At 38.3% G+C, this 57,671-nt stretch carries 57 protein-coding genes, 1 tRNA gene and 1 pseudogene (1 of these 59 running past the window's edge); 34 read left to right on the forward strand and 25 right to left on the reverse strand.

Annotated features, from left to right (window positions below):
- Window positions 1–344, forward strand: a pseudogene (locus Q0W26_RS01350) (ketol-acid reductoisomerase); the annotation flags it as partial.
- A gap of 63 nt (window positions 345–407) precedes the next feature.
- On the forward strand, window positions 408–1,412 hold the full coding sequence (locus Q0W26_RS01355; RefSeq protein WP_298521614.1) for a methanogenesis marker 12 protein: 1,005 nt from the start codon (window positions 408–410) through the stop codon (window positions 1,410–1,412).
- A 4-nt stretch (window positions 1,413–1,416) separates the two neighbouring features.
- On the opposite strand, the gene Q0W26_RS01360 is transcribed toward Q0W26_RS01355, so the two are convergent.
- Entirely contained in the window at window positions 1,417–1,623 is a 207-nt protein-coding gene (locus Q0W26_RS01360; RefSeq protein WP_298521615.1) for an LSM domain-containing protein, read from the reverse strand.
- A 75-nt stretch (window positions 1,624–1,698) separates the two neighbouring features.
- Here Q0W26_RS01360 and Q0W26_RS01365 point away from each other — a divergent pair, with 75 nt between their 5' ends.
- Window positions 1,699–1,842, forward strand: coding sequence for a hypothetical protein (locus Q0W26_RS01365; RefSeq protein ID WP_165814077.1), 144 nt, complete (start codon window positions 1,699–1,701; stop codon window positions 1,840–1,842).
- A 5-nt stretch (window positions 1,843–1,847) separates the two neighbouring features.
- On the opposite strand, the gene surE is transcribed toward Q0W26_RS01365, so the two are convergent.
- Window positions 1,848–2,624 (reverse strand): 5'/3'-nucleotidase SurE, encoded by a 777-nt coding sequence (gene surE / locus Q0W26_RS01370; protein ID WP_298521617.1) that lies wholly within the window; start codon window positions 2,622–2,624, stop codon window positions 1,848–1,850.
- 128 nt (window positions 2,625–2,752) lie between these two features.
- Between surE and Q0W26_RS01375 the strand changes: the two genes are divergently transcribed.
- Window positions 2,753–3,655 (forward strand): restriction endonuclease, encoded by a 903-nt coding sequence (locus Q0W26_RS01375; protein WP_298521619.1) that lies wholly within the window; start codon window positions 2,753–2,755, stop codon window positions 3,653–3,655.
- On the opposite strand, the gene Q0W26_RS01380 is transcribed toward Q0W26_RS01375, so the two are convergent.
- Entirely contained in the window at window positions 3,641–4,702 is a 1,062-nt protein-coding gene (locus tag Q0W26_RS01380; RefSeq protein ID WP_298521620.1) for an oligosaccharide repeat unit polymerase family protein, read from the reverse strand. The two genes, Q0W26_RS01375 and Q0W26_RS01380, sit on opposite strands and share 15 nt — an antisense overlap.
- 1 nt (window position 4,703) lies before the next feature.
- Window positions 4,704–6,053: a Ni-sirohydrochlorin a,c-diamide synthase gene (cfbB, locus tag Q0W26_RS01385; RefSeq protein WP_298521621.1), complete on the reverse strand. Its 1,350-nt coding sequence runs from the start codon at window positions 6,051–6,053 to the stop codon at window positions 4,704–4,706.
- A 97-nt stretch (window positions 6,054–6,150) separates the two neighbouring features.
- Here cfbB and Q0W26_RS01390 point away from each other — a divergent pair, with 97 nt between their 5' ends.
- The 3 genes from Q0W26_RS01390 to Q0W26_RS01400 all read left to right on the forward strand — a co-directional run bounded on the left by Q0W26_RS01390 (window position 6,151) and on the right by Q0W26_RS01400 (window position 9,616).
- Complete coding sequence (locus Q0W26_RS01390) at window positions 6,151–7,974, forward strand: threonine--tRNA ligase (protein WP_298521622.1); 1,824 nt, start codon at window positions 6,151–6,153, stop codon at window positions 7,972–7,974.
- A 66-nt stretch (window positions 7,975–8,040) separates the two neighbouring features.
- Complete coding sequence (locus Q0W26_RS01395; protein WP_298521686.1) at window positions 8,041–9,282, forward strand: bifunctional 5,6,7,8-tetrahydromethanopterin hydro-lyase/3-hexulose-6-phosphate synthase; 1,242 nt, start codon at window positions 8,041–8,043, stop codon at window positions 9,280–9,282.
- 52 nt (window positions 9,283–9,334) lie between these two features.
- Window positions 9,335–9,616, forward strand: a complete 282-nt coding sequence (locus tag Q0W26_RS01400; protein WP_298521623.1) for a zinc ribbon domain-containing protein — start codon at window positions 9,335–9,337, stop codon at window positions 9,614–9,616.
- Here the strand turns inward: Q0W26_RS01400 and Q0W26_RS01405 are convergent.
- On the reverse strand, window positions 9,613–10,467 hold the full coding sequence (locus tag Q0W26_RS01405) for a phosphoserine phosphatase (RefSeq protein WP_298521625.1): 855 nt from the start codon (window positions 10,465–10,467) through the stop codon (window positions 9,613–9,615). The genes Q0W26_RS01400 and Q0W26_RS01405 overlap by 4 nt on opposite strands.
- Window positions 10,468–10,797: 330 nt before the next feature.
- On the opposite strand from Q0W26_RS01405, the gene Q0W26_RS01410 reads away from it, so the two are divergent.
- The 6 genes from Q0W26_RS01410 (at window position 10,798) to hisB (ending at window position 16,428) form a co-directional block, all read left to right on the forward strand.
- Window positions 10,798–12,555, forward strand: coding sequence for a hypothetical protein (locus Q0W26_RS01410; protein ID WP_298521627.1), 1,758 nt, complete (start codon window positions 10,798–10,800; stop codon window positions 12,553–12,555).
- Between the two features lie 91 nt (window positions 12,556–12,646).
- The gene (locus Q0W26_RS01415) at window positions 12,647–13,231 is read left to right on the forward strand and encodes a flavodoxin family protein (RefSeq protein WP_298521629.1); all 585 of its coding nucleotides are present in this window, start codon (window positions 12,647–12,649) and stop codon (window positions 13,229–13,231) included.
- 48 nt (window positions 13,232–13,279) lie between these two features.
- Window positions 13,280–14,842 (forward strand): flippase, encoded by a 1,563-nt coding sequence (locus tag Q0W26_RS01420; RefSeq protein WP_298521631.1) that lies wholly within the window; start codon window positions 13,280–13,282, stop codon window positions 14,840–14,842.
- A gap of 64 nt (window positions 14,843–14,906) precedes the next feature.
- Window positions 14,907–15,599 (forward strand): TOBE domain-containing protein, encoded by a 693-nt coding sequence (locus Q0W26_RS01425; protein ID WP_298521633.1) that lies wholly within the window; start codon window positions 14,907–14,909, stop codon window positions 15,597–15,599.
- 10 nt (window positions 15,600–15,609) lie between these two features.
- Window positions 15,610–15,810 (forward strand): 4Fe-4S binding protein, encoded by a 201-nt coding sequence (locus Q0W26_RS01430; protein WP_342765320.1) that lies wholly within the window; start codon window positions 15,610–15,612, stop codon window positions 15,808–15,810.
- A gap of 39 nt (window positions 15,811–15,849) precedes the next feature.
- The gene (gene hisB, locus Q0W26_RS01435) at window positions 15,850–16,428 is read left to right on the forward strand and encodes an imidazoleglycerol-phosphate dehydratase HisB (protein ID WP_298521635.1); all 579 of its coding nucleotides are present in this window, start codon (window positions 15,850–15,852) and stop codon (window positions 16,426–16,428) included.
- A 101-nt stretch (window positions 16,429–16,529) separates the two neighbouring features.
- Here hisB and Q0W26_RS01440 read toward each other — a convergent pair whose 3' ends face one another.
- Together Q0W26_RS01440 and Q0W26_RS01445 are read right to left on the reverse strand one after the other, a co-directional pair.
- Window positions 16,530–17,360: a F420-dependent methylenetetrahydromethanopterin dehydrogenase gene (locus Q0W26_RS01440; RefSeq protein ID WP_292793136.1), complete on the reverse strand. Its 831-nt coding sequence runs from the start codon at window positions 17,358–17,360 to the stop codon at window positions 16,530–16,532.
- A 269-nt stretch (window positions 17,361–17,629) separates the two neighbouring features.
- Window positions 17,630–17,701 (reverse strand) — tRNA-Val (locus Q0W26_RS01445).
- A gap of 117 nt (window positions 17,702–17,818) precedes the next feature.
- On the opposite strand from Q0W26_RS01445, the gene ilvE reads away from it, so the two are divergent.
- Window positions 17,819–18,742, forward strand: a complete 924-nt coding sequence (gene ilvE, locus Q0W26_RS01450) for a branched-chain-amino-acid transaminase (protein ID WP_298521637.1) — start codon at window positions 17,819–17,821, stop codon at window positions 18,740–18,742.
- 12 nt (window positions 18,743–18,754) lie between these two features.
- Window positions 18,755–19,588 (forward strand): undecaprenyl-diphosphatase UppP, encoded by an 834-nt coding sequence (uppP, locus tag Q0W26_RS01455; RefSeq protein WP_298521638.1) that lies wholly within the window; start codon window positions 18,755–18,757, stop codon window positions 19,586–19,588.
- Between the two features lie 31 nt (window positions 19,589–19,619).
- Here the strand turns inward: uppP and cobT are convergent, their stop codons facing one another.
- Both cobT and Q0W26_RS01465 read right to left on the reverse strand, forming a co-directional pair.
- A complete protein-coding gene (gene cobT, locus Q0W26_RS01460) occupies window positions 19,620–20,687 on the reverse strand; it encodes a nicotinate mononucleotide-dependent phosphoribosyltransferase CobT (RefSeq protein WP_298521639.1) in 1,068 nt (355 codons plus the stop codon).
- A complete protein-coding gene (locus Q0W26_RS01465; protein ID WP_298521640.1) occupies window positions 20,680–21,186 on the reverse strand; it encodes a hypothetical protein in 507 nt (168 codons plus the stop codon). The genes cobT and Q0W26_RS01465 overlap by 8 nt, the downstream gene beginning before the upstream one ends.
- A gap of 78 nt (window positions 21,187–21,264) precedes the next feature.
- On the opposite strand from Q0W26_RS01465, the gene Q0W26_RS01470 reads away from it, so the two are divergent.
- The 7 genes from Q0W26_RS01470 to Q0W26_RS01500 all read left to right on the forward strand — a co-directional run bounded on the left by Q0W26_RS01470 (window position 21,265) and on the right by Q0W26_RS01500 (window position 29,631).
- Window positions 21,265–22,863: a bifunctional N(6)-L-threonylcarbamoyladenine synthase/serine/threonine protein kinase gene (locus tag Q0W26_RS01470; RefSeq protein WP_298521641.1), complete on the forward strand. Its 1,599-nt coding sequence runs from the start codon at window positions 21,265–21,267 to the stop codon at window positions 22,861–22,863.
- A 240-nt stretch (window positions 22,864–23,103) separates the two neighbouring features.
- Window positions 23,104–23,655 (forward strand): XTP/dITP diphosphatase, encoded by a 552-nt coding sequence (locus tag Q0W26_RS01475; RefSeq protein WP_298521642.1) that lies wholly within the window; start codon window positions 23,104–23,106, stop codon window positions 23,653–23,655.
- Window positions 23,656–23,714: 59 nt separating this feature from the next.
- On the forward strand, window positions 23,715–24,113 hold the full coding sequence (locus Q0W26_RS01480) for a 30S ribosomal protein S15 (RefSeq protein ID WP_298521643.1): 399 nt from the start codon (window positions 23,715–23,717) through the stop codon (window positions 24,111–24,113).
- Complete coding sequence (locus tag Q0W26_RS01485) at window positions 24,103–25,437, forward strand: DHH family phosphoesterase (RefSeq protein WP_298521645.1); 1,335 nt, start codon at window positions 24,103–24,105, stop codon at window positions 25,435–25,437. The genes Q0W26_RS01480 and Q0W26_RS01485 overlap by 11 nt, the downstream gene beginning before the upstream one ends.
- A gap of 1 nt (window position 25,438) precedes the next feature.
- Entirely contained in the window at window positions 25,439–26,626 is a 1,188-nt protein-coding gene (locus tag Q0W26_RS01490; RefSeq protein ID WP_298521646.1) for an aconitase X catalytic domain-containing protein, read from the forward strand.
- A 118-nt stretch (window positions 26,627–26,744) separates the two neighbouring features.
- The gene (locus Q0W26_RS01495) at window positions 26,745–28,130 is read left to right on the forward strand and encodes a Mur ligase family protein (protein ID WP_298521648.1); all 1,386 of its coding nucleotides are present in this window, start codon (window positions 26,745–26,747) and stop codon (window positions 28,128–28,130) included.
- On the forward strand, window positions 28,123–29,631 hold the full coding sequence (locus Q0W26_RS01500) for a Mur ligase family protein (RefSeq protein WP_298521650.1): 1,509 nt from the start codon (window positions 28,123–28,125) through the stop codon (window positions 29,629–29,631). Before Q0W26_RS01495 ends, Q0W26_RS01500 begins: the two co-directional genes overlap by 8 nt.
- Here the strand turns inward: Q0W26_RS01500 and Q0W26_RS01505 are convergent.
- Window positions 29,626–30,027: a pyridoxamine 5'-phosphate oxidase family protein gene (locus tag Q0W26_RS01505; protein ID WP_342765321.1), complete on the reverse strand. Its 402-nt coding sequence runs from the start codon at window positions 30,025–30,027 to the stop codon at window positions 29,626–29,628. The genes Q0W26_RS01500 and Q0W26_RS01505 overlap by 6 nt on opposite strands.
- Window positions 30,028–30,226: 199 nt before the next feature.
- Between Q0W26_RS01505 and Q0W26_RS01510 the strand changes: the two genes are divergently transcribed.
- A complete protein-coding gene (locus Q0W26_RS01510) occupies window positions 30,227–32,548 on the forward strand; it encodes a DEAD/DEAH box helicase (protein WP_298521651.1) in 2,322 nt (773 codons plus the stop codon).
- A 1-nt stretch (window position 32,549) separates the two neighbouring features.
- Here the strand turns inward: Q0W26_RS01510 and Q0W26_RS01515 are convergent, their stop codons facing one another.
- Genes Q0W26_RS01515 through hisS form a run of 4 tightly spaced genes read right to left on the reverse strand, consistent with a single transcriptional unit; the run spans window position 32,550 to window position 36,859 of the window.
- Window positions 32,550–33,305 carry a sugar phosphate isomerase/epimerase gene (locus Q0W26_RS01515; protein ID WP_298521653.1) on the reverse strand — a complete coding sequence of 252 codons (756 nt, stop codon included), beginning with the start codon at window positions 33,303–33,305 and terminating at the stop codon, window positions 32,550–32,552.
- 7 nt (window positions 33,306–33,312) lie between these two features.
- Entirely contained in the window at window positions 33,313–35,154 is a 1,842-nt protein-coding gene (locus tag Q0W26_RS01520; protein WP_298521655.1) for a PINc/VapC family ATPase, read from the reverse strand.
- Window positions 35,151–35,561, reverse strand: coding sequence for a phosphoribosyl-AMP cyclohydrolase (gene hisI, locus Q0W26_RS01525; RefSeq protein ID WP_298521657.1), 411 nt, complete (start codon window positions 35,559–35,561; stop codon window positions 35,151–35,153). Before hisI ends, Q0W26_RS01520 begins: the two co-directional genes overlap by 4 nt.
- A gap of 2 nt (window positions 35,562–35,563) precedes the next feature.
- The gene (hisS, locus tag Q0W26_RS01530) at window positions 35,564–36,859 is read right to left on the reverse strand and encodes a histidine--tRNA ligase (protein WP_298521658.1); all 1,296 of its coding nucleotides are present in this window, start codon (window positions 36,857–36,859) and stop codon (window positions 35,564–35,566) included.
- Window positions 36,860–37,113: 254 nt separating this feature from the next.
- Here hisS and Q0W26_RS01535 point away from each other — a divergent pair, with 254 nt between their 5' ends.
- The 4 genes from Q0W26_RS01535 to Q0W26_RS01550 are packed head-to-tail and all read left to right on the forward strand — an operon-like array spanning window position 37,114 to window position 39,146.
- Window positions 37,114–37,371: a hypothetical protein gene (locus tag Q0W26_RS01535; protein ID WP_298521659.1), complete on the forward strand. Its 258-nt coding sequence runs from the start codon at window positions 37,114–37,116 to the stop codon at window positions 37,369–37,371.
- Window positions 37,372–37,398: 27 nt separating this feature from the next.
- Window positions 37,399–37,587 (forward strand): RhuM family protein, encoded by a 189-nt coding sequence (gene rhuM / locus Q0W26_RS01540; protein ID WP_298521689.1) that lies wholly within the window; start codon window positions 37,399–37,401, stop codon window positions 37,585–37,587.
- Between the two features lie 22 nt (window positions 37,588–37,609).
- Window positions 37,610–38,458: a shikimate dehydrogenase gene (gene aroE / locus Q0W26_RS01545; protein WP_298521660.1), complete on the forward strand. Its 849-nt coding sequence runs from the start codon at window positions 37,610–37,612 to the stop codon at window positions 38,456–38,458.
- Window position 38,459: 1 nt separating this feature from the next.
- Window positions 38,460–39,146 (forward strand): ATPase, encoded by a 687-nt coding sequence (locus Q0W26_RS01550; RefSeq protein WP_298521661.1) that lies wholly within the window; start codon window positions 38,460–38,462, stop codon window positions 39,144–39,146.
- On the opposite strand, the gene Q0W26_RS01555 is transcribed toward Q0W26_RS01550, so the two are convergent.
- Together Q0W26_RS01555 and Q0W26_RS01560 are read right to left on the reverse strand one after the other, a co-directional pair.
- On the reverse strand, window positions 39,132–40,619 hold the full coding sequence (locus Q0W26_RS01555) for a replication factor C large subunit (RefSeq protein ID WP_342765322.1): 1,488 nt from the start codon (window positions 40,617–40,619) through the stop codon (window positions 39,132–39,134). The genes Q0W26_RS01550 and Q0W26_RS01555 overlap by 15 nt on opposite strands.
- A 9-nt stretch (window positions 40,620–40,628) precedes the next feature.
- Window positions 40,629–41,576 carry a replication factor C small subunit gene (locus tag Q0W26_RS01560; protein ID WP_298521663.1) on the reverse strand — a complete coding sequence of 316 codons (948 nt, stop codon included), beginning with the start codon at window positions 41,574–41,576 and terminating at the stop codon, window positions 40,629–40,631.
- 148 nt (window positions 41,577–41,724) lie between these two features.
- Between Q0W26_RS01560 and Q0W26_RS01565 the strand changes: the two genes are divergently transcribed.
- The 3 genes from Q0W26_RS01565 (at window position 41,725) to Q0W26_RS01575 (ending at window position 44,665) form a co-directional block, all read left to right on the forward strand.
- Complete coding sequence (locus Q0W26_RS01565) at window positions 41,725–42,684, forward strand: zinc metalloprotease HtpX (protein WP_298521664.1); 960 nt, start codon at window positions 41,725–41,727, stop codon at window positions 42,682–42,684.
- Window positions 42,685–42,692: 8 nt separating this feature from the next.
- Entirely contained in the window at window positions 42,693–43,424 is a 732-nt protein-coding gene (locus Q0W26_RS01570) for a tRNA (adenine-N1)-methyltransferase (RefSeq protein ID WP_298521665.1), read from the forward strand.
- 197 nt (window positions 43,425–43,621) lie between these two features.
- The gene (locus Q0W26_RS01575) at window positions 43,622–44,665 is read left to right on the forward strand and encodes an acyltransferase (protein WP_298521666.1); all 1,044 of its coding nucleotides are present in this window, start codon (window positions 43,622–43,624) and stop codon (window positions 44,663–44,665) included.
- Here the strand turns inward: Q0W26_RS01575 and Q0W26_RS01580 are convergent, their stop codons facing one another.
- The 4 genes from Q0W26_RS01580 to Q0W26_RS01595 all read right to left on the reverse strand — a co-directional run bounded on the left by Q0W26_RS01580 (window position 44,666) and on the right by Q0W26_RS01595 (window position 50,058).
- Window positions 44,666–45,529, reverse strand: a complete 864-nt coding sequence (locus tag Q0W26_RS01580) for an alpha/beta hydrolase fold domain-containing protein (RefSeq protein WP_298521667.1) — start codon at window positions 45,527–45,529, stop codon at window positions 44,666–44,668.
- 54 nt (window positions 45,530–45,583) lie between these two features.
- Window positions 45,584–46,327: a Cna B-type domain-containing protein gene (locus Q0W26_RS01585; protein ID WP_298521668.1), complete on the reverse strand. Its 744-nt coding sequence runs from the start codon at window positions 46,325–46,327 to the stop codon at window positions 45,584–45,586.
- A 76-nt stretch (window positions 46,328–46,403) separates the two neighbouring features.
- Window positions 46,404–49,259, reverse strand: coding sequence for a leucine--tRNA ligase (gene leuS, locus Q0W26_RS01590; RefSeq protein WP_298521669.1), 2,856 nt, complete (start codon window positions 49,257–49,259; stop codon window positions 46,404–46,406).
- A gap of 10 nt (window positions 49,260–49,269) precedes the next feature.
- Entirely contained in the window at window positions 49,270–50,058 is a 789-nt protein-coding gene (locus Q0W26_RS01595; protein WP_342765323.1) for an NAD+ synthase, read from the reverse strand.
- A gap of 67 nt (window positions 50,059–50,125) precedes the next feature.
- On the opposite strand from Q0W26_RS01595, the gene Q0W26_RS01600 reads away from it, so the two are divergent.
- Window positions 50,126–50,521, forward strand: a complete 396-nt coding sequence (locus Q0W26_RS01600; protein ID WP_298521671.1) for a nuclear transport factor 2 family protein — start codon at window positions 50,126–50,128, stop codon at window positions 50,519–50,521.
- 148 nt (window positions 50,522–50,669) lie between these two features.
- Window positions 50,670–51,683 (forward strand): ArsA family ATPase, encoded by a 1,014-nt coding sequence (locus Q0W26_RS01605; RefSeq protein ID WP_298521672.1) that lies wholly within the window; start codon window positions 50,670–50,672, stop codon window positions 51,681–51,683.
- Between the two features lie 42 nt (window positions 51,684–51,725).
- Here Q0W26_RS01605 and Q0W26_RS01610 read toward each other — a convergent pair whose 3' ends face one another.
- From Q0W26_RS01610 to Q0W26_RS01630, 5 genes are all read right to left on the reverse strand, one after another.
- Entirely contained in the window at window positions 51,726–52,067 is a 342-nt protein-coding gene (locus Q0W26_RS01610; protein ID WP_298521673.1) for a hypothetical protein, read from the reverse strand.
- A 16-nt stretch (window positions 52,068–52,083) separates the two neighbouring features.
- Complete coding sequence (locus Q0W26_RS01615; RefSeq protein ID WP_298521674.1) at window positions 52,084–52,266, reverse strand: hypothetical protein; 183 nt, start codon at window positions 52,264–52,266, stop codon at window positions 52,084–52,086.
- On the reverse strand, window positions 52,263–55,166 hold the full coding sequence (locus tag Q0W26_RS01620; protein ID WP_298521675.1) for a hypothetical protein: 2,904 nt from the start codon (window positions 55,164–55,166) through the stop codon (window positions 52,263–52,265). The genes Q0W26_RS01615 and Q0W26_RS01620 overlap by 4 nt, the downstream gene beginning before the upstream one ends.
- A gap of 129 nt (window positions 55,167–55,295) precedes the next feature.
- Window positions 55,296–55,934, reverse strand: coding sequence for a cobalt-precorrin-7 (C(5))-methyltransferase (locus Q0W26_RS01625; RefSeq protein ID WP_298521677.1), 639 nt, complete (start codon window positions 55,932–55,934; stop codon window positions 55,296–55,298).
- A gap of 1 nt (window position 55,935) precedes the next feature.
- Window positions 55,936–56,319, reverse strand: coding sequence for a helix-turn-helix domain-containing protein (locus Q0W26_RS01630; RefSeq protein ID WP_298521678.1), 384 nt, complete (start codon window positions 56,317–56,319; stop codon window positions 55,936–55,938).
- A 131-nt stretch (window positions 56,320–56,450) separates the two neighbouring features.
- Here Q0W26_RS01630 and Q0W26_RS01635 point away from each other — a divergent pair, with 131 nt between their 5' ends.
- Entirely contained in the window at window positions 56,451–57,236 is a 786-nt protein-coding gene (locus Q0W26_RS01635; protein ID WP_298521679.1) for a protein-ADP-ribose hydrolase, read from the forward strand.
- Window positions 57,236–57,671, forward strand: the 5' portion of a protein-coding gene (locus Q0W26_RS01640) for a hypothetical protein (RefSeq protein WP_298521680.1). Its footprint extends 416 nt past the window's final position; 436 of the gene's 852 nt are visible here — the first part of the coding sequence; its start codon is at window positions 57,236–57,238; its stop codon lies off the right edge, out of view. Before Q0W26_RS01635 ends, Q0W26_RS01640 begins: the two co-directional genes overlap by 1 nt.

Raw genomic sequence — 57,671 nt, forward strand, 5'->3', positions numbered from 1 at the left:
GTTACCAACCTGAAATCGCTTACTTTGAAACCTGTCACGAAGTAAAACTCATCGTCGATTTGATTTACGAAAAAGGTTTTGCTGGAATGTGGCATGATGTAAGTAACACTGCAGAATTCGGTGGTTTAACAAGAGGTAAAAGAATAATCACTGATGAAGCAAAAGAAGGTATGAAAGAAACTTTAAAACAAATCCAGGATGGAACCTTTAAAAAAGAATGGGCTGACGAAAACGCTACTGATGGAGCTAACTTAAAAGAAATGAGGGCAGCCGAAGGTAGAAAAGAAATTGAAATTGTTGGTGAAAGATTAAGAAAAGCTTGTGGATTACAAAAAGACGATTAAGTCTTTTTAATCCTTTTTTTACTATTTTTTTTATTCAAATTATTTTTTTACAGTGTGGTAATTGTGGTATTTATTGGTATGGACCATGGAACTACTGGAATCTCTTTTTGCATAATGTCTGATGAGGGCGATGTTATCGATGTTTTCAAGATAGGAAGAGAGGAAAGCAAGAAAGGTCTGGTTTCTGCAGCTGAAGAGCTTGAAAAACGTGTTGATTTTAATGATGTCAAACTGATGGCCATTACTTATGCAATGGGGGACGGAATTAGTAAGATCCTGCCGACCGATAAGGTCAAGGACAGGGGAATTCTCTCAATCAACGGTGCAGGTAAGGTGACTGGCGGGGGAACATCAGTGTTCGGTGAACTTGAACAGCTGGACATTGATTCAATAATGATTCCTGGCCTTCACAAGGATTCAACATCATTGAATGAAATGTTCAGGGCAGCATATTCCCATCAGGCAAGCCCGGAAAAGGTAAGCATTTCCTACAATGCGATAAAGGAAACTGGATGGTCCAATTTTATAGTGGCGGACATTTCATCAAACAGTGTGGACATCCTGATAGAGGATGGAAAAATAAAAGGGGCAATGGATGCATGCGTCGGCGCAATGGGTGTTGTTCATGGACCTATTGACTTGGAAATGATTAGAAATATCGATGAGAATGATGCATCAGCAAACGATTGCTTTTCACATGCTGGCGCTATAAAAATAGCTGGAATTGATGGAAAGGTAGCCAACATGAAAGACCAGCTTCTTGAAAACTATAGAAACGGTGATGAGAAAGCCAAATTGGCAATTGATACATTAATCATGACTGTAGCTATGGAAATAGCAGGTCTTGATGTCGTATGTGAAAATGAAATTGAAGGAATTGTCCTGACAGGTTCAATCGGATCTGCAACAGAACCGTTTAACTTTTCAGATGAAATCAACAGGTATTTCAAAAACAGATATGAATTGAAAGTCATTTCAAAAGATTCCGGAGCTATCGGTGCAGCTCAAATAGCGATGGATGTTTATAATGGTAAAAAAGAGATTTTAGGCATAGAAGTTGATATTTAAACTTCTATTTATCTTCTTTTACACTAATGAATATTATATTTCCTCCTTTAATGGTTTCAAGACCATTTTCATTTTCAAGGACTAAGTTTAAGTAATTATCAATTGCGATTATTTTTCCTTCGCTTTGGTAATTTCCTCTTAAATCGACAGTTACATATTTATTTTTAAATTGTGCAAATAGTTTGTTTACATCATTTTTTTCAAAACTCATTTTTTCAAATCCTTGAATATTCTACATAAATATTGATGTTTCAACTTTAAATACTTTAATGTTCATAATAATATCATGGCAATTAATCAATTAGAAAGTAATTTAGAGGCTATTACTCGTACAATAGCGCAATTAAAGAAAGATGGATGCACTGATGAAAAGATTTTAAACGAGCTCAGAGAAGAAAGGGAAAAAATACTTAAAGACTTAAACTTATAAGTATTTTACTTTATCCATTCCTTTAATAAACTCATATCACCGGTCAAATCAATTGTAAGTGGTGTTATTGTAGTTTTTTGTGCTCGACGTAATTCGTAACCATCACTGCCGGGTTCATCCAAATCATATGGTTCACCGCCAATCCAGTAATATGGTTTTCCGCGTGGATCCATGCGTATATCTATGACTGGAGTGTACATTCTTTTTCCCAGATGTACAACTTCAAATTCTTCATTTATGGGATTTGCCGGAATATTGACATTCAACAAATCGATTCCTTCAGGCAAACCTTTTTTTAATACTATTTTTGATAATTTTTTAAGCATTTTACCTGCAAAATCAAAGTCTATCTCGTTTTCCCCGTTTTCGAATTTGATATCGTCCCTTGTCACTTCCTGTGATATGGCTATTGTTGGGATTCCAAAGCTTGCAGCTTCAAGTGCCGCTCCAAGGGTTCCTGATGTTGTCAGCTCGGCCTGTCCTATGTTATATCCTGTGTTTATTCCAGATATCATCAAATCCGGGTGTTTGTCGAGTATTTCAAACAATCCGATTGTTACCGCATCGGTCGGTGTGCCGCTTACGCCATAGCCCTTACTTCCGTCTCTTAAAGTATGTTCATTGACTCTCAGTGGTTCATATAATGTTAATGCATGCCCTATTCCGCTCTGCTGTAGTTCTGGAGCCACTACATATGTATCACATAAATCATCAACTGCCTTTTTTGCAGCAAGTATTCCTGAAGCTGTGATTCCATCATCATTACATATTAACGCTTTCATATATTTATTTGGGTATTACTTTGTTAAAATAATTTTAGGTTTCAACCAGATATAAAAAACTTTAATAATAATTTCAATTATAAAATATAATATTAATATTTGATGAAAAAACACATGCGGGTGGAAACTTGGAAAAACCACAATTGATTAATTTTATAGCAAAAGTAATGGAGGACTCCGGTTTTAAGGTTTACAAGAACTTTAAAACATCTCAAAAAGTCATTGACATATATGCTGTCTTGCCTACAACAATTGGGGACTTTGGTGTAGTTGTAGCATGTAAAAATTATGACAAGGACTTTGAGATTGGAGTGGATGTTTTAAAAGAGATGGAAGATGTTCAACAGAGTATTAAGGCATCTAAGGTAACGATTGTATCTTCTTCATACTTCTCCAATCAAGCAAAGAACTATGCTCTTAGGAAGAATATCAAATTGGTTGATAGGGATAATTTAATTGAGCTTGCAAAGCGTTACCAAGACAGAACATCTCAAACCACTTTGGATAATACTCCTTATGACGGTGGAGCTTCCGCTTATATCGAGGAAGAATATCCTGGATATGAGGAATACGACGCTTCGGATATGGAATATCTTATGCAGAGGCGTGAAGCATATCCAAACGTTTATAAGAGTTCTCTATACAGGCAGAGTGATGAGCCAAGGTCCAATCCTATATCTTCCCTTTTAAATAGGAACATTCCATCCATAGGCAGGTCATCTCAAACAAATCTTTATAACTATAATGCCCCTAGCAGAAATTCAAATTATGAACCATTATTATTCAAATTAATCAATAACCCTATTGTTTTAATTGTTTTAGTTGTAGCAATTTCTTACGCTCTTGCATTCGTGTTCGGTAATCTTTTAGGTATGGATGCCGGAATCTGTGGTTTGATTGAGATGGTTGTAGCATTGCTACTGTCTTATGGTTTGTCCTTATACACAGAAAGAAACAGTGACTTTGTAATTAAAGGAACATTCGTATTCTTTATTTCACTGATCATTTTAATTATATTAATTTTTGTTTAAGTTAATATAATTAAAATTTATTATTATTAAAACAAAACCTATTAGGTACAAAAACCAAATCATAATGTCTGTTGGCCCAGTTTCTATCCAAATCAATGTGTGTGTTAATATTATAGAATAGATGCCAACACCAATTCCTTTTTTTAGCTTATCCATTATTCCTAGAAATATTCCCATTGCCAGCATCTGAACAGCAAGCCCGATAAAACCAAAATCAAGCATTACCGGTCCGAATAGTGTGGATGTTAGACAAACGCTGTAATGCAGAACGTATTCTCCAACGAAAGTTCTCGGACTTCCTGAAGAGAATATCATGCTTAGGATGTGTCCGTGTGTAGTGCCGCTTAACGGAAGGATTCTCTCAAAGACCTCCAGGGTAAATGCGGCCCTGTAAAAAATCAGTTCCAGGGGATTCAATGTCCAGTTCTGGGATGCGATTGACTGTGAGGCGATGTATCCCACCGCCATCACTCCGGCAACTATTGCAGCAATAAATATTATTCCCATTTTCCTTGAAATCTTGTCCAGGTAATAAAGGGTAATGAATGAGCTTCCTAAAATCCCTAAAACTGATGTCCTGTATCCGTTAAGTCCGAATATCAATGCTCCAAGAAGCACCAGCAATAAATATTTCTTATCGTAGTGTTTTGCAAGCAGCACATTGATCATAATTAAAAATAGGGGATAGGCAACTCTCCAGATGTTTGTAGTTGCATTTGACTTCAATACGCTGTTGAAAAGAGGAATTCCTCCAATCAATAACAGATTCATGGTCTGTAGGATTAATGCAATCAAAATGAGAATAATGACCAGCTTTTCAGATAGAAAATTGATTTCCTTGATGTCGCTGACGTTGATTTTAAACTTTGCAATGACGAGTCCGATTACAAATACCAGACATGCGAAGAGTATTGTTACAATCACTTCCAAATCCAGGGAATCTTCAAATCTGTAGTTGAATGAACCGATATAGCCCATCGCCAGAAATGCAAGTATTGCAACCACCAGTATTGACGGCTGGAAAAAGTCGATTTTTTTTAAATCCATATTATCCTTGAAGTTCTAGTGAAGATATTGTGAGATTGCCTCCAAAGTTAGGCATTGCGGCAACATGGGTGTGAACATAGCTTGCAAGGGTATTCCTTTCCATGAAACCGTCCTGGTTATTGTATGATCCTTTTCCTCTTAAGATATTGAATGCCATATCATGTTTAAGGTCATTAACGATTACCTTTGAGTAATGGAACTCATGGCCGTTGAACTTTTCGCCTTTTTTGGAGATGATGTTGTCCTGGGTAACTTCAGCGATTGTATATTTCAGCGCCTGAACCCTGTCTGTGAGAACTGACTGGTAAGGGTATACATTGACGACTTTGTCTTCATGGATGGAATTCATAAGATACATTAGACCGCCGCATTCGGCAAATATTGGTCTGTCATCCAAATGGAACTGCTTGATGTCTTTAAGCATTTTTTCATTTTCCGACAGCTGTTTTGAAAAGAGTTCGGGATATCCTCCGCCGATGTACAGTCCGTCCACGTCAGGCAAACCTTCATCCTTTAAAGGGGAAAAGTACTCTATTTTTGCATTGTTTGCTTCTAAAGATTCGATGTTTTCCTTATAATAAAAATTAAAGACTTCATCAAATGCCACTCCGATTTTCACTGGCTGCTTGTTAAGCTTATTCCAGATTGGAACGATATCCGATGTTATTTTAGGCGCCTCTTTAGCAATTTCAACCAGCCTGTCCAAATCAATTGAATTTTTAATGACTTCAGACCAGAGGTCAATGAATTTCAGTGAGTTTTCCCTTTCTACAGCGGGAACAAGGCCTAAATGCCTTTGCTCTATGGAAATGTTGTCGTCCCTTATTATTCCGCCGATGACTTCGGTTTTTGTAAGCTCTTCAATGGATTTTTTGGTCTTTTCATAGTGGGCCTTATTTTTCACCTTGTTTAAGATGACTCCTGCAATGTTTATTTCAGGGTCCAATGCCTTAAAGCCCAAAACCAGTGCGGCAGCACTTTTAACCAAGCTTCGAGAATTGATAATTAAAATAACAGGAGTATTTAAGGATTTTGCAACGGATGCGGTACTGCCGATATCATTGATGGAGTCTATTCCTTCATAAAGGCCTCTTACACCTTCAATTATTGCTATGTCCTTGCCTTCCATACCTTTTAGGAATGAGTCTCTGACCTGTCCCTCTTTCATAAAGAATGAATCCAGGTTTCTGGAGGTATTTCCGGTAGCTAATGTATGATATGACGGATCGATATAATCCGGTCCAACCTTAAATGGCTGTACATTGTATTTTTCACTTAATGCTTTCATTATTCCGGTTGCAATTGTAGTTTTTCCAACTGCACTGCCGGTTCCTGCTAAAATAATTCTCATGATTAATACTTTGTAGTTGTTTTATATTAAATTTTTAGATTAGCTATTTTTATATAATATTAAAAATAAAATCTAAATCATAATATATGGTGGTTAAATGAGAATTTTACTAATTCATTCTGATTATTTAAATTACAATGTAAAGAATAAGACACCTGTAGCTGAAGAAATCGAGGATGCTAAAATGCAAGGTGCCTTCGATGAATCCTTAGTGGTATTTACAGCTGTCGAAAAAGAAGATGAAAATAATCCAGAAGGTATTGTTGAAAATTTAGTCAGTGAAGTTAAAAAAACCAATGATCAGGTCAAAGCTGAAAATATAGTGTTATATCCATATGCTCACTTGTCTTCATCATTAAGTTCTCCAAAAGTCGCTGTACAAATCCTAAAGGATGCGGAAGAGGCTTTGCTTGCTGAAAATTTCAACGTTAAAAGAGTACCTTTCGGATGGTACAAGGCATTTGAAATTTCCTGTAAAGGGCATCCGTTAAGTGAACTTTCAAGAACAATAACTGCTGAAAAACAGGAAGAAAAAGTGGAAAGGAAACCTTCAACCTGGCAGATTCTTGAAGGAGACAAAATCACACAAATCGAAGACTTCGAATTCAACAACAGAGCATTCAAGCAACTCGTTGACTATGAACTCGGTCAAGGTGCCTCTGATGAAGGCGAACCGCCTCACGTCAAACTGATGAGGGAAAAGGAAATCTGTGATTATGAACCTGCATCCGATGTCGGAAACCTCAGATGGTATCCTAAAGGAAAACTGATTAGGGATTTGCTTGCGGATTATGTTTATGACTTGACTGTCGAACGTGGAGCGATGCCTGTAGAAACTCCAATATTTTATGATTTAGACAATCAGGCAATTTATGAGCATGCATACAAATTCGGAGAAAGACAGTACAGAACAGACACCAAAAAGAAATTGATGCTCAGATTTGCAGCTTGCTTTGGTGCATTCAGATTAATGTCAGATTCCTATCTGACATGGAAAAACTTGCCTGCCAAAATCTTTGAATTGACCAGATACAGTTTCCGTTATGAGAAAAAAGGAGAAGTTGTCGGTCTTAAAAGATTAAGGGCGTTCACCATGCCGGATTGTCACTCATTCTGTTGTGACGTACCGTCATCCTTAGATGAATTTTCCGCCCAAACCGACATGTGCATGCAGACAGGTAAGGATTTGAATTTGGACTTTGAAGTAATTTTCAGGGCAACCCAGGACTTCTTTGATGACAATGAGGAATGGATGTATGAAATCGCCCGCAAATTCGAAAAACCTATTCTTTTGGAAATCCTACCTGAAAGACATCATTACTGGGTATGCAAAATCGATTTGGCCAACATTGACGCTTTAGGACGTCCAATTGAAAACCCTACTGTTCAAATCGATGTTGAAAGCGGTAAGAGATTTGGCATTACCTACCTCGGTGAAGACGGCAACCAGCACAACCCTACAATATTGCACACTTCCCCAACCGGAAGTATCGAAAGGGTTTTATGTGCTATGCTTGAAAAAACCGCATTGGAAATCAATGAAAGAGCTCCAATGTTGCCTACATGGTTAAGTCCGATTCAAGCAAGGATTCTTACTATAGGCGAAGCCCATAAGGAATTTGCAGAGGAACTGTATCAAAAAATCAATGCTTCAAACATTCGTGTCGATGTTGATGACAGGGATGAAAGCGTAGGTAAGAAAATCAGGAATGCATCCAAGGAATGGATTCCATACATTTTTGTCGTTGGAGACAAGGAAATGGAAACCGGCAAGTTCCAGGTTACCGTACGTGAAACCGGAGAGAAAGTCGACATGACAGTTGACGAATTGATTGCTGAAATCAATGGAAAATGCGAAGGAAAACCTTTCAGAAGATTGCCTTTACCTAAGGATATTTCAAGAAGGATTAACTTCCAATAATTATATTTATCAATAAAAATAAACTATTAAATGTTATATTATAACGGAGGAAATTTAATGGACCCAATGTATAGAATAGGAGAAGCTCTTATTGGAGACGGCCCTGAATTAGCACACGTTGATTTATTAATTGGTGATAAATTTGGACCGGTTGGTCAAGCTTTCGCTATTGGTTTGTCTAACCTTTCCGTAGGCCACACTCCTTTAACAAGTGTAATCAGACCTAACTTATTGACCAAGCCAGCTACTTTAATTATCCCTAAAGTAACTGTCGGTGATTTGGAAGATGCAAGTAAAATATTTGGACCTGCACAAACCGCTGTTGCAAGAGCGGTGGCTGATGCAGTAGAAGACGGATACATTCCAAAAGACATTGTCGAAGACATTGTGATTAATGCAAGTGTATTTATTGACCCATCTGCAAAAGATTTCAGAAAAATTTATCAATACAACTATGGAGCAACCAAATTAGCTATCAGAAGAGCAATGGAAGGTTACCCATCAATCGACAAAGTACTTGCAGAAAAAGATCGTGGAACTCACCCAATCATGGGATTCAAAGTCAAAAAACTTTGGTCACCACCATACTTACAAGTTGCACTTGACCTGGACAATGAAGCTGCTATGGAAAGAATTATCAACGATTTACCGGACAATGATAGGATTCTTCTCGAAGCCGGTACTCCACTCGTTAAAAAATTCGGTGTTGGAATTATCGGTAAAATCAGAGCATTACGTCCAGATGCATTCATCATTGCCGATTTGAAAACTTTAGATGTTGGTCGTGTTGAAGTTAAAATGGCAGCTGATGAAACCGCTGATGCAGTAGCTATTTCCGGTCTCGGTACTATTGAATCCATTGCTAAAGCTATTCACGAAACTCAAAAGCAAGGTATTTACTCAATCCTTGATATGATGAACGTTAAAGGATTTGAAGAAAAATTAGCTCAACTTCCTGATGATTTAAAACCAGACATTGTTTTATTACACAGAAACGTTGATATGGAATCCTACAGAGCAGAGCACGGTGAAGATACCAGTGACATGACCGAATGGGGTAATATTAAAGATATTAAAGCAACTCTCGGTGGAAAAGGTCTCATTGCCGTTGCTGGTGGAATCAAACCTAACAATGTTGAAGAAGCAATTGAAAAAGGTGCAAACATAATTATTGCAGGAAGATACATTATCGGTTCAAGAGATGTCAGAAGAGCTGCTCAAGACTTCTTGGAACATTTCGACCCAGATCCAGATAATATGAGACTTGCAATGGATGAAGATGAAAATATTGAAGTAAAAGACAAGTAAATTAGATTTTTTCTAATTTACAACTATTTTTTTTTAAAAAGGAGTTTTTATTATGGGATTTTGCAATTCATGTGGCAGACCAATTGTAAAAGAGGATTACGGAACAAATAAGGACGGAAGCCTTAATCCTGAATTTTGCAAAGACTGTTTTCAAGATGGTGAATACACAGAACCAGATATAACTCTAAATGAAATGATTGTAAGAAAAACAAAAGAAATGATGGAAAAGAATCCAAGATTGGCAGAAACACATGCTACCGGAATTACAACCATGTTCATTCCTGGATTAAAAAGATGGAATCCTGAATTTCAGGATGATTATAAAACCCTCTAGCTTCTGCTTTTTAACATGAATTCCCTGACTTTGTTGGCTATGAATTCATCACGAGTTTTTGAATTTTTAATATTATACAACTCTTCTTCTAATGCGTTGTATTTGTCAACCAAATCATTGTATTCAATGCGAAGGGAATCGTAATCTTTTTCTAAATCTTCATTAAGCTCATACATTTCAGCATAACTTGTTTTTGTATTGAGATTTTCTTGTTTTAGTTGATCGTATTTGCTGCTTACTTTATCGTAGCTTTCTTTAATAGAGGAATGTTCTTCTTTTAATGTGGAACATTTTGTTTTGAGGTTTTTGTTTTCTTCTTTGATGCTGGTGTATTTGGTTTTCAGGTTTTCGTTTTCGGTTTTTATGTTAACGAATTTTGTTTTGAGGTTTTCGTTTTCAATAATCAGTTTGGAATGCTTGTCCCTGATTAAATGGTTTTCCTCTTTTAAATCGTTAATGTTGTCTTCATGGAGGGTATTGAATTTGTTTTCCATTTCAGCCAAATCATTATCTTTTTGAGCAAGTTCCGCTTTTAATTGTTCAATTTCATTTTGAAATTCCAATGTGGATGGGTTTAAATTTTCTTCTAATTGCTTTTCCAATTTCTTCACTTCCTCAACATGTAAATAATTCGCTATTTTCAAAACCTGATTCTCTTCCTCTAAATTTTTAAAATTCTCAATTTCTCCTTGAGGTATGATGAGGACCTCTTCCTTGTTTTGGTAAATGTCTTCATGTTTAGGTACTGTGATTTGAATCTGCTCTGTGGTGTATTTTTTCCTCTCACCGTTTTTCAATGTTCTATTATATTCCCTTGAATATTTCTTTACAATACCTTTACCAACTTTCATAGTTAAATCCTCATTTTTATCTTTGTCTGTTTTTTATTATATATGTTACCTATAATATTGCTTCAACTTCCCTAAATTGTAATGTTTAGAAAGTTTTATTTTTTTCGTGTGAAAATCAAATGTGTTGCATATATTAACTTTGAAGTGTAAAGTTATACTTGTATAAATTTTTGTATGGCAGTGATAATTAGGTGAATATTGTTGCTGTATAAATGTTTATGGTGGTGATATGAACTAGTTAAAAATGCCGTATGAATCTTTATATATTAATTGTGGGGGTAAAAAAATATTAGAAAACTATTAGCTCCACTCTTGATTTGCATTTTTATAATGCTTTGCATAAGTGGAGTTTCTGCAGAAGAAATTGATGTTGATTCATCAGTTGTGGCTGATTGTCCTGTTTCTGCTGAATTAGATAATAGTTTATCTTCAAATGATGCTTCCTATAATGAATTGTCAAATTACGAATCCTATGACGCATCCGATTGTGAAGGATTTAAGCATTCCAGTGAGCCTTTAGATTCATCAAATCAGGTTTCTTATGAATCCTCAGATTCATTTGATTCTTATGGTCAAATGTCTTATGAGTCTTATGATTTGCCGGAATCTTACAATCACTGCATATATGTAGGATCATCTGATTGCTGCGATTTGCAGTCTTGCGAATCTCTCGATTTGGATGATTTCGGAGCAATTGATAATCATGATTCAATCGTATGTGAATCATTTGATGATGTGTACTGTATTGGAGAAATCGCTCCAATATTGGGCGTGGTTGATGATAATGTAATTGTAGATGATTGCAATATTTGTCCAGAAATTGATGATGTTGCAATTCCGCCGACGATTGGTTTGGATGAAATTTTAAAGTCGAAACTTGAGTCGTTAACTGGATATGATGAACTTGGAGTTGATCCGAATTCAAAGATATCAGAAGTTACTGGCGACAGGGAAGCTTCATTAAGTAATAATTTTAGTATTGATGTGAACCCTCAAGTAAATGATTTACTTAGGTTTGAAAATGAATGTGATGTTTTAGATATTTATGCACTTGATTTACAAGAAATTTCTGAGACTAGTGAGCCGGTATTCGATACTTTAATGACTTCAGGGTATGTTTCTTACAAAGAGGCGTATTTTGGAACAATATCCGACTCGGATAGGGAAATGTTGTTGAAATATATTGGTGCTGATGACTTAATTCTGTTCGCAAGTTCAGCTATTGAATGGAATTCTGGTGTAGCATTTGATATTCTAAAAAATGTAACACTTAATCAACAAATCGACGAAATTAATCTTGCTGGTTACAAAATTACTAAAGCATTGCTTAAGTATTGTCCTTTGACTGGTGAAATAGGTCTTTATTTTGTCAGTGAACGTGATAATGAAGATGAACAGGGTCATGTAATTAATGATACTAACTCTCATGGTTTGGATTATGCATATGTTAAACACGTAAATGTGATCTATAAAGATATGCCTAATTTAATGGTCTTAACTTTCTATGGTTGCGCTTCTATTGAAGAAACCGCAGAATCTTGGGACGGTTTAAATGACGTGCTGGGATACAGCGTGTCTAGCGAAACTTTATTGCCGGATCATAAAGCAATATGGACTCCATTATTGTTGTTATTACAACAAGATTTACAAGAATCTATTGTAAATAGTCATGCTGATGATAACAGGAATAAAACAATAAGTAAAGCTAAAACAAACGATACCAATAATACCAATTGCAGCAATAAGACCCATCATAAGGGATGGATTCATCATTGCAAGCATGGGAGACATAACAATAACGGGTATACACCATACTATTATGGTGGTTACACTCCAAGTTATGATGCTTATACAAGTAGTGTAGCAGTGAACAGTACTGATTTGAATAAAAAGAAACATGATAATTCAACTGACGATAAAAACAAATCAAGTAATGTTACCGCAACCTCTAAAAAAGGAAAATCTTCGGAAATTCCTAAAGCAGCAAAACCTGATAGTGAACCGACTTATACCCTTGTTTATGCGATTTTAGGTATTGTATTTGTTAGTGTTTTATTTAATTCAGGTTATATGAAACGTAATGACTAAAATTAGAAAGATTATTAACTTTTTAAGTTTTTAATCTTTTATTTTTATTTTTTTTAAAAGTATTTAACACTCTTTTTACAAAACTATCTTCATGAAAGTCTTTGGTATTTGCGCCAGTCCTAGAAACAATACTACAGAATATATCTTGAAAAATGCTTTAAATCAGCTTGAAGAAGATGGTTTCGATTGTAAAATATTCACCTGCCAAGCTAAGGATATTAAGCCGTGCATGCATTGCGATTACTGTTTGGAAAACAAGAAATGCATTATCGAAGACGACATGGCCGAAATATACGAAAATCTTAGGCAGGCAGACGGTATTATTCTTGCAACTCCCATTCAGAGCGGAGGAATTAGCAGCAACCTGTCAGCCATAATGGATAGGACCAGAGCCTTGGAGGCAATCGACTACAATCTGCTTCGTGGTAAGATTGGGATGAGCATTGCAGTTGGCGGAGACAGGACAGGTGGTCAGGATTTCGCTCATTTGAAAAATATAACTTATTTCATGATACACGGTATTATTCCAGTAAGCGGAGGGCCTTTCGGTTCCAATTTGGGAGCGTCCTTCTGGTCAAACGATTCATTGGATGATATTAAACGCGATGAGTATGGATGGGAGTCTTTAAACAGGACTTTGGTTGAATTCGAAAGTTTCTTAAATAAGTATATTTAAATATTAAAATCAATTTATATTATAATAATCTATTTTTAAAGGTATATTATGGCAAATAAGTTGGTTCGAGGTAGTTTGATAATTTTCATAGGAAATATTATTTTCCGTATTGGAGGTTATCTCTACCGTTTTTTAATGGCGATATTATTGGGCCCTACCAATTATGGTATCTTAGGAATGACATTACCGTTCCAGGGTATTTTTCAGACTTTAGCTGCTGGTGGGCTTCCTCCGGCTATTGCCAAATATGTTGCTGAGTATGAAGCCACAGGCGAGCACGACATGGCTCGAAAGACGATTTACACGGCATTGAAAATCATGGTATTTCTGGGAATATTTTTAGGGATACTGATGATTTTTGTCATTTCACCGATTATCGCAAATAATTTCCTGCATAAGCCCTATACTGTAATTCCACTGCAGATTGTTGGTTTGATTACTCCATTCAGTGTTATTGTCGGTGCATTCAGAGGCGCATTCCAGGGAGTGTATAAAATGGAATATATTGTATACACTCGTGCTGTAGAGCAACTGGGAATGATCTTATTTGCAACAGGATTTGTTTTAATTGGGCTTTCAACTCCTGGTGCATTATGGGGTACTGTCATTGGTTACTCCCTTGCGGCGGTATCTTCAATATACATATTTAAAGTTTACATGCCAAAATATATTCCAAAACCTAGCGATAATTTCGAATTCACATTTAGGGACGAGCTGAAATTGGCTGGAGTATTAATCAAATTCGCCATTCCGGTCATTATTACAGCCATTGCTGAAATGCTTATTTATAATATTTGTACTATTATCATGGGCAGATTTTTGTCAGATGCCAGTGTCGGATTTTTCGCCGCTGCGGATCCTATTTCCAGATTGCCTTTAATGATTTCTATTTCTGTTGCAACTACAATACTTCCGGCAACTTCAGAAGCGTTCAAGGTCAAAGACGTTAATGCTCTTCAGAAATATGTTGGAGAGTCTTATAAAATAGCGTTATTGTTTGTTGTTCCTATGTGTGTAGGTTTGGCGCTATTTTCCGTTCCTACTTTACGTTTACTTTATTTCAAGGACGCTGCTTATGTTGCAGGTGCATCCGCTCTTGCAATATTGGCCATTGGAATGACATTCTATTCCATATTTTCAATTTCCACAAGTATCGTTCAGGGAATCGGCAATCCTAGAATTCCTATGTATATCCTGATTTTCGGATCAATTGTCACTGGAATCTTAAGCTGGATTTTGGTGCCAACAATGGGTATTGCAGGCGGTGCTTTGGCAACCACCGTAGCCTGTTTTTTAATGATGATTCCATGTGTTTACTTTGCGTTGAAATTGACACAATCAAAACCGCCAATAGTATCAGTTGTTAAGATATTGATTGCTACTGCAATCATGGCTGTTGTCGGATTTGTCATTCCTAAAACCACCTTGTTTTTATTCCCGGGAATAATATTGTGCATGATAGTTTATTTCTTTGCATTGATTCTGGTTAAGTTTTTCACAAAAGATGATATTGAAACTTTCAGAGGATATGCTGCCAAATTCGGCCCTCTATCCAAAATTGTCAACAAGTTACTAGATTTTGTTGAAAGAATCGAGTTTCGAAATAAATAATTGAAAAGTTATTTAAGTTATAAACTATAAAAATTCAATTATCATTATATATTGGGGGATTATAATGGCTGATGTTAGTGCAGGTGTTGAATACAAAATCAATGTCGATGGCAATTCTTTCCTGTTGGACAGTAAAAAATACCAACTGTTAGAATCCATTTTAGACACTGGTTCTTTAACAGAAGCGGCAAAATACATCAAAGTTTCTTACAGAACCGCTCTGAACTATATTGAAAAAATAGAATCAACACTTAACGTAAAAATTGTGAATACTACAAAAGGGGGAAAAGGTGGTGGTGGTGGCACCACTCTTACTGAAGAAGGTTATTCTATTTTAAAGGAATGTAAGAAGATAAATGCAATCATGGAACTTCACAAAGACGTGAATGAGATTGAAGCTGAAATCATTGACATTAACGATGTCAAAGGTGTCATGACTATTAAAATGGAGGATTTCCAAATCAATGCTCCATTAAATAGAAAATATAAGCTTGGAGATAAGATTTTAGCATTAATAAGTTATGACAATATCTTTTTAATGTTGGAACCTCAGACATCAAGTATCCGTAATATTCTCAAAGGTAGAATTGTTGAGATGAAGCTCATCGGCGAGATAATACGCGTTAAAGTCAATGTCGGCGGAGTAATTTTATGTTCAGACATTACAGTTTCCGCTGAAAAGGAATTGAATCTCAACATTGGAAAAGAGGTCTTTGTTGGATTTAAGGCAATGTCTGTAGCTACTTTAAAATTATAAGGGTGATAATATGTTGCGAATTTTAGTTGATGAAGATAAATGTATAGCATGTGGTAACTGTGCAGAGATTTGTCCGAAGTCCGCTAAAATTTGGGAAATTACCAACGTTGCACGTATATTGGATTTGAGATATTGTCACGTTTGTACGCTATGTGCAATGGAATGTCCTACAAACTGCATTAAAATATTACGTCCTGGTGAAGATGAGTGAATGCTTGATGCTCAAATCAATTTAAAGATAGGTTAGATTATGACTAGAAATTCTATTGTTTCAAGAAAAACTTCAGAAACTGAAATTGATATAAAAATGAATCTTGATGGAAGTGGAAAGTACGATATTTCCACTGGAGTGAATTTTTTTAATCACATGCTGGAGTCTTTTTCAAAGCATAGTATGATTGATTTGGATATTCAGGCTATTGGTGATGTGGAAATAGATGATCACCACACTATTGAAGATGTTGGAATATTACTTGGCGAAGCTTTTAGCGAAGCTATAGGTGATAAAAAAGGAATTAAAAGAATGGCGCATGCTATTGTTCCTATGGATGAATCTGTAGCTACCGTTGCAATTGACATAAGCGGACGCAGCTATTGCAATATGAATCTCAATTTTAAAAACGAGAAAATTGGGGACATGACATCCGATATAGTCATTCACTTTTTCGAGTCATTTGCAGGCAGCGCCAAAATAAACATTTATGGTACTGTTGAAGGCGCTAATGATCATCACAAAGCTGAAGCTGTCTTTAAAGCATTTGCAAAATCTTTAAAGGAAGCTGTTAAAATAGAACATGACCAAATTCCTTCTACAAAAGGAGCTTTATAGCTAAATTGAATTTAGCTATTTTTTTATTATTCTTATTGTAAAAAATATATTACATTTTCATTTCAAAAAAAAGAAAAAAATGAAAGTAGCAAGAAAGCTACTTATTCTGGTTTTGAGATTAAGTCTGTTTTACAACCTGGGTTTCCTTCTTTCATGTGAGGGGTTCTTAAAACAGTATCATTTGCTTTTTCGATTTCTCTTGCTTCTTGTGCTAATTTAGCAGCACATGCAGCAATTTCGTGAGCAGCAGCTACTAATGGGATGAAGTTTTCGAAACCTTTGGTCATGAAACAACCTTTCATGTCTAAGTTTGCGACTGATCCAGCCATTTCGTATGCAGCAATAGCTTTTGCTTTTGCGTATGGGTTTGCGAATCCACCAGCTTCTGCAGCTTTTTCAGCAGTAATGATGAGTTTTGGTAATTCGATTTCTTCACCTGCGTCTGCTTGTGCAATTACAGCATCAATGGTTTTTTGAACTAATCTTAATGCTCCGGTTTCAGCTAATACTTTTAAGATGTCGGAGTTGAAGATAGCCATTTCAGTTGGGTCTAACCATTCTCTTTTTGCACCAATCATTGGGTCAGACATAACGATGATGTAACCGAGACCTTGTTCATCCATTTCATCTTTTTTACCTTTACCAGGTGCGTCACCAATGATAATAGCAGGAACGTCCTTTTCGGATAATAATTCTCTTGCTTTAGCTGGTCCAGGTGCTCCTGGGTTTGGGCTAATGAAGATTGCGAAGTCAGGTTCGAAAGCGTCTATTTTAGGTACAACGTCTTCTACTTGTTCTGGGTTCATTTTAGCTCCAGATCCAAAGGTTCTTACATCGATGTTTGGTCTGTCTGCTCTTTCGTCTAACAATAGGTCAATTACTGGTGAAGTACCAATATTACCACTTTTAATAATAGCAATTTTAACTACCATAATTAAGTCTCCTTTTTCGATAGTTATAATTTTAATTCAAAAACTATTTAAATTTTATTATTTATAATTTTTAATCATTGTATTATTTATTTCTATGAATATTGTTCATTATTTTAATTTAATTAATAAAATACTATACAATCAACTATATTTTTGAAGATTTGATAAGAAAAATAATTGAAAAAATTAGATATTTTTGTATTGATTTTGCCATATGAAAAGACGAAAAAATTTACAGTTCGTGAAATTTTTTTAAAAATAAGAAACAGTGGTTCCGACGAGATTCGAACTCGTGATCCCCTCCTTGTAAGGGAGGTATCATACCACTAGACCACGGAACCAACAAATATTATTATGAATTTACTATTATATATATGTTTCTATTATTGAAAATTTTAAGTTAATTTTATTAGTTATGAAAATATATTATCTATCATAAATGTAAATGATGTGATAAAATGGCATGGGACGATAAAGAAACTAAAGTTTGGATGGACGGAGAATTTGTTGAATGGAAAGATGCAAACATTTCAGTACTTTCTCACGTTGTTCACTACGGTACAAGTGTTTTTGAAGGAATTCGTGCATATGAAAACGAAAACGGCGTTGCTGTATTTCGTCTGAAAGAACATGTACAACGTTTATTTGACTCAGCAAAAATTTATAAGATTGACATTCCTTTCACACAAGAGGAAATTGAGGAAGCTATTTTGGAAACCCTTCGTGTAAATGACTTAGGGGCATGCTACATACGCCCAATCGTATTTAGAGGATACGGTGAATTAGGAGTAAATCCGTTAGGATGCCCTGTTAATGTGGCAATTGCCGCCTGGGAATGGGGATCATACTTAGGTGAAGAAGGAATGGCAAACGGTGTAGACATCGGTGTTTCATCATGGAGAAAACCTGCACCTGACACTTTCCCTGCACTTGCAAAATGTGGTGCAAACTACATGAACTCCCAATTGGCCAAACTCGAAGCAATTGAACATGGATACGATGAAGCTATTATGCTTGATTATGAAGGTCACGTTTCTGAAGGTAGTGGAGAAAACATATTCCTCGTAGAAGGTGAAAAATTATTCACCCCTGCAATGTCCTCTTCTAACCTCAAAGGTATCACAAGAGACTCCATCATGACTGTAGCTCGTGATTTAGGATATGAAGTTGTTGAAGAAGTCATTTCAAGGGAAAGATTGTACTCAGCCAACGAAGTGTTCTTCACAGGAACCGCCGCTGAAGTAACTCCAATCCGTTCAATTGACCACAGACAAATAGGCATAGGTAAAAGAGGACCTATTTCTGAAAAAATACAAAACGCTTTCTTTGACATTGTTGAAGCTAAAGTTGAAGATAAATACGGATGGTTAAGTTATATCTAAACGGTGTAAAATATGGATATATTTCAAGGAATTATTATCGGTATCGTTCAGGGATTAACTGAATTCCTGCCGGTTAGTAGTTCAGCACATTTGGTCTTCATCCAAAATATATTGGGTGTTGAAAGTTCTCTTGCTTTCGATACTTTTCTGCATTTGGGGTCATTGCTTGCGGTATTGTGGTTCTTTAGAGCAGACATCATCAAGATGATTTTATCATGGATTGACAGTGTCATGGACATTTTCCAAGGCAGATTCAAGGAAGGCTTCTACGATGATGCATATAAAAGGCTTGCATGGTACGTTATTATAGGCACTATCCCTGTCGCTTTGGTGGGTTTGCTTTTTGAAGACGCTGTGGATTCACTATTTGCAGGCGCCCTTTATGTTCCGGCTTTCTTTTTATTTGTAACTGGTACAATTCTGTATCTCTCTCAAAGAATGACAAGCGGTAATGTCAATCTCAAAAACATTTCTGCTAAGGAATCATTGTTTATGGGATTGGGTCAGGCCTGTGCAATCCTGCCTGGTCTTTCACGTTCAGGTACTACAATTGCTGCCGGTCTTGTAATAGGTCTTGATAAGGAGTTTGCAGCTAAATTCAGTTTCATATTGTCAATTCCTGCTATTTTAGGTGCATTTTTATTACAAGCTAAAGACATTGGCGGAGCAATGGATGCAAACTTTTTGCCTGTGATTTTAGGTTTCATTGCAGCATTCATTGCAGGATATGCGGCAATCAAATGGATGCTTGAATTAATTCAAAAAAGAAGTTTGGATATATTTGCCTACTACTGTTGGATAGTCGGCATCGTAGTATTTATAGGCTCAATAGCCCATTTATTCTAAAAAATAAGATTATAGAGATTTTTTTAAATCTCTATCCACATACTTTTTCTATTCTTTTTCTAAGTTTTTCAACGGAATTTCCTAAAACGAGTGCGGTATACATTGCGCCTCCGGCACCTGCACCTTCCTTGACAAATCCTTTCAAGTAATTTCTAAGTCCTTCGTGCTCGGATTCTTCGAATTTAGGGTCAACCACATTAACGGTAATTCCTTCGTCAATCTGCTTTAGTATTCCAAACAGATCTGCAGTTTCATCACCTGCCACAAACACTGTTGTAGACAGGTTGATTCTTGAAAAATCAAAGTTAGGCTGTATGGATTTGATTATTGCGCAGACTGCAGCCATTTGGGTTCCGCCTGCTAATATTATTGGGATTTCTGAGCCTAAGACTATTCCCGCCATGGCGGCTAAGGTAGGGTCTCCGACTGCACCGATGGCCTGCATCGCATCAATGTCATCCTCTTTAGGGTCAAGGCCAGCATTTCTTAATCCTTCATCAACGCATTTTGTTTTCATGTCATGGGGATTGTGTGGCATGCTGCCGCTAACCTTTTCGTTGGCGTCATATCCAAGCGCTCTCAATACTCCGAGGGCGGTTGTAGTTCCTGCAGCGATACTTTCACCGATTATGAGCATTTCATGTCTTCTTGACAGTTCCGCGCCCAAATCCTTTGCGTTTTCAAATATTTCCAATGGATTTAAAACTCCTTTTCCAGTTCTAATGTCCCTTCCATAGTCTTTTCCAAGATTGACATATTCGACATCAGGTTTGATTTTGGAACCTGCATCGACAATGACGAATGGGATATTTGCAAGTTGAAGTGCAGCTTTTGTAAGCCTTGCAGGAGTAGGCGCTGCAGCATCTCCGACTACAGTTTCGGCTGGGGCTTCACAGCATCTCACTTCACCTAATATCATGAATTCAGCATCTGAAGCTGGGGTGTATTCTGTAAGGTCTGCTGAAGGTCCTGCGCCTGAAATTCCATCTATTAATGAAGTTTCTGTTGTTCCAATGGTAAGTAGAAATACCGGATCTTCACATGCCTGTAACTTTTTGGTCAGTTCATCTGATCCGTAAGTTTTGATTCCTTCAATCATCTTCCCCACCCTGCTTTTTCAACAAATCTATGATGATTTTATTCTGATTAATGATTTTTTTATTCTGGAGCATGATTTTCTTTAGCATTTCAATTTCCGGAAGTTCATTGTCAGTTTGAAATGTCTGTCCGTCTCTTGCTCTTGGAGGAATCCTGATTTGGTCTTTTGGAGGAAGCTTGTCCGCTTCTTGTTCAGGCATCTTCGGAATCACTCCCTTTGATGCGCTGTCCTCTCTGGATACGAAGTCCACGTATCTGTGAGTAACCTTGTTTTTGCTTCTCTCATCCAGCAATTCCATCATTCTGTCGTCCACTGCATCAACACCTTGGATCTGTTCCATTTCCACTTCATGAATTAATCTTTTTTGAATGTTGTATGCATTGTAGATAGGTATTCCTCTTGTATTGCATTCGTTTTTGAACATGTCGTGGATGTTGATGTCTCCAGTCAATTGTTTAACCCTTTTCTGTTCGGGGGTATTTGCACTATAAAATCCCATATTTTCACTTATGTTTTTTAAATTAAAAAAATATTTTTATATTTCATGATAAATAATACTAATTAATTAAATTTTTCAGTGATTATCTTGATAAGTTTGGGAATAGAAGGAACTGCGGAAAAGACAGGTGTGGGCATTGTTGACAGTGATGGAAATATTCTGGCTATGGCTGGAAAACAGCTGTTTCCAGAAGAAGGTGGAATCCATCCTAGAATCGCTGCCGAACACCATGCTGAATGGATTCCTAAACTGATTCCTGAAGCGGTTTCTCAAGCTGGAATTTCATACGATGACATTGATTTGATCTCATTTTCACAGGGTCCGGGACTCGGTCCTGCACTGAGGATTGTTGCAACTTCAGCCAGAACTCTGTCATTATCCTTAAAAAAGCCAATCATTGGAGTAAACCATTGCATAGGTCATGTTGAAGTCGGAAAGCTTGACACCGGTGCGGTGAATCCGGTATCCCTTTATGTCAGTGGCGGAAACAGCCAAGTCATTGCATATGAAAGCGGAAGGTATAGGATTTTCGGTGAAACTTTAGATATTGCCATTGGAAACTGCCTTGACCATTTCGGACGTGAAACCGGACTGGGACATCCCGGCGGACCGGTAATCGAAAAATTGGCCAAAAAGGGTTCTTATATTGATTTGCCGTATGTTGTAAAGGGCATGGACTTCTCTTTTTCAGGTCTGTTGTCAGCCGCATTAAGGGAAGCAGAAAAGGGCACACCAATGGAGGACATCTGCTATTCGCTTCAGGAAACTGCCTTTTCAATGCTTGTGGAAGTAACCGAAAGGGCACTGTCACACACCCAAAAGGACGAGGTGATGCTGTGCGGTGGCGTTTCTGCCAATTCAAGATTAAGGGAAATGCTTAAGACAATGTCTGAAGAGCACGGCGCCAAATTCTACATGCCTGAAATGAAGCTATGCGGTGACAATGGTGTCATGATTGCATGGCTGGGCTTGTTGATGTGCAAAGAGTTCGGACCGATTGAATTGTCCGAAACAGGCATAATCCAAAGGTTCAGAACCGATGAGGTTGACATTCCATGGATTGACAACACCAAAAGCTATCTGGAATTGGGTGATGAGTTTATAGCCAAAGGTGCAGAATCAAACATTGTTAAAGCAGAATATTTGGGCGAAAAGGCAGTTTTGAAGGACCGTATTGTTAAAAATTACAGGATTCCTGAAATCGACAATAAGATTAGAAAATCCCGATGTAGGCTGGAAGCTAGGCTTCTAAGCGATGCCAAAAGAGTGGGTGTTGTGACTCCGGTATTGTACGACGTTAATCTGGAGGATAAATCAATCTTAATGGAAGAAATCGATGGAGTGATGGTCAAGGATGTCATTGACGATGACTTGGCTTTCAGAATCGGTGAAGAGATTTCAAAGCTTCACAGCGGAGATATAATTCACGGTGACATTACCACTTCAAATATCATGCTTAGAGATGATCAGCTGGTGTTCATAGATTTCGGTCTTGGAAGACATTCGCAACTTGGTGAGGACAAGGCGGTTGATTTGCTTGTCCTGAAGAAGGCATTGCAAAGCATAGATTATAATCTTGCTGTTAAATACTTTGATTTGGTTTTAAAAGGTTATGGCAACGAATCAATTGCAAAAACAATTTCCGACATCGAGTCCCGTGGAAGATATACTCACTAATTTTACTTTTGAATGATGCCAATCTTTGAAAATTAAAAAGGAAGAATTAACATTTTTAAAATAATTGATCATGTCTGATTTCAATGTTAATTTTCATGACTCATATCGACCCATAATTTTGGGTTACTTTAATTGTATTAACTGTCAATCATGTGTCAATTTTTTTGACACACCAACCCATTTTCATTGACACTTGCATTATCCAAAATTATAATAAAAATCACCGTTATATTTAAAAATATGATAACATTTATAACTGGTAACGAACATAAAGTAGAAGAAGCAGAGAATATTTTCAAAGATTATGACATTAACTTAAGGCATGTTGATTTAGGCTACATGGAACCTCAGGGAACTCTTGAGGAAGTGGCCATATTCGGTGCAAAATATGCCTGTCATGAACTTGACTGTCCTGTGATTGTAGAAGACGCTGGTTTGTTCATCAGAGCTTTGAATGATTTTCCGGGAACATATTCGCATTATGTTCAGGATACCATTGGAAATCAGGGTATTTTAAAGCTATTGAAAGATACTGATGACCGTTATGCCGAATTCAGGTCAGTTATTGGGTATTGCGCCCCCAATTCTGAGCCCAAGACTTTTTTAGGCAAGGTCGTAGGAGAAATCGCAGTTGAGGAAAGGGGAGATTTAGGATTTGCCTTTGATCCTTTGTTTTATGTTCCTAGTGAAGGTAAGACATTTGGAGAACTTACAACTGAAGAGAAAAACCAGTTTTCACATAGAAAAAATTCATTGAAGAAATTCATAGAATGGTATTCCAGTCAAGACTAACATTATTTTTCTGCTTATTGGGCTTATTTAAGATTTAAAAAATTTAAAGAGGTTTAATTATGGCAAGACCAGAATGGGTAACTTATAGTGATGAAGAAATTGAAGAAATGATTTTGAAATTTAACAGGGAAGGTAAAAGTACTTCTGAAATTGGTATTATCTTAAGAGACCAATACGGAATCCCTTCAGTTAAAGATGTAACCGGTGAAAGAATTACTGAAATTTTAAGAAGAAACGGTCAGGCTGGCGAATACCCAGAAGACTTAATGAACTTAATCAGAAGAGCCGTAAACATCAGAGATCACTTAGAAGAAAACCCTAAGGACTTACACTCAAGAAGAGGTTTAACTATCATCGAATCCAGAATCAGAAGATTAGCTTCCTACTATGTAAGTGAAGGTAAATTACCAGAAGGATGGAGATATAATCCAAGAGAAGCAGCACTCCTTGTTAAATAGGGCTAATGAAGCTACTGATATGCTCAAGGAGCATATCGAAAATGATGCTGTTATAAGAATAATTTCTCATAACGATGCGGATGGTATTTCTGCAGCAGCTGTCGTAGCGAATGCTTTGGCTGAAGAAAATGTCCAATTCCACACAACTATTGTCCCACGTCTTAAGCAGGATATGGTAAATCAGCTTAGAAGTGAAAAGTACGATTTATTCATTTTCTCAGACATGGGAAGCCAGTTCATTGGAGATTTCAACACATATAAGCACGACGTCATTGTTGCAGACCACCATCAGGTTAATGACACCGAAGCGGAAAGCAATGTCGTCCACATAAATCCTCATCTTTTTGAAATTGACGGGAGTAAGGATTTGAGTGGTGCGGGCTCCGCTTATTTGGCTATTCGTAATTTGAATAAAAAGCACCTGGCTTATTATGCTTTAGTCGGTGCATTTGGAGACATGCAAGGTCAGGAAGGGTTTACTGGGGTAAACAAAATGATTCTTGACGATGCAATCGAAAGCGGAAATCTGGAGATTCATGAGGATTTGAAAATTGTTTCAAAGACAACAGAACCGATTTTCAAGTCTCTGGCTTATACATTTTCACCGCCTCTTCCGGGAATCAGCGGTGATTTCGATGGCGCCCGTGAATTTCTTGAACGCATGAACCTGTCTTATGGTATAAAATTCACAGATATGGAGGATGAGGAAAAGGACCTGCTCAAAGAGGCATTGGTCAGCATCAATCCGGATATCTTTGGAAACTGTTATACTGTTGTTAAGGAGGCTCCAATGCTGCGTGACCTTGAGGAATACTCATACATCCTTGATGCATGTGGCAAAAATAAAAAGCAAGGACTAGGATTAAGCATAGCTTTAGGTGAAAAGGATCAGGCTTTGGATGCGGCTTTAAAATTGCAACGCCAGTATCGTGACCAGATTGTCAAAGGCCTTGAATGGGTTAAGAAGGAAGGTGCCCAACAGCTTAATACAATTCAATACCTTTACAGTGAAGATAAGGTATTGAAGTCTGTAATGGGTACAATTGCAAGTATTGGATTGTCTGTAGAGTTATTGGATAATTCAAAACCTGTACTTGGACTTTCAAGACTTCACAAGGATGTTAAGATTTCTGGAAGAACCACTCGTGAAATGGTTTCGAAAGGCGTTAATTTAGGAAAAGCGCTCCAAGATTCATCTAACAATTTCGGCGGTACTGGAGGAGGCCATGACATTGCGGCCGGTGCTATGATTCCTTATGAAAGCATGGATAATTTCTTGCATATTATGGATGAAATGGTTGAATATCAATTAAACAGTGATTAAAATGTTTTTAACAGATGAAGAACAACAAATGTGCGATGGGGAATTTGGAGAAACTATCAGGAAAAGCATGGATATTCTTGTTGCTTTAGGAGATATCTATGGTGCTTCCAAACTGGTTGACATAACTTCAGCACAGGTGTCCGGTGTTTCTTATAAAACCATTGGAGATGCAGGTCTGGAATATCTTGAAGATTTGGCATTGGACGGTTCAGGCAAGGCAACCATCAATGCATCTTTAAATCCGCCTGGGACTGATTTGGACAACTGGGAGGCATTAGGCTTTCCTCGCGATTTTGCAATAAAGCAAAACCAGATTGTTGACGCTTATGCAAATCTTGGAATTTCCAAAACATGCACATGCACACCTTATTTGGTGGGTAATGTTCCAAGATTCAGAGATCATGTTTCTTGGTCAGAATCATCTGCTGTTGCTTATGTAAATTCTGTAATCGGCGCCAGAACAAATCGTGAAGGCGGTCCGGCAGCACTTGCAGCAGCAATCGTTGGAAAAACTCCATTGTATGGGTTTCATCTTCCTCAAAATAGGAAAGCAAACCTTGTTGTCAATGTCAACACTGAATTGAAAGGGGCTGATTTCGGCGCTTTAGGTTACATTATCGGAAAGGTCGTTGGAGGTGGAGTGCCTTACTTCAAACTTCAAAACATTCCTAACAACAACGATTTAAAGACACTTGGCGCTGCTTTGGCTTCATCAGGTTCAGTTGCACTTTATCATATTGAAAATGTGACTCCTGAGTTTGATGTTGCAGGGGAAGATGATGTTGAAGACATAATGTTTATTTCACAAAAGGAAATTAACGAAACCCGTCAGAAATTATCAACCACTGATAAGGAGCCTGATTTGATTTGTTTAGGATGTCCTCATGCATCACTTGAAGAAATTAAACAAGTAGCTAGCATTGTACAAGGAAAAACAATCAAAAATAAATTATGGATTTGCACTTCAGTAAGTGTCAAAGCCACAGCTGACAGAATGGGATACACACAAATCATTGAAGATGCAGGCGGAAATGTCGTCTGTGACACATGTATGGTTGTAGCACCTATTGAAGAAATGGGCTTTGAAGTAATCGGTGTGAATTCAGCAAAAGCAGCAAATTACGTCCCATCCATGTGCGGACTTGATGTAGTTTATAACGATGTAGAGAATCTTATTCAATTTGAATAAGTTTTCTGCTATCCTTTTTTTTCATTTTTCTAATATTCGATAACGACTATTTTTTCTTTAACTTTAAATTAAATAAAATCCATAAATTATACTAATGAATTTATGAGGAAGACTTTTTATGAATTATTTAGTTGTTGGTGCTGGAAATGCTAGTAGGCCTGTTGCAAGACTGCTAAACCATTTGGGTCACGACGTTGTTGTCACGGATTTAAAAGACATTTCTGAATTTAAAATAGAATTTCAAAGAAGTTTAATTCAAATGGAAAAGGAAGGAGTCAAACTGGATTTGGCAAATAAGGACCCATCGGTTGAAGGTTTTGATGCGGTGTATGCTCCGCCTACATTACCTGATTCCGCCCCGATAGCTCAAAAAATTAAAGATTCAAACCTGAAGGTTCTAACCAATGAGGAATTCTCCAAAATCGTCAATGACCTGATTCCTGTAGACATTATCGGAATCACCGGAACAATGGGTAAGACCACAACCACATTCATAACCACAAGCCTTTTCAAGCAGGCAGGCTATAAGGTATGGTCATGCTCTTCCTTAGTAAACAACCTTGTTTCAGAAGCAATCATTGATGGAATCGTCACAGGAAAGGCTCAAGAGTGTGATATAGCTATTTTTGAACTTCCTCATGGTACTATCGGTCTTTTGGATAGGCTTGACGTCAAGATAGGGCTTCTGACAAATATTGCAGAAGACCATTTGTCTGAGTTCGGAGGATCATTGGAAAAATACCAGCAACGAAAACTTGTCCTCCAGGCCATGAGCGAAACATTCATTGCAAACGATTCCTGTCGTGAAATAATCGAAAAGGTAAGGGATGACGCAATGTTTTATGCATTGGATGAGGATGTTGACTTTAAGGGAATTGTCGGAGACGAATCATTGACTGTGAAGTATTCAGGTGGGGAGTTCACTACTCCATTCCACATGATGAGCTATTTCTTTGAAAACTCAGTTGCCGCTTCAGCAGTAGCATTGACATACGGCGTTGATAAGAATGACATTATCGATGCCCTAACTGTATTTAAAGGCCTTCCGGCACATATGGAGGATGTCGGAGATTACAACGGCAGAAAGGTAATTCTTGACTCAGCATTTCTCTATGATGGAATGAAAATAACTTTGGATTACTTTAAGGATGAAAGCGTTGTGCTTTTCCTTGATCATTTTGATACGTTGTCTGTAAGGGACAAGGTAGAAGTCGGCGAGCTGGTAAGCAATTATGACATTAAGGTTGTCATCGCCAGCGGTTTTAATGAAGTGACACAGGAAGTGGAAATGGAGGCGGCACAGGAAATTTTGGACGCCATCTCAAACCCTAACATTGAAAAGGTGGCCGTTGAGACAATCGAAAAGGCGGCTGAGCTCACATTCAAATATTCCGAACCTGGAGACATAATTTTACACATGGGACCTCTTATAGCATATGATAGGCTGACTACCGTTGATAAAATCATGAAAGGATTAGATGAGGGAAGTAGAAAGTATGAATAAAAATAAAACTTTCGGAGTTATTGGCGTTTGTGGAGCAAACGGTAATTTAATAGCTAGAATTCTTAAGCAAAGAGGATACAATGTCATTGGAACAGATTTGTCCTTTAAAAAGGACTGCAGATTTGCAAAGGCTCTCGGCGGCTATGACATTGATGTCTATTATGGACAGACTCCGGACAAGTTTTTTGAAAGGGCAGATTATATTATCCCGCCTGCCAGCATGTCAAAGGATTCCGAAGTTTTAAAGAATTGCGGAAAGCCTATTCTGGAATTATATGACATCATTGAAATGATTAAGCCTGAAAAGCCGGTATTTGGAATAACCGGTACAAACGGTAAGACAACCACAACAACTTTACTTAAAAAAATAGCTTATGATAATGGAATCAAACCTTGTGAACATGACCTTGAAGGCATGCAGGGCAATGCGGAATTCATACCGATTCTTCAATCCAGATTGGATGGGGATGTCGGAATTTTGGAAGTAGGAACCTTCGGAGTTCCGGGCACTGTCGGAAGGATAGTAAAGAACACCGACATGTCCTCTGGGCTGATTACAAACATCACTCCTGATCATTTAAATGACCTTGGAAGCTTTATGGATTATGCCAATGTCAAAGGGGAATTCATCTCTGAATTGGGACTTGGACAGCTAATTGTCAATGGTAATGACCCTACAATCATCGGGCTTTTAAGGGAACTTGACTTTAAAGGAGAAGTCATCACATTCGGTGTTGATGAGCTTCCTGATTCAATAGGAATGAAGGAATGTGTCTGCGGAGCTGAAATCGCAGTTAAGGAAATTATTTCCGGTTGCGGTTATTACTTCTGCAAATGCGGAATAACAACTCCTCAGGTGGACTATGTTGCAACAAACATCGATTTGCCTAACAGAACATTCGATTTGCACACTCCTACTGAAAAGTTAACCGTTAAAATGGGTGTTGACGGACTTCACAACGTTTATAATCTGACAGGCGTAATCATTGCGGCTCACGTGTTCCTTGATTTGCCTTATGATAAGATTTTACCTACAATTGCCAGTTTCACAGGTGTAAGCGGAAGGATGGAAGAGGTAGGCAAAGTAAAGGGCAAGGACATATTTGTTGATTATGCACACAATCCTGCCGGTGTCGAAACTGTGTTAAAGGAATTCAAAAAATTATTCGGAGAGTTTACAACTGTCATTACCGTTTCATCAGAATCAGGTTATGTCGGTGACATGGACATCTTCAACAGCGTTTTGAAATTCTCCAAATTCATCGTTCCTGCTTCAGTAGCTTCTCAAAAAATAGCTTTGGAAAAATTGAGGGCCAATCCTAAACTGAACGACAGGATATTTTTGAATCATGTTGATGATTTTGAAAAGACAGGAACTCTTGGAGCCTCTGAAGAAGAAGTTCGTGACGGTTTAAGAAAGGCATTGAACCTAGATTGTGAAATGGTAATAGCTATCGGTGAAGCTGCTACCAAATTCAAATCTATAGTTTTTGAATTATAATTCGTAGGTTTTTGGTGGCTCTCCGGAAAAGTCAGCGATTGTTGCTTTACCGTTGATTGTAAATACTTCAAACACTGGATTTTCACCGGTTTCGTATAATGCTTTTACAAGTTCGTTTGAATCGATCACTTTCTGTTTTAATTCTATGCTGTCGGTAAATTCGACTTCACCAGCAATTCTTAACCATTGGAATTCCGGAGTTGCAGTTACGATTTCACAGTTTGGATTTGCATCAAGTTCTTTGTACATCGGTTTGTTGTTTGCGGTACAGAAGTATGGTTTTCCACCCTCTTCGAAGTAGAACAGGATTGGTCTTACTTTTGCGTTTCCGTCAAGTCCGCTGGTTGCTAAGTATATTAAAGAGTTTTCTTTTAAAAAATTTATTACATCGTTTATTTTTTACATCTCCTAATTGTTTGTTGTTTATAGTTTAATTAAAGGTATATAAACCTTTTTTGTAACTTTCAGGTAACGCAGTAACCTCTTGGTAACCGCCGATTACTTTGCAAATGCTCTCACTAAACCTTTTATAAATAGAAAGAATTAATATGATAATATAAACGGTATTGTAAATTAGATATTGCGGGTTAAAATCATGGCTAGTTATATTACACATCCCTTAATCAAGAAAGATGCGATTGAATCCAGGTTGTATCAGCAGGTCTTGGCAGGGGATGTATTGAAGAAAGGAAATACGATGGTGGTTGCACCTACTGCACTTGGTAAAACCATTGTTGCAATCTTGGTTGCTGCAGACAGGCTGCAAAAGGTTAAAAATTCTAAAGTGCTGATTCTGGCTCCATCCAAGCCGTTGGCCATTCAGCATGAGGACAGCTTTAAGGAATTTTTGAATCTGCCATGCTCTTCCATAACCGGTGCCGTAAAAACAGATGAGAGAGTTAAAAGGTGGGAGGAATCAAGAATCATCTCAGCAACTCCTCAGACTGTTGAATCTGATTTATTGAATGGCCGTTACGATTTAAGCAGCGTTTCACTAATTGTTTTTGATGAATGCCACCATGGCGTTGGATCATATTCCTATGTTTATCTCGCTTCACGATATGTTCAGGAATCCAATTTTAATCTGATTTTAGGACTTACCGCTTCACCGGGTTCCGATAAGGCAAAGATTAAGGAAGTTTGCGCAAATCTCTATATCCAAAACATCGTTGTCAAGACTGAAGACGACTCCGATGTTCGCCCTTATTTCAATCCTGTCGAAATCGACTGGGTCAGGGTTAAGATGAGCAGCGAGCTTGAAAAAATCAAATCCTACATAGACAAGGCCTTGAAGGTAAGGCTCAAGGCCCTGAAAAACATGGGCATCATAAGGACAGTCTCCGTCGGTAAAGTGGATATCCTAAAGGCGAGAGGAAGGGTTCAGGGAGAAATTGCACGTTCCGTCAATCCGGATAAGGACCTCTTCCAGGCGATTTCCATATTAAGTGCCGTCATTAACATCCAGCATTCCCAGGAGTTGATTGAAACCCAGGGCGTCCAGACTTTCAACAAGTATGTTTCAAGATTGCGCAAAAAGAAAACCAAAGCGGCAAAGTCATTAATGTGGGATGACAATTTCGGCAGAGCCGTGAAGCTTGCCCGTGATGCTGAAAAGAATGGTTGGGAGCATCCGAAATTAAGGGAAGTAACTAAAATCCTGAAAAAGGAATTGGGCAGTGAAGACGGCCAGACCAAACTTCAGTCCACCAGATTTGCCGAAAACGAGGATGAAAAGTCTTCAAAGATAATAGTTTTCACCCAGTACAGGGACACTCTGGAAATGATTCACCAAAAGCTTGAAAAGGAAGGAATCAAATCCGCAAAATTCTTTGGTCAGGCGTCCAAGGATGGCGAGAAGGGCCTTACTCAAAAGGAACAGAAAGCCATTATCAAAGCGTTTAGGATGGGAGAGTACGATGTGTTATTGTCAACAAGCGTTGCCGAAGAGGGCATTGACATTCCTGCAGTTGATTTGGTGGTTTTATATGAACCTGTTCCGTCTGAAGTCAGGATGATTCAAAGGCGTGGAAGAACTGGCCGTAAAAGGACAGGGCGCGTAAAGGTGCTGCTCACTATGGGCACAAGGGATGAGGCATATTACTGGTCCAGCGTCAATAAGGAGGCTCAAATGAAAAACCAACTCATTGATCCGGATGTGTTGGAGGAATTGAATGCCTCTGCAATCGAGAGGATGGAAAACGAAAAGAGAGTAAAGGTCATTGAAAGGCCAAAACCAGAGCAAACCAAGCCTGTTGTCTATGCGGACTCAAGGGAAGGCAATTCAAAAGTAATCAGACATCTGTCTCAAATGGACATTGACGTTAAAGTTCACTCAATGGCCGTCGGTGATTATCAGGTAAGCGATGAAGTGGTTATTGAAAGAAAGACTGCCAAGGATTTTGTAGATTCAATCATTGACAAAAGGCTGTTCAAGCAGGCCCGTGAATTGTCCGAAGAATTCAAACGTCCGTTGCTCATTCTTGAAGGAGATGACATTTACAATGGAATGATTCATCCGAATGCGGTCAGGGGAACCATCGCTTCCATTGCACTTGACTTTGGCATAAGCATAATCCCAACAAGAAACTCTGAAGACACGGCGGCAATGATTAAAAGAATCGCAGTTCGAGAACAGACTGGTGAAAAACCTCATATTCAAATCAGGACAGACAAAAAGCCTGTAAGCTTATGGGAACAGCAGCTGTTCATTGTCGAATCGCTACCTAATATAGGTCCCGTCAACGCCAAGAATCTGCTCCAGCATTTCGGCTCTGTTTTGAACGTGATCAATGCATCCGAAAGCGAGCTTCAGGAAGTTGAAGGCATAGGTCAAAAGACGGCTAAAAACATTAGAAAAGTAGTTGAATCAGAATATTTGTACTTCCAAAAAGAAATTAAGGAAAGAAAACTTCTTTAATTTAAATTTTAAAATTTTCTTTCATATATTCATAACTTTTTTTGATGGAATCGAAGTCATTTACTTCAATGATATAGATGCCATCGTAATTATTTTTCTCAAAAGTATTGATGATAGTGTTTAATTCAATGGAGCCTTCACCTAATGTAAGGTGTGCATCATCATCACCAAAATTATCATGCGCATGTATGTGTTTAATCGAATCAAAATACATTGCCTCTGGAGGATACTTCGCATGGTTTGCATGGCCGATGTCCAGTGTCATTGCCATGTCAAGTGAAACCAGCAATTCATTTAAGTCTTCTAAATTCTGATAAATCATAGCATCAAAGATTGGCATATTCTCAATTGTGGTAAGCACTCCTGAATCCCTGCTGTATTCTCCAATCTCTTTGATGGATTCGTCTGCAACATTATACACTTTGTCAAGGAAATATTTTTTGGCTAAAAATGAGGCTAGGCCGGGATGGACTACAACTGCCTCGGCATCAATTTTATTTGCCAAATCTATTGAGTCCTTGATTTGTTTGATGGAATTTAATCTGCTTTTGTCCTGCAATGCTGCAATATTGACATCCATAAAAGGAGAATGAATGGAATATTTCAGGTTGTAGCTTTCCAGCACGTCAATGTCAATGTCTTCTGACGGGAACTGATGCACCAGTTCAGCATATTCGATTCCTAAACTTTCAATAAATTCCAGAGTTTCTTCCAAGCTGTATTCTATTCCAGCTAAAGTAGATGCACCTATTTTCATAATATCACTATTTTCTAACTGCTGTAATCTTCAATCCCATTTCAATTGCTTCCAGGATGAAGTCGGATAATTCAATTCCGTTTTTAATCTTCACTTCACCTTTTTTGGAGGTTGTGGCGGTGAGTAGATACTCTCCTTCAATTAGTATGTCGAAGTTCTGCCTTCCGTTTTCCTTTCCAAGTTCTAAAATCATTTGTTTTCTGGTGTGGGTAATGTCAACTTCAATAGGTGTCTTATCAACAGGTTTTTCATCAATGACTTCCACGCCCAGGCTGATTCCGATTTCCTGTTCGATTTCTGCTATTCTCTTGCCGTTCTTTCCGATGATTTTTGGAACGTACTTGTCCGGAATGTAGATGTTTGCTCTCTCCGGTGAGATTACTTCAACGTCCACCTTCGCTTTTTTAGGCAAAAGTCTTTTTATTTTCCTTAAGATCTCATTTTCAGCAATGATGTCTACAGATGACTTGTCCGGACCGTCTTGGGAGGTCCCGTTTACCAGATCCATGTCCATGACGATAGTCTGTTCACCGTATGTGTAGATTTCGTTTTTAAGCTCGCCTGTCTCGAAGTCCCTCACTTCAATGACTGGCCTTGCAAGGTCCGCTTCCTTCATTCCGCTTGGAACCTTTACTGTCATTTTGGTTTCATAAACGCTTGTCACTCTTCCGTTTTCGATATAAATGCTTGTATCGACAATTGAAGGTATCACACCAAGCTCCACCCTTGAGGCAATTCTCTGAATCGCATCTATCGGACGGGTCGCATGGACAACTCCAATCATTCCGACTCCTGCAAGCCTCATGTCTGCAAATATGTTGAAGTCGGTGTTTTTTCTAAGCTCATCATAGATTGTATAATCCGGCCTTACAAGCAACAGGACATCAGCGGTATTTTCCATGCTTCCTTCAAGTGGAGCATACTGGGTTATTTCATCCGGAAGCTGCAAGTCCCTTGGTGATTCCATGGTCTTCACGACCTTATTCAATTTTGATGAATAGTATTTGGCTATAGCTTGCACAAATGTGGATTTGCCTGCTCCAGGAGATCCTGAAATCAGTATTCCTTCAGCACTTGTGCGGATTCTATTCAACAATTTCTCTGATAAGTGATATTCGTCCAAATCGATATTTGCCACCGGGCGAACAACGGTAATTTCCAAACCCTCTGCAAATGGAGGATATGCTATAGAAATTCTGTATTCTCTTGACTGCACTACAAAGGAGCCTTCCTTGTCTGATTCAAGATATGTTTTTGAATCGGTATGGGCCTTTTCAAGAATCTCATCAACAATTTCCTTAAGTTCTGAGTAGGAATAAGGTTTGTCTGAAAGCTTTACAAAGTCAATGTGGCCGGGAGTTCCTTTTTTAGCCATCGCAACCACATTCTCCTTGAAATGAACTGACATTGTTGTTTCGTCAAAGAATTTTTCTATAGAAAGAGCTTTATGGATGTATTTTTGTTCAAAATAGTAAACCGGAATTCCCTGAGCCTTTGCAACTTCCGCCTGCACTTTATCATTTGTCAGCAATGTTCCAAACTCTGATCTTGCAAGGTCTCTGATGATGGCGTCTATTTCTCCACTTTTTGCATATTTGATGTCGTAATTGGTCGGACGTTTGCCTTTGAAAGTGACTGCAAGCTCTCCGTCATCCTGCATCTCCTGCAGTTTCTGAAGCTCTGCCAGTCCTTTGGCACCTTCTGACCTTTTTGCATTTGCCTGATGTTCGAGTTCACAGACTACCGCTTCCGGCACGATGATTTCGGGATAGTCAAAATCCCCGTTTTCAATCAGTTCGCTTACAGCGCCGATTATCACTGCACTTGTATCTGGGATAATGCATTTCATTTGTACACATCTTCTGGGTTCACGATTCTTGGAAGCACAATCTCCAAGTCATCATCTTTTAAATCTTCAATGTCCACTTCATTGTCGGTGTTGACTTTTCTAAAGAAGCAGGAAAGGTATCCTTCATGGCATGCGGCACCGGTCTGCTTTATTTTCAGCACAACAGCATCCATGTCGCAGTCGACTAGGATTTCCTTGACTTCCTGGAAATGTCCTGATGATTCGCCTTTCAGCCATAGCTGGTTTCTTGAAGTGCTCCAGTAGTGTGCTTTTCCTGTTTCGATTGTTTTTTGAAGCGCTTCCCTGTTCATGTTTGCAAGCATCAGGATTTGGTTGGTGTCGGCATCCTGGGCAACCGCAGTGATTACCTTAACGCCGTTTATTTCATGTCTAAAGTTGATTTCCATAATCATTCCTCTTTTAAGTAATTGATAATGTTGTCAATGTCAATCAGTTCCTGGTTTCCGCTAACCATGTCCTTAATGGTAATCTTGTTTTCCTTGAGGTCGTTTTCACCGATGATTGCCATTTTAGGAACTTTGATTTTGTCAGCATAGTTCATGAGCTTTTTGAATTTCTTTCCGTTGAGGTCAACATCCGCCTTGATGTCGTTTTTTCTTAAAAGCTGTGTAATCTCATATGCTTTTCCCCTTACGCTTTCTGAAATCGGTGCAACGTAAATGTCCAGGTGAGATGGCAATTCTTCAGCATCGCTCAGCTCTTCAATTGCGTTCATCAGTCTGTCGAAACCGAGTGCAAAACCTGTTGATTCGACTTCCTGGCCTCCGAAGAGTTTCACAAGGTTGTATGAGCCTCCGCCGCAGATCTGCTTTTGGGCACCGAGCTCTGGGACATATATTTCAAATACGATTCCGGTGTAATAGTCAAGGCCTCTTGCAACACCGAGATTTAATGTGTAATTGTTAACATCAAATGACTCTAAAAGTTCAATCAGTTGTTTGAACTCTTCCAATGCTTCTTTTGGCTCATCGTAAGGTGCAAGCAATTCTTCAACATCGCTCAATATTGACTTGTCTCCGACCATGTCAATCAGTTTTAACAGGATTTGGTTCAATTCGTCATTGTCGATGACAGGTTCGTCTCCGCTTAGTGATTCGATTAGCAGGTCCTTGTCTCCCTTGTCAATAACGACCATGATTTCCCTTTGGGTTTCGGCAGTGATTTCAAAGTGCTTGAACAGTCCCCTTATTATTCCGAGGTGGTTGAGATTAACGTCAGCGGTTGTGATTCCCAATGCATTGATTGCATCGGTACAAAGCGCAATGACTTCAGCCTCGCCTTGAGGGGAGTTTGCGCCAATCAATTCGCAGCCGAATTGCCAGAATTGTCTGAACCTTCCCTTTTGAGGTCTTTCATATCTGAAACAGCTTCCGTAGTAATATAGTTTGATAGGTTTTGCGGAAGTCTTTTCGAGTTCGTTCAGGTATAATCTTGCAACCGGTGCTGTGATTTCCGGTCTTAAGGTTAACTCTCTGTCTGATTTGTCCTTGAAATTGTATAACTGGTTTACAATTTCCTCTCCGGATTTTGTTGTAAATAATTTTAATTCTTCAAATAAAGGTGTTTTAACCTCTTGATAACCGTAATTTTCAAATACATTTCTTAAGGTACTTTCTGCTTTTTTTCTCTGTCTCATTTCATCAAATAAGAAATCCCTAGTACCTCTTGGTCTTGTAAATTCCATTTTTGCTCTCCTATGATTAAATTTATTATAATATAATTATGTTTTTTAGGTGTTATATAATCTTTTATTCACTATTACTTTTCAAATGCTCTCGGGTAAATTGTTAGTAATTTAAAGTATAATTGTGATATAAGTTTTAGAAATGTGTTTTTACACATTAGCACAATGGTGTTTTTGCACTTTTGTGTAGTGTATATGCTTTTAATAGAGTGGAAATACATTATCTAAATTAAATAAACTCTTGGAGGATTATTATGGTAAAATTTAAGTTAGTGGATACCTTGTTGTATCAGAGTGAGGAAGGTGCTGTTGAAGGAAAATTTATTATTGGAGACGAAACCCTATGGGCAAGTCGAAAAGTTGTTGCCGAGATTTTTGCAACAACTGGACCAAATATTTCAATGCATTTTGATAATATAGTTCTAGAAGGCGAACTTGAAGAAAAAGAAGTAAGCATAACTTCCAAAGAGCTATTTAAAGATGATTTGGAGTTTAGTAAGAAATTCTTATAAAACTCTAAAAAAGGAGGTAGGCCTCAAATATGGTATAATCTTGATGCAATCATCTCAATAGGCTACAGAATCAATTCAAAAGAGGTAATAAACTTTTGTAAATGTTTTAGAGAAATTCTAAAGCAATATGTGCGAAAGGGTTTTTTCATCAAAAAAGAACTTTTCAAATCAGATTACAACAAATTTGATGAGGAAACTAAAAAGTTTTTAGTATAACCTTTAATCAATCTATAATTATATGAATATTAAAGGCAGTACAAATATTGTAGGTTTGATAGGCCATCCTGTTGAACATAGCTTTTCGCCGCCAATGCACAATGCCGCATTTCAAAGTCTGGAAATGGATTATGCTTATGTTGCTTTTGATGTCGAGCCCCAAAATGTAGGCGAGGCTATAAAAGGAGCGGAATCATTAAACATTAAAGGATTCAATGTCACGATTCCCCATAAGATTGAAGTGATGCAGTATTTGGATGAACTTGATGAAGTTGCCGAGCTGATTGGTGCTGTAAATACTATTGATTTTAAAGACTTGAAAGGGTATAACACTGATGGAATCGGTGCAGTAAGGGCTATTGAAGAGGTCACATCAATCAAAAACAAGGATGTTGTTGTTGCTGGTGCCGGCGGAGCTTCAAGGGCAATATCATTTTACCTTGCAAAATTCGGTGCAAGTTCAATAACAATACTGAATAGAAACGTTGATAAGGCCCAAAGTCTTGCAGAGGATGTTTTGGCATCGGATTTGATAGGTGATGTTGAATCAGGTTCCATATCAGAAATTACTAATCATTTGGCCGATGCGGATATTCTGGTCGATACGACACCGGTTGGAATGGATCCCCACATTAACGATGGGCCAATCGCCACAGCAGATGATATGCATGAGGATTTGGTTGTCTTTGATGCTGTTTACAATCCGAATGAGACAGTGTTAATTAAAGAGGCCATCAAGGCAGGCGCAAAGCCGGTTTATGGAATTAAAATGCTGCTTTATCAGGGAGCGGAAAGCTTTAAGATATGGACAGGCAGGGATGCTCCAATTGATGTAATGCAGGATGCACTCAACGATTATTTGGGAAGATAATATGGATTTGATTTTTGACATTTCAAGTTTGACGGATGAAAAAGAGGATTTCACCTCCTCAAAAAAGGATGTCCTGAAGTTTCTTAAGATAATTGGCGTTGACACACGTTTTATTTCATACACTCCTGAAAAAATCTACATCAACAATTTGAGATTTTCAAAGTTTTCAAGGACACGCGAGGCGACCTTCAACAAGCAATATCCCGACATAGAAGTCGTGAGAAATTCTCTGTTTCAAAAGATATGCTCAAAGTCAGCCAAGAATCTGACTTTGGAAATCCAACCGAACTCCACAATATTGATGCCTGAGGATAATTACATGATTGAACTGTTGATGGAGCCTTATACTCGCAAATACGGTGTTAAACTGGTTTATGAAGGCGATTACGATTTGGCAGCAAATCCTGTTATTTTGGATGATGAAGTTAACAATATTTTTTCAAGCATCTTTGCTGGTGAAGGGATAGATTTCAGAGATAAAACCAACGAGACCTATCCATTGGTTAATGTGCCTTTGGAATGGATCAATTCATTTTTAAAAATGGATGGTCGGGATGCAATTGAAAGTGTCAATGACGATGAATTGGCCATTTCATTTTCCGAATTCCTGGAGGATGTCGCTCCCCAGTATAAGGAGAATGTTGTCAGCGCAGCCAATTTCATTGAAAAAAAATTAAAAACTGAATAGCGAAACTTGCTTATCAGTTTTCTTTTTAGGTTTTTCTTCTTCATCAGGTTCTGCTGTGTCTTTTTCTTCTATGCTTTCCTCAACAGCAGGCTCTTCAGCTTCAATGCCAGGAATTTCAAATGGAAGTTCGTCTTCAACTTTTTCTTCTTTAACTTCTTCCGGAATGACATTCATCATCTGATTTTGAAGTTCCTCATTTCTCCTGTCACGTTCCTCAACTATCATTTGAGCCTTTTGCTTTTCCATCTTGTTTATGACCTTTTTAGGAATCTTTTTGGATCTGAATCGTTTGATGTGGTGTTCCTCAAAACCCAGATAGTCAGATATTTCCCAGGCAAGCTCGTCATTCTTAAACATTATTTCCATGTATGGAAACATTGAAATGGCAACAGTTTTTGATATGTGCATCTTATCAGACATTATCTGGGCTATTTCATCTCTTAAGTTTCTTTTTCCTCTGTTGCGGCCCAGTAATGTGAATGTTGATGGAGTTTGTATTTTTGTGAATTTTTTGTAGGTCTCATGTTTTGATGAGCTCACTCCAATTCCCATAAAGTCACTTGCATATTTCCAGTAACCGTAATTTCTGCTACTTCTGGCCCTTCCAAAGTATAGGTCGGCTTTAGCTATATTTTCATATGCTTTTTTGATTTCATCCTTTTTGGTGTATTCCCTTGGAATGTTTTCAGCAATGTATTCCATTACTAAAGTAGGGTCCTCGTCAACTCTCAGGGCTTCCCGTACGTGCTGAGGATTTTTGCTTTTTAAAACACCGGTTATAGCATTGAAAATGTCTGACCTGTCATCTTTTATTCTTAAATCCTCTACCTGTTTTGGTTCAAGCACGACATCCTTATCGGCTAATGCCTGAAGGGTGTTGATTGCAGACCTCATGTCTCCATTGGATTTTTTGGCAATCAGATCCAGTGCCTTAGGATTTGCTTTGATTTCTTCTTTTTCGGCAATTTCCTTAAGTGCTTTTCTGATACTTGGGCTTCTTACTTTGGCCATTTTGATAACGGTACACTTCGGTTTGAGTGATTGCAGGCGTTTTGAGTAAAAGTCATTCGCCATTAGAATAATGGGATGCTTGGAATTTTTAATAATCTCACCAATGGCTCTTACTCCTCCACGGTCATTGGTTCCGTGGATTCCGTCCACTTCGTCCATTATAATAAGTTTGTATTCATCCCCAAACAGTGATCTTGTGGAGGATGATTCGCCTATTGTGCTTTTTATGATGTCCTGGGAACGCTTGTCACTTGCATTGAGCTCGATGTATTCTGAAAATTCCTTTGCAATGACGAGGGCAAGTGTGGTTTTGCCGATGCCCGGAGGCCCAACCAAAAGTAAAGGCTTCTGAGGATTGCCGTTTTTCCAGTTTCCAACCCAATCCAGGATTATTTTCTTCTCTTTATTGTTGCCGACCACTTCATCCAAGGTCTGCGGTCGGTATTTGTCAGTCCATAACATTTCCATACCTTAAATGAATTTGGTTAGAAGAGCTTCAAGTTGGATTCCAGGGTTTGCTCCTTCCCTTATTCTAAAGTCACAATCTGCAATGGCAGTAATCAAATCAATATAAAAGTCAGGTTCCATTTTGCCTTCAACAACTCTTTTGGAAACTTCCTGATAAATTTGGGCAACCATATCCTCTCCGCTTGTACCCTGCAAAACCATTGTTTCTCTTAAAACGGTTCTTGCACCTAAAAAGTCTCCCTTGAGTGCTTTGTTAATCATGTTTCCGATTTCCTGAGGTTTTGCTTTGGACACCACTTCATAAACTGAGTCTTCAGTAATGGCCTCTCCTTCCGAAGCCGCAGCCTGCAGGACATTCACGGCTTTTCTCATGTCTCCTTCAGCAAAGTATACTATGGTTTCAAGGCCTTTGTCATCAGCTTCAAATCCTTCAGATTCGCATATGAACTTCAGCCTTTCGATTATTTCCTCTCCTTTGATTGGAGCGAATCTGAATATTGCGCATCTTGATTGGATAGGGTCGATAATTTTTGATGAATAATTACATGAAAGTATAAATGAAGCGGTTTTTGTATACATTTCCATTTCACGTCTAAGGGCATGCTGAGCATCCTTGGTCATGTTGTCCACTTCATCCAGAAAGAGTATTCTGAATGGAGCGCCGATAGGTTTAAGTCTACAGAAGTTTTTAATCTCGTTTCTCACTGTGTCGATTCCTCTTGCATCTGATGCATTCAGCTCCAGGAAGTTCTGCTTCCAGTATTCTCCAAGAATTGATTTTGCAAGTGCGAGGGCGGTTGTTGTCTTTCCAACCCCTGCAGGTCCTGTAAACATCAGGTTAGGCATGCTGCCTTCGCCTACATATTTTTCAAGTCTGGTAATGATTTGCTTTTGTCCAACGATGTCTTCTAGTTTTTGTGGTCTATATTTTTCTACCCATGGTCCGCTCATTTAATCACCATTTCTTTATAGTAACATTTATGTATTATGTTGTTAAATTATTTTTTGCTTATACTTTTTTAATGTATGAAATCCAATAGATATATAATTAAAGGGAGCATTTGAAAAGTAATGTTTACAAAAGATTAAGGTGTTAAAAATGAGAGGTAGTTGGAAACTTAGACTGAGAATGTTCATCACTTATTTCCTGATGTTTACAATCGTGTATTTCCTGGTAATGCTTGTAGGATGGTATTTGGGAATTACCCGTTGGACATTGTATGCAGCTGTGAGCTTGATAATTGTATTTTTACAGTATTGGTTTGGACCATCTTTGGTAAAGCGTTCAATGAACGTAAGGCCATTGTCCGAAGCGGAAGCCCCTCACATTCACAAAATGGTTGAGGAGCTTGCAATCGAAGCGGGAGTTCCTAAACCTGAAGTGGGATTATCAGAAATTAACATTCCAAATGCATTCGCCTATGGCAGAACTAGTAAAAGCGGCCATATTGCAATCACCCGCCCTATATTGGGCTTGCTTGACTATGATGAACTGAGAGCTGTTTTGGGTCATGAAATGGGTCATATCAAACACAACGACATGGCTTTGACTGCCGCCGTTAGCGTAATTCCTATGATCTGTTATTACATTGCATTGTCCTTTGTGTTTTCAGGAGACTCCAGAAACGGAGCGGGAATCATCATTGGAATAGTTGGATATCTTTTTTATCTAATCGGACAGCTGCTGGTATTGTTCATCTCAAGAACCCGTGAATACTATGCAGATGAAGCAAGTGTCGAGTATGGAAACCGTCCGGCCGCTTTGGTCTCAGCACTGTACAAACTGTCTTACGGAGCTGCAAGATGCAGCAAGGAAACAATTGATGAAGTCAACACCAACAGGGCATTCTTTGTAAACGACGTTAACAATGCAAAGCATGATGTAAATGACTTCCAGCAAATAGACTTTGACGGCGACGGCAAAATCTCAGACGATGAATTGAGAAGACTTGCGAATTCAGAAGTCAAGATTTCAAGGAAAAACGGAATCATGGAATTGCTGTCCACTCACCCGGATTCCTTAAAAAGAGTAAAAAGATTAGCGGAACTTGAAAATTAGGTGTAAAAATGAAATTAATTTTAGATGAGCGTGGTAAAAAATATATTTTGAAGGCAGGAGAGCAATTTGAAAGTGATTTGGGTATTCTTTCATCCGAGGATTTGGATGATGCAGAAATTGGAGATGAAATTAAAAGTCATCTCGGCCACTCATTTAAAATTATAAAGCCTAACATTAACGATTTCATCGACGTGATGGAAAGGCGATGTTCAATACTTCTCAAAAAGGATATAGGTTACGTGCTGGCCCACACCGGATTGGGTGCAGGTGCTCGTGTAGTCGATGCTGGAACCGGTGCGGGAGCCATAGCGCTTAACTTCGGAAATGTAGTGGGGCCTGCAGGCCATGTCTACACATATGAAATCCGCAATGACTTTGCAGAAATAGCACAAAGAAACATTGACAATTTCGGAATCGAAAACATTACTGTCAAGAACAAGAACATCAAGGATGGAATCGATGAAGACAATCTGGATTTGGTCTTTCTGGACTTGCCGAAGCCATTTGAAATATTCGAGGACGTTTGGGATTCCCTCAATGTCGGAGGATGGCTTGCGGTTTATGCGCCATATATCGATCAGGCAAAACTGTCATATAGGATTGCTAAAAAGGTCGGATTCTATGACATTGACATAAGCGAGATTTTGCAAAGGGGCCTTGAGGTTCGCCAAAACGGAGTAAGACCTAAAACACGAATGGTTGGCCATAGCGGATATCTGCTCTTTGCAAGAAAATTATGATGCTTTTTTTTAAACCATTCATTTCATTTATTTTTTTACGTTAATGTAAAATAATCTTTTCATCAGATATTGAATATTGGGCATGGGAATTGTGTACAAGGTTTGCACTGATAAGAAAAAGAAAATTTCTAGTTAAAATAAACTATTTAATTATATAGAAACATAAATTATAATATAAATTATTTTGGAGAAAACTTATGGGTAAAACTAGGATTGAATGGATTGATTTGGTACGGGCAATAGCTATTCTGACTGTCCTATACATTCATGCGACAGATGGAATATTTATAATATCCTCGGATGCGATAACCAACTATACTATTTATTCAAGGATTTTCAACTTCGCATCCCTTTTTATTGGCCGTATTGGGGTTCCGTTCTTTTTAATGATTACCGGTTATCTGTTACTTGACAGGGCTTATGACGATGAGAGGACCCAGAAGTTTTGGCAGAAAAATTGTAAGGGTCTGATTATTGTAACTGTGCTTTGGGCAATAATCTATGTTATCAGCCTGCAGTTTTTAACCGTTGGCAGCAGCCAGGTTAACTTTTCAGAGGCTGGAACATTGTTCTTTTCTCACATGTGGTATATGCCGATGATTATTGGAATGTATCTTTCAATGCCGTTTGTTGCAAGTGCCCTGAAACACTTTGAAGTAAGCACAATCTACCAGGCAACCATTGTATTTACGCTTTTGGCGTTCCTGCTTCCCTTCGTCACATTAATTTGTGCAATGCATGGAATTTCAGGGGTGGCCATTCAATATTGTCTTGGTTTCAGTGGTGGAATCTATGGAATTTATATCATTTTGGGATATCTTGTCAAAAAAGGTCAATTTAAAAATATTGAAAGCTACAAGTTATGGATACTCGCCATAATTTCATTTTTAATCTGTGTCGGATTCCAGTATTATGCTTTCATTATTAACTATGATTTCTTCCTGTGGTATGAGTTCCCGTTCATTTTGCTTGGATCATTTGCACTCTTTGAGCTATGTTCAAGATGCGGCAGCGTAAGGTTTTACAGTGGAGTTAAGGTGTTGTCAAAATACTCATTTGCGGTGTTTTTAATACATAACCTGTTCAGATTGCCATTGCTTCCACTTGTTGTAGTTCTACCATATTCAGAACCGGTCAAAGCGATAATCTTATGGGTCTTATTGGTGATATTCAGTTTCACAGCGGCTGCAATTATCTATAGGATTCCAAGATTCGGTAAGTATATTTTGTACATGAGATAATCATTCAATTATCTCTTTTTTTATTTCTTTAAATGCTTCTTTTGCCTCAGGAATTGGGAATAATGGATATATGTGGAATTGTCCTCCACCTGAGATTAATCTGACATTAACGTTGCTCTTTTTGAGTTTATCACAGTATTCTACAATGTCCTTATAGAAGATTTCATTGGTTCCGGCAAAAATCAGTGTTTTTGAAAGTCCCGCATTGTCCCCATAAGTCGGGCTTACCCTGTAGTCTTTGGTATCCAGGTCTCCGGCCCAAAACTTTCCGATTTGCCTAAGTCCAACCTCTCCCAGGATAGGGTCATTTTCACTGTCGTATGGAGTATTGCTCATGGAAATGTCAACCCATGGTGAAAATGCGATAATGTGTTTAGGTTGGGGTAAATCAATAGTTTTCAGATATTGTGCAAAGGATAATACGAATCCTCCGCCTGCAGAGTCGCCCATCAGTGTAATGTTTTTGTTGGTTTGAAGCAGGTCTAGGTACAGTTGCGTAACGCCCTCAAAAGTTTCATGCCATTTATGCAAAGGAGCGAGTCCGTAAACGGGTGAAAGTACAAATGCATTCAATTTTCGTGATAGCTTCAGGCAATATAAATGATGCTGATAATTAATTTCATTTACGTAAGCTCCGCCATGTAGGTATAGTATTATGTTTTTTGATTTTTCTTCATTTCCATATGTGAAAACCTGCATTCCATTAATCTCTCTGCTTTTGAAAATGCTTTTGACTTCTTTTGTTGGCTCTTTTGATTTTTTATCTAAAAATTCACTTACTGCCTCTTGCGAGTCCATATACTTTGGTTTTGTGAATTTCAAAATCAGTTCTGCCATTCTTGAAATGAATGATGGATTGGTCATGAAAATCTAATTATATTAAAAAGAAAAAATTGTAGATGATAATCATCTACTCAATTATTTTTTACGTGAAAATGGAACAAACGCAGCTGCAAATGCCACAATGACTAAAACGATGACAGGAATACCTGTATTTCTTAGTTGTGTTTTTGTGGCCTGTTTAGGTTTTTTATCAGTTTTTTTGATAACCTTTTTCTCTACTTTCTTAACGACTTCTGTTTTTTCTTTGTTTGGTGAAGTTGTTATTGGACTGTCATCACCTGTAGTTTCCGTTTCGTTTTCATCAGTAGTGTTTGTGTCTGTTTCACCCTCTTCGGTTTCATTTTCTTCTGTAGTGTTGTTTTCGTCAGTACCTAACGCTTCATTTGAGTCGCTGTCATTCTGGGCGTTATTGTCATCAGCCTGTAAATTCTCATCATTTGCGCTTCCCAATGCATCCTCTTTAAGAGTGTTTGTAATTACAAATCCGCTTGAAGCACTTCCGCTTGTTGAAATGGAATAATCTGAAAGGCTTTCGACCTGTTTTACGGAATAACTTCCGTCTTCGCCAACGGTAAATTTCGCTGACCATGAGTTGTCGGCACTTAATTTTTTACTGTCAACAACCTTTCCATCTTTAATCAGGTTTACAGTTATGGATGCTGGTCTGTCAGTTTGACTGTCGCCATTCCAGTTGATTTTAACTGAAATTGTTTTTGAGGAGTCGGTTCCGTCATCTGATGCATCCGCAGCAGAAATGAAACTGACGCTTGCGACTAAAAAGACCGCAACCAACAGCACTGTGAACAATTTCCTATTCATTTTTAAAATCCTCCTTTTGATGTTCAAATTAGTTTAATGGTATTTTTTGATAAATAAAAGGGTTGGAATAATTAGATTATTCCATAAATATTGCCGGCTTATAAGGCATTGCATTTCTGGCCTTGTTTTGTGGGTCATAGGAATCGTCGATGTGTATGATGACCTCTTCTCCAGCTTCTTCGGTAATGTAGTCCAATGCATCATTGAGGATTTCAGCTTCATTGATCTTACCGATGTATTTGGTTTTGGTCATTTCCTTACCGATTTTTTTAGCCACCATTGCGATTTCCTTTTTGTCATCGTAAATGTTGGCTCCAATGGCTCTTCCCATAATCTGGCCGATATCAGGTTTTCCAACTTCATCAGCTATTTTGTACAATTCCCATTTCCAGTCAGGAGCAAGGTAAACGTGCACTTTGGAAATGTCTCCTTTCACCATCTTTTTGATTTGTGCGATGTCTTTTATGATATTTTGCACAAACTCTTCGGATTTTTCTATTTCCACACTCACTGATGATTCGTCATATTCAGGCCATGCGGCTTCGCTTACAAAGCCTTCACCACCGTATGTACTCCATAGCTCTTCTGAAGTGTGTGGAGTAAACGGCGCTAAAAGCCTGATCCATGCTTCAAGGACAGTTGATAAAACATAGATGATTGCAGGGTCCTGTGAGTCAATTAAATGTTTTACTCTGTACATATAGTGATCCACATCTTTTTTAAGCAGGAACAATGATTCCTGAAGGGCCTGTCTTGTTTGGAAGACTTCCAATGCTTCAGTTGACCTTTTGATATGCTGGTTGAGTTGACTTATCATCCACAAATCGATGGTACGGGTCAGTTCAACCTTTTCGATATTGCTTAAATCCAAATCGGAGCCTTTCATCTCTTCGATTTTGGCTGCAAATTCTCTGAACCATCCAAGTCTTCTTTTAGTTCCGAGAACTTCCTTTTCTCTCCAGTCAAAGTCTTGCCATGGTTCGGCTGAAGCCATAAGGAAAAGCCTTACCACATCAGCGGTATAGTCTCTGATTGCATCTTTTAAAAGAATCACATTTCCTTTTGAGGATGACATTTTGTTTCCTTCCAAAAGACCCATTCCAAACACTACGGTTCCTTTAGGCCATTTTTCTTCAGGATAGATTGCACTGTGGGCAAACATCAAAAAGCTTAAGTGGTTACCTACCAGGTCCTTTGCGGAGAGTCTCCAGTCAAGAGGATACCAGTAGTTGAATTCGTTTTGGATTTCAGCCACCTTGTCGGCAGGAACGGTGAGCTCACCTGAGTCCTTGTCAAGCAAGACCTTATCGAAGAATGCAGGGGTCAAGTCGTCAGGGTTCATGTCCCTTAAGTATTTGGCGATTGCATAGTATGACATGTAGATTGTTGAGTCTGTCAATGGCTCGATTAACCATTGATTGTCCCAAGGAAGTCTTGTTCCAAGACCCACTTTCCTGGAGCATGCCCAATCGTCAAGCCAGTTGATGTAATATTCAAAGTTGCTTTTAAGTTCTTTTGGAATGATTGTTTCGCCTTCAAGGACTTTCAAGGTCTTTTCGGTCCATTCTTCGTTTCCGTATTTCATGAACCATTGGTTGTCCATAATCTTGACGACACAGTTGTTTCCGCATCTGCACACTACGGGCCTTTCGGCAAAGTCATACATGATTGTTGCCATGTTGTCGTTGATCAATTTCTCTTTCAGTTCTTCACGTGCAAAGCGGACTTTCATTCCGCCAAAGCCAGGAATTGATTCTATGATGGTTCCTTTACTGTGCTGTGCTTTGTACAGTTCATTTGTAGCTTCATGCAATTTTTCATCGTTCTGGTCGGTAATTCCGAGTCTTTCAATGATGTCTGCAGCAGGGATTTCCCCATAGCCCTTGAGGGTACATACAGGAATAGGGACCACATTTTCGATAATTCCTTCAAGATTGTATTTTGCTATCAGTTCATCGTTGTTTTTCAGGTCTTGAAGTGCAATGTAGTCGGCAGGTGCATCTGCAGGTTCTGAGAATACCACACCACTACCGTATGATGCGCTTACAAAGCTTGCTGGGAAAATTGGCAATTCATCGCCAGTAAACGGATTTGTAGCCATTTTTCCAATCAAATCGTTAGGGTCGATTTCGGATATAATTTTCAAGTCTTTAATTTGGTGCTGTAAATTGTAGTGAGCTTCTTTTGTGATGACCCAATTTTCGCCTTCGGCATCAACCAGGACATACTCAACATCAGGATTCAGCCAGATGTTGGTTGCGCCAACGATTGTTTCAGGCCTTAAAGTTGCGGTTACAAGGATTTTGTCACCGATCGGGAATTTCAACAGGGTCAATTCGTTGACTCCAACCCCTTCACCTTCAAGCAGGTCGTGGTCTCCAACAGGATTGTCACAGTTTGGACAGTATTTTACAGGGTGTTCTCCTTTTGCAACCAGGCCTTTGTCGTGAAGGGTTGTAATCTGCCATTCTATGAACTTTTTATATGTAGGGTCGATTGTTCTGAATTCCCTTCTCCAGTCGATTGAATAACCCATTTCTTCCATTACTTCGTGATATTCTGTTGAGAAGTATTTCACGATAAATTCCGGGTCTTCAAGTTGAGGCAGGGTTTCTTTTGGAACTCCATGAACCCTTTCGTATAAATCAAGTGTCCATGGGTCTTTTCTTTTGATTCTGTCGGCTATTCCAATAACGGGAGCACCGGTTACGTGCCATGCCATTGGGAACAGTACGTTGTAGCCTTCCATTCTTTTAAATCTTGCATATACATCAGGCACGGTGTATGTACGTCCGTGACCGATATGCATTGCACCACTAGGGTATGGGAACGCTACTGTAATGAACAGTTTTTCCCTTTCATCCGGGTTTGATTCAAAAAGTTTTGCATCAGCCCACTTTTTTTGCCATTTTTTCTCTATATTTTCACTCACCAAATCACCATTATAATATAGTTTTTAAAGGAATTTCAGGAACTTTGCTTTTGTGTTCGCTCCTGATGACTTTTGTAATAATCATATCAACATCATCTACTGAAATATTTAGCTTGTCTGCTATTTCAGTGTTTTTCATGTCTTTATCGGCATAGAGATAAAGAATTTGATCAAGCAAATCATAGCCCATTCCTATTTCAGCCTCGTCGGTCTGGCCTTTCCATAATCCTGCACGGGGAGGTTTTGTAACAATTTCCTCAGGAAGGCCCATATATTCGCCTAGCTTGAAAACTTCGCTTTTGTACAAATCTCCGATAGGCTCCATATCGCATGCGCCATCTCCATGCTTTGTGAAATAGCCAATCAGGATTTCACTTTTATTTCCGGTTCCGCTGACCAGGTAATTTTTATGATTTGCAAAATAATAAATGATTGACATTCTGATTCTGGCCTTGAGGTTTCCAATGGCCAAATCGTTTTCTTCAAGTTGTGTCTTTAATAAAAATTCATTTAAAATGCCGTCGATTGCTATTTGCCTGTAATCGATTCCAAGCTTTTTCGCTATTTCGGCTCCATGAACTGTATCTTCAGCTGGTGTTGTACTGGATGGCAGGACAATTCCAAACACGTTTTCGCTGCCAACGGCTTCACATGCAAGATAAGCTGTCAATGTGGAATCGATTCCACCGCTTAATCCGACAACGATTCCGTTGGTTTTGGATTCGCTGACTTTGGATTTTATAAAATCAACAATATCCGTTTTTGTCTTTTCTAGGTCTATGTCTGGTATTTCACTAATATTTTCACCAACCTTCAAATCATTTATACATAAACTAATATGTCATTATTAATTTATATATTAATTGATGATGAATGTAGAACTTATTTGCGAAAAATCATTTTCCGATGTTGATAATGAAATTCTTAACAGATTCATTGAGTTTCAAAAAGCCCTGATTGACAAAGATAAGGAAAAGCTTAATGATATAATCCTTGATGATTACCAATTGGTCCACATGTCCGGAAAAACCCAATCCAAAGAGGAATTCATTGGTGAAGTGATGGATGGGACATTGAACTACTACAGGTCTGAAATTGAAGATCCGACAATCCTTTGGGATGATGATGAGAATGCATCTTTGATAGCGGATGTCACATTAACGGCCAAGGTTTATGGAATAAAGGGGAAATGGACATTGAATACCGTTGCAAGCTTTGTAAAAATTGATGATGAATGGTATTTTGGAAAATGGGATAACTGATTTTCAATCTTCTATCGAGTTGTAATTTTCACGGCACTGCAATGAAAGAAAAATTGCAATCCTGGTAAAATAACTAACTTTATATACTAAGAAAAATTAAAATAACATTTAGTTACTAAAAGTAATTTTAATTAATGGAGGTAATCTATTGGCATTTAAAGATTATTTTAAATTTAATAAAGATAAAACAACTTTCATTTTTGTAGGCGGAAAAGGAGGTGTTGGTAAAACTTCAATATCCTCTGCAACTGCTTTATGGTTGGCTGAACAAGGTAAAAAGACTTTAATTGTATCAACTGACCCTGCACATTCATTGTCCGATTCACTTGAAGTTCCAATCGGCAACTATCCTCGTGAAATCAAGACAAACCTGTTTGCTGTTGAAATCGATCCTGAAGTTGCAATGGCTCAAAAGCAGGCACAGCTTGAAGCTGAAAAGGCAGCTAATCCCGATACTGACGGTGGGCTTTTAGGAATGGATTTCCTCTCCGACCAGCTGGATATGGCATCCTCTTCACCGGGAGCTGACGAAGCGGCAGCATTTGAAATGTTCATGGCTGTAATGAATTCCGATGAATATGATGTTGTAGTGTTTGATACAGCACCGACAGGCCACACATTAAGATTATTGTCCTTCCCTGAAATCATGGATTCCTGGGTAGGTAAAATGATGATGCTTAAGGCAAAACTGGGCTCTGCAACAAATGCACTTAAAAAAATCATGCCGTTCATGGATGCAGTTGACAATCCTCAGACTTCTGAAGATTTGAAAAGAACCAAAGAGCAAATCGACAAGGCAAAAGAAGTATTGTCCGATTCCGACAGAACCACATTCAAGATGGTCGTAATCCCTGAGGAAATGTCCATTTACGAATCAGAAAGGGCTCTTGAAGCTTTGAGCAAACATGACATTACCGTTGACAGCGTCATTGTCAATCAGGTGATGCCTGACATTTGTGATTGCGATTTCTGCCATTCAAGACACAAGCTGCAGCAAAAACGTTTGGCATTAATCGACCAGAAGTTCCCTGACCAGCACATTGCTGAAGTTCCTCTGTTCAAGGACGAGGTCAAAGGTCAGGAAAAATTGTTGAAATTGGCTCACATCCTGTATGACGATGAAGACAACGATGAAGTTGTCCAGCAAGCCATACAACTTTAAAAAAATAAAAAATAAGTTAAAATAAATTAATTATTTTAACTTCTATCCTTTTTTTTCTTCAAAAAACCATCCTAAAAACATTGTTATTGCAAACAATGCCAATATCAGCAGGCTATCTGAAGTCGATCCCTTGTTGGTGAAGTCCATGAAAACGGAATTCACGAAATAGATTATAAAAAGGATTATTCCAGCTACACAAAATAGGATTGACAATATCCTGTTTTCATATTTTGTCCTGTATCTTGCTAAAAGATTCATTAACAGGTATATTATAGCCAAAGCCAGTAAAAACAGGAATACAAATGAATATTCCGGCATTTGGGATGCGCATATCAGCAATATCACAATTGCAATTCCTGTAAATATCAATTCTGTTTTGTTCATCAGATCGCCTTTTGATTTATTTTGTCAGGTATTTGACAGCATTCACAAATATGATGATGCCCATAATTGTTGTAACCACGCCATTGAACGGCATGTTTAAGCTTACCAAAATGATTTCATATATGAGACATATGATGAATATTATGTCCAATATCTGCATTATTCTTGATTGTTTTTTAAAGTAGTCTATGATTTTCATTTGATTGCACTCCAACTCTTGTCCCAGTATTTTGTTGGAACATTAAATGGGCTCCAGGTCTCGTCGCTGAAATACTTGTAAGTTTCGGTTTTTGTCAGGTTTCTTGTTTTCCCATCACTAATATATTTTGCATTATCCCTATTTAAAGTAAGGTCACTTTTGATTTCAACTTCAATGAAATCGTATCCGCCCTTGCTGTTTGGAATGTTGTATACCTTCTTGTTCTGCTGATATCCCGGTCTGGTGAATGTAATTGTGTCCATTACCGAATGCCAGTATTTGTCTTCAACGAATTCGTTTCTTGCGTCAACTCCAACCTGCTGTATGAAGACCATTGTTCCAAGAATGCTTAAAACAGCCTTTGTTGCTCCTTGTATGGTTTTTCCACCAATGAATGTCAAAACCTTATATGCCATTTTACTCATCGGATGGATTTGATCAAACAGTTCTGTTATTTTTGTTTTTGCTGATGAAAACATGTTCAATGCTTTTTCCAGTCCTGAAATCTGGTCGGCAGGCAGTTTGGTAATGCTGCAGCAGTCACACACGGTTTTAATCGATGCTCCTTTGTATGTTGCATTGCCGTTGGAATAGATGACATTAACGACGCCGCTTGTGGTGTTGACGATGATTGCTGAGTTGCTTTTGTCTTCAGCAAACAGATACAGCATTTCTCCAATTTGTGTAATTCCTGTTTTGCTTTTGCTTATGGCAATGAGCATGTTGTCCTGTGAATTTGTAGTAAAGTTCATAAATCTTGATGAAATGTCTTCCAGACTGTATTCCTCCAGATTGGGCAATTGCAGGGAATTGATGAATCTGAACAGAACAGCATCCTCGGCACTGCCCTTAACGTCCATTCCCATATCTGCATTTAAGATGTTCAGATATGTGTCATCAAGATTTATTCCTCCTAAAATGGTCACTGTATGGCCTCTCTTCCATGTCACGTCAAATTTGCCTGCATACTCGTCGGCCAGTTTGTCTGCAAGCCATGCTGTTTCTAGGGATGCAAGATGCATTCCGTAAACGTTCATGACTCCAAACCTGTCCTTGTAAAGCTTGTTTTTGCCAATCCAATCCTTCAGTATTGCTGGTGTTATCTTTTCGTTGATGATGCTGTATGCCTGAAGCACTTCAAAGCCCACGGTTTTGCGGTACTTGTCTGCAAGGCCGTAGCTGATTGTTTCTCCTTTTTCAAGTTCCGCTTTTCCATTGACAAAGAATTTTGTAATGATGTCTTCCTTGGAAACGTATCCTTCAATGCTTCTTCCAAAATAGGTAAATGTCACTGGAGTGTTCGTATTTACAAATTTTATTGATTTTGTATTGTGAGTTGTAATTTCATCGTAGCTTTTGTAGTTGAAATCATATATGGTCTTCTGATAATATTTGGCCAGGCTGTATCTCAATCCCATTTCATCAAAGCTTTGTGTCATAATACCTACCTTTGCGGTGATCTTGTCATTTTGCATATATGTCAATACTTCTCCGTTGAATTGCCCCTTGTCTGCATAAAATCCGAACAGTTCCACATTATCGCCGGTATTTGACCGGTAGTCGATTTGGGTAAATCCGTTTGCATTTGAGATGATTATTCCATTGCCCTTCAATTTGCTTTTGTTCTTGTCGCTTTGAATTGCACCGCCGTCAAAAGGCACCAGATGACTTTTATAGCCAATCACTATTGAATTGACACCATCAATCCTGATGTTTGAAAACAATTGGCTTTTATTGCCAATCTGTACGGTAAAAATCTCATTTTTTGGCATTTTTATGATTCCGTTGATTCCGGTCTTAAGGGAATATACGGTGTTTTCATATACGTAATTGCATGTCACGTTGACGTAATCTGGAATAAGGGTGGTGTGAGTAAATGTGGTGGGTCGAATCTGCTTGTTGACTGTTATCTTATTGCTGACCTTAAGCCCGTCATATTCGGTTGTTATTGTATATTTTCCCCCATCCAAACTCAATTCAATCCCTGCAATTCCGTTTTTGTTTGTCTTTGCGGTGTATGTTTTCCCGTTCACTTTAACGGTTACCTTTTTGTTTGGAGATGCCTTTCCGTAGCTGTTCAATATTTTCACGGTGAATTTTCCCTTTTGTGTTTCATTGAATGTCAGATCGCTTGTTTCAATCAGCGATTTGATTGTCACGGTTTTCTGAATGCTTTCCGATGTTTTCGAGTTTGTAACTGAAATGCTGTATTTTCCAGGCTTCAGGTCAATGGAAAGCTTTCCAATGCCTTTGCTGTTTGTTTTAACAGAGTATGTTTTCCCGTTCAGCTTAATCTTTACCTGTGTATTTTTGATAAGCTTTCCTTTCTTGTCATAGAATGTTGCGGAATATTTTGCCGTGTTCTTGTAGTATTTCGAAAAGTCGCTGCATTTTATTGTGCTTTTTATTGTTACGGTACTTTTGGCGCTGCAGGCCTCAAATTCATTGTTTCCGCCACATGAGCTTAACACTGAGTATGTTCCGCTTTTATAGTTGAGGTTTATTGAAGCCTTTCCCTTCTTGTCAGTTGTCTTTGTGAAGGTTTCTCCGTTGATTTTGATTTGAACCTTCGCATTTGAGATTACCTTTTTGTTGTATTTCAGTGTCACTGTAAATTTGCTGCCGTCCTTATAATACATTTTCACGTCCGGTGCGGTCAGTGTGGGTTTCTTCTTTGTCACGGTAGACGACTTTACAGTATTTTCGCTTGCGCTTAATTTTTCTACATCTTCTGTTGCTTGAAGTTCATCGCTGTTTTCTATGGTTGCTTGATATAATTCTTCATATTCCGGTTGCTGTATACTTGTTACGGTTTCATTTTCATTATTTGCCGCTGAAACGGCAGATATCAAAAAAACTAATAAGAAAATGAACGCTATGGTGTTTATTTTTCTATTCATAGTATCTACCTTGATTGTCAATTTCATTTCAAAATCAACAATCAAAGTATGCCTTCTATGATATAAATGCTTTAATCTTTAAAACAAATCGTAAATGCTTTTTAAAATGAATTTAGGACATCAATAGTTCTAATATATGACCATAATGCACATATAGGTAAATTCGCTTGTGGCAATGTCATTCAATGTGGCCTCGACAATTCTTTCATCAGGATAGCTGAGGCGTTCACATACGACAACTTTACGTGTCGGCTCAACACCATTGTCAAGCAAAAACTGCGCCATGTCCTTCACCTTTCTTGAAGGAAGCGCAATGGTGGTCTTTCCATTGTTTATCACCGGCAGAATCTCTTCAATGTTTTCCCGACCATGGAATGTCATTACATTGGCATTGTCCCATTGTATGTGGCATCTGGCGGCCGCAAGCTGAAGCGAACTGATTCCTGGAATGACTTCAATGCTTTCCTTTGGAAAACCGATTTCACCGGATAATCTCAAAACGGTATTCAAAACTCCTGAAAAGCCCGGATCTCCTGTTGATAATATTGACACCGTATTTCCGTCATAAGCCAGCTGGACTCCTTTTTTCAATGTGTCGACAAGTTCCTTGACGTTGAATGCAATTGTATTTTGAACGTCATCAAACAGTTCGATTGCGCGTGTGCTTCCGACGGTGTAGTCACTGGCCTTAACGGTATCAACTGCCTTTTTGGTTAAGTATTCGCTTGAACCTGGTCCAATTCCAATAATATAAATTTTTCCACACATTTTAACCATCAATTTCCAATCTTTCTTTGAAAGTCTCTTTCAATTCCTCACGGGTCTCATCCGAATAGCTGTTGTCGTTTTCATCGTGCAATGTAAACATTGCCAGTTCGTAAACGATTCTGTTCATGGATTTGCCGTATTCGGTCAGGTAATATTCTGTTGTAACCGGTGTGGTGTTCACGACGACCTTTTCAATCAGCCCGTTTTCTTCCAGTTCCTTAAGGCAGTTTGACAATACCTTATTGCTTAATTTTGGCTTGTCCTCCTTGAATTCCTTGAAATGCTTCTTTCCGAAAAACATGTCACGGATAATTTGGATGCTCCATTTCTTGTTAATTAGGTTTAAGGTTTTATCGACAGGACAGACTGTTTTTTCGAAGTTCATAATAATACTTTGTTTAAATATTATATATCTTTTTTCAGTTACTTTCAGGTAACCCGGTTGCTTTTAGGTTACAAAAATCATTTAAATAACCAAAATAAATTATTATTAATCGAATTTAAGGGGGATGAAATATGAATACAACAGAACAGTTGGATTTTTTAATAGACTATTTGCTTGACGAGAGAAATGATTTCACAGACATTCCACATGACCTTCAAAGCAAAAAGGGTTTGTTTAGGGCATTGATGAATATAAGAATGCCTGGTGAAGTGTCTGATGAATTTCTAAAGATTCAGGATGACTATTTGACCGCTGAAACATTGAATAAGACATTGACATCTCCAAACGATATTGAGGAGGTTAAAGGCAGAATTGCACTTTGGCAGGGCGACATTACCACATTGAAAGTCGATGCCATCGTCAATGCGGCCAATTCAAAACTGCTAGGATGCTTCATACCTATGCACAACTGCATCGATAATGTCATACATTCCTCTGCAGGCGTTCAGCTGAGGTTGGCCTGCGATGAAATAATGAAAGCCCAGGGAAGGGACGAGGCAGTCGGACGCGCTAAAATCACTCCTGCTTATAACCTTCCTTCAAAGCATGTGATTCACACTGTCGGACCTGCAATTCCACAGGGTTCAAAACCTTCACACACAGATTGCGAAGCGCTTGCAAGCTGTTATAAGGCATGTATGGAAATTGCCGATGAAAATGAACTTGAGTCATTGGCATTTTGCTGCATTTCAACAGGAGTTTTCAATTTCCCGAAGGGTTTAGCGGCACAGATTGCCATTGAAACCGTTGAGGAGTATTTGAATTCAAATGATTCCTGTTTGAAATGCGTGATTTTTGATGTATTTGATGACGGCGACTATCTGATTTATAAAAATTTGTTATGGGGTGATGAATAATGGACCGTTTCGTTCAAAGATTGGATAATGCTTTTGAAGCTATTGAAAATGCTGATTATATTCTTATCGGTGCGGGTGCCGGTTTTTCTGCAGCTGCAGGTCTTGAATATTCGGGCAAGCGTTTTGATGATAATTTCCAGGATTTCATTGAAAAGTATGGGGTACAGGACATGTACTCAGCAACATTCTATCCGTATCAAACACAGGAGGAAAAATGGGCTCATTGGGCACGTCATGTCTATGTGAACAGGTATTCGGTTGGAAAAACCAAATTATATGAACAATTGCTGGAACTGGTTAAGAATAAGGATTATTTTGTCCTTACAACAAATGTTGAGCATCAGTTTTGGATAAACGGTTTTGAAGATGAGCGAATCTTCGCAACACAGGGTGACTATGGGCTCATGCAGTGCGAAAAGGGATGTCACGATAAAC

Origin of the sequence: uncultured Methanobrevibacter sp. (genome assembly GCF_947169325.1) — an archaeon.
GTDB lineage: Archaea > Methanobacteriota > Methanobacteria > Methanobacteriales > Methanobacteriaceae > Methanocatella.

Bases quoted from the DNA above. Each gene is read 5' to 3' on its own strand.
- Q0W26_RS01360 (WP_298521615.1), bottom strand. From the start codon at position 1,623: ATGAGTTTTGAAAAAAATGATGTAAACAAACTATTTGCACAATTTAAA.
- Q0W26_RS01365 (WP_165814077.1), top strand. From the start codon at position 1,699: ATGGCAATTAATCAATTAGAAAGTAATTTAGAGGCTATTACTCGTACA.
- surE (WP_298521617.1), bottom strand. From the start codon at position 2,624: ATGAAAGCGTTAATATGTAATGATGATGGAATCACAGCTTCAGGAATA.
- Q0W26_RS01380 (WP_298521620.1), bottom strand. From the start codon at position 4,702: ATGGATTTAAAAAAAATCGACTTTTTCCAGCCGTCAATACTGGTGGTT.
- cfbB (WP_298521621.1), bottom strand. From the start codon at position 6,053: ATGAGAATTATTTTAGCAGGAACCGGCAGTGCAGTTGGAAAAACTACA.
- Q0W26_RS01390 (WP_298521622.1), top strand. From the start codon at position 6,151: ATGAGAATTTTACTAATTCATTCTGATTATTTAAATTACAATGTAAAG.
- Q0W26_RS01395 (WP_298521686.1), top strand. From the start codon at position 8,041: ATGTATAGAATAGGAGAAGCTCTTATTGGAGACGGCCCTGAATTAGCA.
- Q0W26_RS01400 (WP_298521623.1), top strand. From the start codon at position 9,335: ATGGGATTTTGCAATTCATGTGGCAGACCAATTGTAAAAGAGGATTAC.
- Q0W26_RS01405 (WP_298521625.1), bottom strand. From the start codon at position 10,467: ATGAAAGTTGGTAAAGGTATTGTAAAGAAATATTCAAGGGAATATAAT.
- Q0W26_RS01410 (WP_298521627.1), top strand. From the start codon at position 10,798: ATGCTTTGCATAAGTGGAGTTTCTGCAGAAGAAATTGATGTTGATTCA.
- Q0W26_RS01415 (WP_298521629.1), top strand. From the start codon at position 12,647: ATGAAAGTCTTTGGTATTTGCGCCAGTCCTAGAAACAATACTACAGAA.
- Q0W26_RS01420 (WP_298521631.1), top strand. From the start codon at position 13,280: ATGGCAAATAAGTTGGTTCGAGGTAGTTTGATAATTTTCATAGGAAAT.
- Q0W26_RS01425 (WP_298521633.1), top strand. From the start codon at position 14,907: ATGGCTGATGTTAGTGCAGGTGTTGAATACAAAATCAATGTCGATGGC.
- Q0W26_RS01430 (WP_342765320.1), top strand. From the start codon at position 15,610: ATGTTGCGAATTTTAGTTGATGAAGATAAATGTATAGCATGTGGTAAC.
- hisB (WP_298521635.1), top strand. From the start codon at position 15,850: ATGACTAGAAATTCTATTGTTTCAAGAAAAACTTCAGAAACTGAAATT.
- Q0W26_RS01440 (WP_292793136.1), bottom strand. From the start codon at position 17,360: ATGGTAGTTAAAATTGCTATTATTAAAAGTGGTAATATTGGTACTTCA.
- ilvE (WP_298521637.1), top strand. From the start codon at position 17,819: ATGGCATGGGACGATAAAGAAACTAAAGTTTGGATGGACGGAGAATTT.
- uppP (WP_298521638.1), top strand. From the start codon at position 18,755: ATGGATATATTTCAAGGAATTATTATCGGTATCGTTCAGGGATTAACT.
- cobT (WP_298521639.1), bottom strand. From the start codon at position 20,687: ATGATTGAAGGAATCAAAACTTACGGATCAGATGAACTGACCAAAAAG.
- Q0W26_RS01465 (WP_298521640.1), bottom strand. From the start codon at position 21,186: ATGGGATTTTATAGTGCAAATACCCCCGAACAGAAAAGGGTTAAACAA.
- Q0W26_RS01475 (WP_298521642.1), top strand. From the start codon at position 23,104: ATGATAACATTTATAACTGGTAACGAACATAAAGTAGAAGAAGCAGAG.
- Q0W26_RS01480 (WP_298521643.1), top strand. From the start codon at position 23,715: ATGGCAAGACCAGAATGGGTAACTTATAGTGATGAAGAAATTGAAGAA.
- Q0W26_RS01490 (WP_298521646.1), top strand. From the start codon at position 25,439: ATGTTTTTAACAGATGAAGAACAACAAATGTGCGATGGGGAATTTGGA.
- Q0W26_RS01495 (WP_298521648.1), top strand. From the start codon at position 26,745: ATGAATTATTTAGTTGTTGGTGCTGGAAATGCTAGTAGGCCTGTTGCA.
- Q0W26_RS01500 (WP_298521650.1), top strand. From the start codon at position 28,123: ATGAATAAAAATAAAACTTTCGGAGTTATTGGCGTTTGTGGAGCAAAC.
- Q0W26_RS01510 (WP_298521651.1), top strand. From the start codon at position 30,227: ATGGCTAGTTATATTACACATCCCTTAATCAAGAAAGATGCGATTGAA.
- Q0W26_RS01515 (WP_298521653.1), bottom strand. From the start codon at position 33,305: ATGAAAATAGGTGCATCTACTTTAGCTGGAATAGAATACAGCTTGGAA.
- Q0W26_RS01520 (WP_298521655.1), bottom strand. From the start codon at position 35,154: ATGAAATGCATTATCCCAGATACAAGTGCAGTGATAATCGGCGCTGTA.
- hisI (WP_298521657.1), bottom strand. From the start codon at position 35,561: ATGGAAATCAACTTTAGACATGAAATAAACGGCGTTAAGGTAATCACT.
- hisS (WP_298521658.1), bottom strand. From the start codon at position 36,859: ATGGAATTTACAAGACCAAGAGGTACTAGGGATTTCTTATTTGATGAA.
- Q0W26_RS01535 (WP_298521659.1), top strand. From the start codon at position 37,114: ATGGTAAAATTTAAGTTAGTGGATACCTTGTTGTATCAGAGTGAGGAA.
- aroE (WP_298521660.1), top strand. From the start codon at position 37,610: ATGAATATTAAAGGCAGTACAAATATTGTAGGTTTGATAGGCCATCCT.
- Q0W26_RS01550 (WP_298521661.1), top strand. From the start codon at position 38,460: ATGGATTTGATTTTTGACATTTCAAGTTTGACGGATGAAAAAGAGGAT.
- Q0W26_RS01555 (WP_342765322.1), bottom strand. From the start codon at position 40,619: ATGTTATGGACTGACAAATACCGACCGCAGACCTTGGATGAAGTGGTC.
- Q0W26_RS01560 (WP_298521663.1), bottom strand. From the start codon at position 41,576: ATGAGCGGACCATGGGTAGAAAAATATAGACCACAAAAACTAGAAGAC.
- Q0W26_RS01565 (WP_298521664.1), top strand. From the start codon at position 41,725: ATGAGAGGTAGTTGGAAACTTAGACTGAGAATGTTCATCACTTATTTC.
- Q0W26_RS01570 (WP_298521665.1), top strand. From the start codon at position 42,693: ATGAAATTAATTTTAGATGAGCGTGGTAAAAAATATATTTTGAAGGCA.
- Q0W26_RS01575 (WP_298521666.1), top strand. From the start codon at position 43,622: ATGGGTAAAACTAGGATTGAATGGATTGATTTGGTACGGGCAATAGCT.
- Q0W26_RS01580 (WP_298521667.1), bottom strand. From the start codon at position 45,529: ATGACCAATCCATCATTCATTTCAAGAATGGCAGAACTGATTTTGAAA.
- Q0W26_RS01585 (WP_298521668.1), bottom strand. From the start codon at position 46,327: ATGAATAGGAAATTGTTCACAGTGCTGTTGGTTGCGGTCTTTTTAGTC.
- Q0W26_RS01600 (WP_298521671.1), top strand. From the start codon at position 50,126: ATGATGAATGTAGAACTTATTTGCGAAAAATCATTTTCCGATGTTGAT.
- Q0W26_RS01610 (WP_298521673.1), bottom strand. From the start codon at position 52,067: ATGAACAAAACAGAATTGATATTTACAGGAATTGCAATTGTGATATTG.
- Q0W26_RS01615 (WP_298521674.1), bottom strand. From the start codon at position 52,266: ATGAAAATCATAGACTACTTTAAAAAACAATCAAGAATAATGCAGATA.
- Q0W26_RS01620 (WP_298521675.1), bottom strand. From the start codon at position 55,166: ATGAATAGAAAAATAAACACCATAGCGTTCATTTTCTTATTAGTTTTT.
- Q0W26_RS01625 (WP_298521677.1), bottom strand. From the start codon at position 55,934: ATGTGTGGAAAAATTTATATTATTGGAATTGGACCAGGTTCAAGCGAA.
- Q0W26_RS01630 (WP_298521678.1), bottom strand. From the start codon at position 56,319: ATGAACTTCGAAAAAACAGTCTGTCCTGTCGATAAAACCTTAAACCTA.
- Q0W26_RS01635 (WP_298521679.1), top strand. From the start codon at position 56,451: ATGAATACAACAGAACAGTTGGATTTTTTAATAGACTATTTGCTTGAC.